At 73.4% G+C, this 56,387-nt stretch carries 48 protein-coding genes and 1 riboswitch (2 of these 49 cut by a window edge); of the genes, 19 read left to right on the top strand and 29 right to left on the bottom strand.

What is annotated here, in order from left to right; genetic code table 11:
• The 3 genes from ACVUH9_RS13090 to ACVUH9_RS13080 form a co-directional block, all read right to left on the bottom strand.
• Positions 1–953 carry the 5' portion of an N-acetylmuramoyl-L-alanine amidase gene (locus ACVUH9_RS13090; protein WP_475757578.1) on the bottom strand. It extends 799 nt beyond the left edge of the window, so only the first 953 of its 1,752 coding nucleotides appear in the window; the start codon lies at positions 951–953; its stop codon lies off the left edge, out of view.
• A 129-nt stretch (positions 954–1,082) separates the two neighbouring features.
• Entirely contained in the window at positions 1,083–1,451 is a 369-nt protein-coding gene (locus ACVUH9_RS13085) for a winged helix-turn-helix transcriptional regulator (protein WP_475757576.1), read from the bottom strand.
• A 482-nt stretch (positions 1,452–1,933) separates the two neighbouring features.
• Complete coding sequence (locus tag ACVUH9_RS13080; protein ID WP_475757574.1) at positions 1,934–3,037, bottom strand: sigma-70 family RNA polymerase sigma factor; 1,104 nt, start codon at positions 3,035–3,037, stop codon at positions 1,934–1,936.
• Positions 3,038–3,385: 348 nt separating this feature from the next.
• Here ACVUH9_RS13080 and ACVUH9_RS13075 point away from each other — a divergent pair, with 348 nt between their 5' ends.
• Complete coding sequence (locus ACVUH9_RS13075) at positions 3,386–4,018, top strand: hypothetical protein (RefSeq protein ID WP_475757571.1); 633 nt, start codon at positions 3,386–3,388, stop codon at positions 4,016–4,018.
• Between the two features lie 122 nt (positions 4,019–4,140).
• Positions 4,141–4,309: riboswitch (cyclic di-AMP (ydaO/yuaA leader) on the top strand.
• A gap of 9 nt (positions 4,310–4,318) precedes the next feature.
• Positions 4,319–5,185, top strand: coding sequence for a septal ring lytic transglycosylase RlpA family protein (locus tag ACVUH9_RS13070; protein WP_475757569.1), 867 nt, complete (start codon positions 4,319–4,321; stop codon positions 5,183–5,185).
• Positions 5,186–5,504: 319 nt separating this feature from the next.
• Here the strand turns inward: ACVUH9_RS13070 and ACVUH9_RS13065 are convergent, their stop codons facing one another.
• Together ACVUH9_RS13065 and ACVUH9_RS13060 are read right to left on the bottom strand one after the other, a co-directional pair.
• Positions 5,505–6,410: a fatty acid desaturase gene (locus tag ACVUH9_RS13065; protein WP_475757567.1), complete on the bottom strand. Its 906-nt coding sequence runs from the start codon at positions 6,408–6,410 to the stop codon at positions 5,505–5,507.
• Positions 6,411–6,483: 73 nt separating this feature from the next.
• Positions 6,484–7,152: a TetR/AcrR family transcriptional regulator gene (locus tag ACVUH9_RS13060; protein ID WP_475757565.1), complete on the bottom strand. Its 669-nt coding sequence runs from the start codon at positions 7,150–7,152 to the stop codon at positions 6,484–6,486.
• Between the two features lie 164 nt (positions 7,153–7,316).
• Between ACVUH9_RS13060 and glpX the strand changes: the two genes are divergently transcribed.
• Entirely contained in the window at positions 7,317–8,306 is a 990-nt protein-coding gene (gene glpX, locus ACVUH9_RS13055; RefSeq protein WP_475757563.1) for a class II fructose-bisphosphatase, read from the top strand.
• Positions 8,307–8,354: 48 nt separating this feature from the next.
• Here glpX and ACVUH9_RS13050 read toward each other — a convergent pair whose 3' ends face one another.
• Positions 8,355–9,185, bottom strand: coding sequence for a hypothetical protein (locus ACVUH9_RS13050; protein ID WP_475757561.1), 831 nt, complete (start codon positions 9,183–9,185; stop codon positions 8,355–8,357).
• A 64-nt stretch (positions 9,186–9,249) separates the two neighbouring features.
• A complete protein-coding gene (locus ACVUH9_RS13045) occupies positions 9,250–10,158 on the bottom strand; it encodes an NAD(P)H-binding protein (RefSeq protein WP_475757559.1) in 909 nt (302 codons plus the stop codon).
• Positions 10,159–10,255: 97 nt separating this feature from the next.
• On the opposite strand from ACVUH9_RS13045, the gene ACVUH9_RS13040 reads away from it, so the two are divergent.
• The 9 genes from ACVUH9_RS13040 to ACVUH9_RS13000 all read left to right on the top strand — a co-directional run bounded on the left by ACVUH9_RS13040 (position 10,256) and on the right by ACVUH9_RS13000 (position 20,658).
• A complete protein-coding gene (locus ACVUH9_RS13040; RefSeq protein ID WP_475757557.1) occupies positions 10,256–11,173 on the top strand; it encodes an ROK family protein in 918 nt (305 codons plus the stop codon).
• Positions 11,170–12,840 carry a glucose-6-phosphate isomerase gene (locus ACVUH9_RS13035; RefSeq protein ID WP_475757556.1) on the top strand — a complete coding sequence of 557 codons (1,671 nt, stop codon included), beginning with the start codon at positions 11,170–11,172 and terminating at the stop codon, positions 12,838–12,840. The genes ACVUH9_RS13040 and ACVUH9_RS13035 overlap by 4 nt, the downstream gene beginning before the upstream one ends.
• A complete protein-coding gene (gnd, locus tag ACVUH9_RS13030) occupies positions 12,840–13,778 on the top strand; it encodes a phosphogluconate dehydrogenase (NAD(+)-dependent, decarboxylating) (protein ID WP_475757554.1) in 939 nt (312 codons plus the stop codon). The genes ACVUH9_RS13035 and gnd overlap by 1 nt, the downstream gene beginning before the upstream one ends.
• Positions 13,779–13,800: 22 nt before the next feature.
• The gene (gene zwf, locus ACVUH9_RS13025) at positions 13,801–15,327 is read left to right on the top strand and encodes a glucose-6-phosphate dehydrogenase (protein WP_475757552.1); all 1,527 of its coding nucleotides are present in this window, start codon (positions 13,801–13,803) and stop codon (positions 15,325–15,327) included.
• Position 15,328: 1 nt separating this feature from the next.
• A complete protein-coding gene (locus ACVUH9_RS13020) occupies positions 15,329–16,414 on the top strand; it encodes a glucose-6-phosphate dehydrogenase assembly protein OpcA (protein ID WP_475757551.1) in 1,086 nt (361 codons plus the stop codon).
• On the top strand, positions 16,405–18,309 hold the full coding sequence (locus tag ACVUH9_RS13015) for a glycoside hydrolase family 15 protein (protein ID WP_475757549.1): 1,905 nt from the start codon (positions 16,405–16,407) through the stop codon (positions 18,307–18,309). The genes ACVUH9_RS13020 and ACVUH9_RS13015 overlap by 10 nt, the downstream gene beginning before the upstream one ends.
• Before the next feature lies 1 nt (position 18,310).
• Positions 18,311–19,030: a 6-phosphogluconolactonase gene (gene pgl, locus ACVUH9_RS13010; RefSeq protein ID WP_475757547.1), complete on the top strand. Its 720-nt coding sequence runs from the start codon at positions 18,311–18,313 to the stop codon at positions 19,028–19,030.
• A gap of 5 nt (positions 19,031–19,035) precedes the next feature.
• Positions 19,036–19,710 (top strand): histidine phosphatase family protein, encoded by a 675-nt coding sequence (locus ACVUH9_RS13005; protein WP_475757545.1) that lies wholly within the window; start codon positions 19,036–19,038, stop codon positions 19,708–19,710.
• Between the two features lie 177 nt (positions 19,711–19,887).
• Positions 19,888–20,658, top strand: coding sequence for an SDR family NAD(P)-dependent oxidoreductase (locus ACVUH9_RS13000; RefSeq protein ID WP_475757543.1), 771 nt, complete (start codon positions 19,888–19,890; stop codon positions 20,656–20,658).
• Positions 20,659–20,673: 15 nt separating this feature from the next.
• Here ACVUH9_RS13000 and wecB read toward each other — a convergent pair whose 3' ends face one another.
• From wecB to ACVUH9_RS12970, 6 genes are all read right to left on the bottom strand, one after another.
• Positions 20,674–21,792, bottom strand: a complete 1,119-nt coding sequence (gene wecB / locus ACVUH9_RS12995; RefSeq protein WP_475757541.1) for a non-hydrolyzing UDP-N-acetylglucosamine 2-epimerase — start codon at positions 21,790–21,792, stop codon at positions 20,674–20,676.
• A 170-nt stretch (positions 21,793–21,962) separates the two neighbouring features.
• On the bottom strand, positions 21,963–22,997 hold the full coding sequence (locus ACVUH9_RS12990; protein WP_475757539.1) for a 6-phosphofructokinase: 1,035 nt from the start codon (positions 22,995–22,997) through the stop codon (positions 21,963–21,965).
• Positions 22,998–23,096: 99 nt separating this feature from the next.
• Positions 23,097–23,711: a hypothetical protein gene (locus tag ACVUH9_RS12985; RefSeq protein ID WP_475757537.1), complete on the bottom strand. Its 615-nt coding sequence runs from the start codon at positions 23,709–23,711 to the stop codon at positions 23,097–23,099.
• 84 nt (positions 23,712–23,795) lie between these two features.
• Positions 23,796–24,791: a sphingomyelin phosphodiesterase gene (locus tag ACVUH9_RS12980; protein ID WP_475757535.1), complete on the bottom strand. Its 996-nt coding sequence runs from the start codon at positions 24,789–24,791 to the stop codon at positions 23,796–23,798.
• Between the two features lie 204 nt (positions 24,792–24,995).
• Positions 24,996–26,147 (bottom strand): acetyl-CoA C-acyltransferase, encoded by a 1,152-nt coding sequence (locus ACVUH9_RS12975; RefSeq protein WP_475757533.1) that lies wholly within the window; start codon positions 26,145–26,147, stop codon positions 24,996–24,998.
• Positions 26,148–27,108: 961 nt separating this feature from the next.
• The gene (locus tag ACVUH9_RS12970; RefSeq protein WP_475757532.1) at positions 27,109–28,629 is read right to left on the bottom strand and encodes a DHA2 family efflux MFS transporter permease subunit; all 1,521 of its coding nucleotides are present in this window, start codon (positions 28,627–28,629) and stop codon (positions 27,109–27,111) included.
• Between the two features lie 149 nt (positions 28,630–28,778).
• On the opposite strand from ACVUH9_RS12970, the gene ACVUH9_RS12965 reads away from it, so the two are divergent.
• Positions 28,779–29,441, top strand: a complete 663-nt coding sequence (locus ACVUH9_RS12965) for a MarR family winged helix-turn-helix transcriptional regulator (protein WP_475757530.1) — start codon at positions 28,779–28,781, stop codon at positions 29,439–29,441.
• 110 nt (positions 29,442–29,551) lie between these two features.
• Here ACVUH9_RS12965 and ACVUH9_RS12960 read toward each other — a convergent pair whose 3' ends face one another.
• From ACVUH9_RS12960 to ACVUH9_RS12950, 3 genes are all read right to left on the bottom strand, one after another.
• The gene (locus ACVUH9_RS12960) at positions 29,552–30,178 is read right to left on the bottom strand and encodes a metallopeptidase family protein (RefSeq protein WP_475757528.1); all 627 of its coding nucleotides are present in this window, start codon (positions 30,176–30,178) and stop codon (positions 29,552–29,554) included.
• 134 nt (positions 30,179–30,312) lie between these two features.
• Positions 30,313–31,485 carry an acyl-CoA dehydrogenase family protein gene (locus ACVUH9_RS12955; RefSeq protein ID WP_475757526.1) on the bottom strand — a complete coding sequence of 391 codons (1,173 nt, stop codon included), beginning with the start codon at positions 31,483–31,485 and terminating at the stop codon, positions 30,313–30,315.
• A gap of 79 nt (positions 31,486–31,564) precedes the next feature.
• Positions 31,565–32,008, bottom strand: a complete 444-nt coding sequence (locus ACVUH9_RS12950) for a Fur family transcriptional regulator (RefSeq protein WP_475757524.1) — start codon at positions 32,006–32,008, stop codon at positions 31,565–31,567.
• 139 nt (positions 32,009–32,147) lie between these two features.
• On the opposite strand from ACVUH9_RS12950, the gene ACVUH9_RS12945 reads away from it, so the two are divergent.
• The gene (locus ACVUH9_RS12945; protein ID WP_475757522.1) at positions 32,148–32,504 is read left to right on the top strand and encodes a rhodanese-like domain-containing protein; all 357 of its coding nucleotides are present in this window, start codon (positions 32,148–32,150) and stop codon (positions 32,502–32,504) included.
• Between the two features lie 39 nt (positions 32,505–32,543).
• Here the strand turns inward: ACVUH9_RS12945 and ACVUH9_RS12940 are convergent, their stop codons facing one another.
• Together ACVUH9_RS12940 and ACVUH9_RS12935 are read right to left on the bottom strand one after the other, a co-directional pair.
• Entirely contained in the window at positions 32,544–33,281 is a 738-nt protein-coding gene (locus ACVUH9_RS12940; protein ID WP_475757520.1) for an LOG family protein, read from the bottom strand.
• Between the two features lie 34 nt (positions 33,282–33,315).
• Positions 33,316–34,473, bottom strand: coding sequence for a M20/M25/M40 family metallo-hydrolase (locus ACVUH9_RS12935; protein WP_475757519.1), 1,158 nt, complete (start codon positions 34,471–34,473; stop codon positions 33,316–33,318).
• Positions 34,474–34,606: 133 nt separating this feature from the next.
• Here ACVUH9_RS12935 and ACVUH9_RS12930 point away from each other — a divergent pair, with 133 nt between their 5' ends.
• Positions 34,607–35,074, top strand: a complete 468-nt coding sequence (locus ACVUH9_RS12930; RefSeq protein ID WP_475757517.1) for a peroxiredoxin — start codon at positions 34,607–34,609, stop codon at positions 35,072–35,074.
• Between the two features lie 88 nt (positions 35,075–35,162).
• On the opposite strand, the gene ACVUH9_RS12925 is transcribed toward ACVUH9_RS12930, so the two are convergent.
• From ACVUH9_RS12925 to ACVUH9_RS12915, 3 genes are read right to left on the bottom strand one after another with little or no spacing between them, the layout of a single operon-like run.
• A complete protein-coding gene (locus tag ACVUH9_RS12925; RefSeq protein WP_475757515.1) occupies positions 35,163–36,674 on the bottom strand; it encodes a purine-cytosine permease family protein in 1,512 nt (503 codons plus the stop codon).
• Positions 36,675–36,705: 31 nt separating this feature from the next.
• Positions 36,706–38,163 (bottom strand): NAD(P)/FAD-dependent oxidoreductase, encoded by a 1,458-nt coding sequence (locus ACVUH9_RS12920; RefSeq protein WP_475757513.1) that lies wholly within the window; start codon positions 38,161–38,163, stop codon positions 36,706–36,708.
• A 9-nt stretch (positions 38,164–38,172) separates the two neighbouring features.
• Positions 38,173–39,621, bottom strand: a complete 1,449-nt coding sequence (locus ACVUH9_RS12915; RefSeq protein ID WP_475757511.1) for an aldehyde dehydrogenase family protein — start codon at positions 39,619–39,621, stop codon at positions 38,173–38,175.
• 172 nt (positions 39,622–39,793) lie between these two features.
• Between ACVUH9_RS12915 and ACVUH9_RS12910 the strand changes: the two genes are divergently transcribed.
• Positions 39,794–41,293 carry a PucR family transcriptional regulator gene (locus ACVUH9_RS12910; protein ID WP_475757509.1) on the top strand — a complete coding sequence of 500 codons (1,500 nt, stop codon included), beginning with the start codon at positions 39,794–39,796 and terminating at the stop codon, positions 41,291–41,293.
• Between the two features lie 79 nt (positions 41,294–41,372).
• Here the strand turns inward: ACVUH9_RS12910 and ACVUH9_RS12905 are convergent, their stop codons facing one another.
• The 3 genes from ACVUH9_RS12905 to ACVUH9_RS12895 form a co-directional block, all read right to left on the bottom strand.
• Positions 41,373–41,915 (bottom strand): DUF1697 domain-containing protein, encoded by a 543-nt coding sequence (locus ACVUH9_RS12905; protein WP_475757507.1) that lies wholly within the window; start codon positions 41,913–41,915, stop codon positions 41,373–41,375.
• Positions 41,916–42,209: 294 nt separating this feature from the next.
• Positions 42,210–44,387, bottom strand: coding sequence for an acetyl/propionyl/methylcrotonyl-CoA carboxylase subunit alpha (locus ACVUH9_RS12900; protein WP_475757620.1), 2,178 nt, complete (start codon positions 44,385–44,387; stop codon positions 42,210–42,212).
• Between the two features lie 98 nt (positions 44,388–44,485).
• Positions 44,486–46,030, bottom strand: coding sequence for an acyl-CoA carboxylase subunit beta (locus ACVUH9_RS12895; protein ID WP_475757618.1), 1,545 nt, complete (start codon positions 46,028–46,030; stop codon positions 44,486–44,488).
• Positions 46,031–46,363: 333 nt separating this feature from the next.
• Between ACVUH9_RS12895 and ACVUH9_RS12890 the strand changes: the two genes are divergently transcribed.
• A complete protein-coding gene (locus tag ACVUH9_RS12890; protein WP_475757505.1) occupies positions 46,364–47,344 on the top strand; it encodes a hypothetical protein in 981 nt (326 codons plus the stop codon).
• Positions 47,345–47,449: 105 nt separating this feature from the next.
• On the opposite strand, the gene ACVUH9_RS12885 is transcribed toward ACVUH9_RS12890, so the two are convergent.
• On the bottom strand, positions 47,450–48,529 hold the full coding sequence (locus tag ACVUH9_RS12885) for a helix-turn-helix transcriptional regulator (RefSeq protein ID WP_475757503.1): 1,080 nt from the start codon (positions 48,527–48,529) through the stop codon (positions 47,450–47,452).
• On the bottom strand, positions 48,526–49,779 hold the full coding sequence (locus ACVUH9_RS12880) for a PucR family transcriptional regulator (RefSeq protein WP_475757501.1): 1,254 nt from the start codon (positions 49,777–49,779) through the stop codon (positions 48,526–48,528). The genes ACVUH9_RS12885 and ACVUH9_RS12880 overlap by 4 nt, the downstream gene beginning before the upstream one ends.
• A gap of 196 nt (positions 49,780–49,975) precedes the next feature.
• Between ACVUH9_RS12880 and ACVUH9_RS12875 the strand changes: the two genes are divergently transcribed.
• Positions 49,976–50,893 carry a beta-keto acid cleavage family enzyme gene (locus tag ACVUH9_RS12875; RefSeq protein WP_475757499.1) on the top strand — a complete coding sequence of 306 codons (918 nt, stop codon included), beginning with the start codon at positions 49,976–49,978 and terminating at the stop codon, positions 50,891–50,893.
• Positions 50,894–51,690: 797 nt separating this feature from the next.
• The gene (locus ACVUH9_RS12870; RefSeq protein WP_475757497.1) at positions 51,691–52,548 is read left to right on the top strand and encodes a PadR family transcriptional regulator; all 858 of its coding nucleotides are present in this window, start codon (positions 51,691–51,693) and stop codon (positions 52,546–52,548) included.
• A 165-nt stretch (positions 52,549–52,713) separates the two neighbouring features.
• Here the strand turns inward: ACVUH9_RS12870 and ACVUH9_RS12865 are convergent, their stop codons facing one another.
• From ACVUH9_RS12865 to ACVUH9_RS12855, 3 genes are all read right to left on the bottom strand, one after another.
• The gene (locus ACVUH9_RS12865) at positions 52,714–53,841 is read right to left on the bottom strand and encodes a PLP-dependent transferase (protein WP_475757496.1); all 1,128 of its coding nucleotides are present in this window, start codon (positions 53,839–53,841) and stop codon (positions 52,714–52,716) included.
• Positions 53,842–53,920: 79 nt separating this feature from the next.
• Complete coding sequence (locus tag ACVUH9_RS12860; RefSeq protein WP_475757494.1) at positions 53,921–55,345, bottom strand: cystathionine beta-synthase; 1,425 nt, start codon at positions 55,343–55,345, stop codon at positions 53,921–53,923.
• 98 nt (positions 55,346–55,443) lie between these two features.
• Positions 55,444–56,387, bottom strand: partial view of a hypothetical protein gene (locus tag ACVUH9_RS12855; RefSeq protein WP_475757492.1) — the 3' portion only. 934 nt of this gene lie beyond the right edge of the window; the window shows 944 of its 1,878 coding nt (coding positions 935–1,878); its start codon lies beyond the right edge, outside the window — the gene reads right to left on this strand; its stop codon occupies positions 55,444–55,446.

The following is a 56,387-nucleotide window of genomic DNA, read 5'->3' as shown; positions in this document are numbered from 1 at the left end:
TTGATCGCGGCGTCGGGGGCCGGCTCGCCCGCGAAGGTGCCGATGATCGCGATCCCGGTCGAGACGCTGTTCCAGCCGACCGCCTGGGCGCCGATCACCGGCTGGTCGATTCCCCCGGCTCGTCCCTCGAAGACCTGGCCGTAGCGGTCGACGAGGAAGTTGTAGCCGATGTCGTTCCAGCCGTTCGACCGCATGTGGTACTCGGCGATCGCGCGGACGATCGCCGCGCTGCCCTCCGGCCCGTAGCCGTTGCCGTTGACCGTGTGGTGTACGAACGCGAGCTGGACCTGCCCCATCGAGGGACCGCTCTTCGGGTCCAGGCCACCCGCCCAGGCACTCCGGGGAATGATCGTCGGGGCCGTGACCCGCGGCGTCGCCTGCCCCGCGCTGCGGCTGCGGGCCCGTCCGTGCCCGAGCACGCCGCCGGTGGCGACCGCCCGCGCCGTCGCCCGCGCACCCTGCCGCTTGGTCCCGGAGGGGACCGCGACGAGGTCGAGCCGCAGGTCGCGGGACGGGCGGCGGCGGGCTCGCAGCTGGAGCTCGTCGGCGTCGCCGAACCAGACCGGATCGCTCATCGCCGCGCGGCGCCCGTCGGGGGCGTGGCCGTCGTGCGAGGAGAGCCCCTGCCAGCCGCTCCAGCGTCCGCCGCGGGTCCGGGCCCGGACCTCGATCCCGGCCCCGGCGAGGGTGGTGACCGGGGCGCCGAGCAGGTCGAAGCGGTGCGGGGCCCGCAGCGGGCCGACGACCGCGCCTGGGACGAGAGCGCTGCGACGGACGATCATCCGTCCCGGACGCGAGGCGGCGACCGCCCCGGCTGGTCCGGCGGTGGCGCCGAGCCAGGTCGCGGCGCCGACGGCGAGGCCCGCGCCGACCGCGCGGCGTCGGGTCAGCCTCCCGTCGAGGAACGAGTACAGCGAGGGTCGGCCGTCCCGGGCGCGCGACGGTCGCGACACGCTCGGACGGTCTTCGGGGCTCGGAACGGGGGCCATTGCTAGTCCCAACCGGGAACAGCACCCAGAGTTCCGGTCCCGGCCACGAATTGCAACCCGTGCAAGCCGTGGATCAGGCCAGGCGCCGGGCGCTCAGGCCGACGTCAGCACGTTGACGACGGCGGCCTCGGCGTCGCTCGTGCACGTGTCGGAGCCACCGAGCCAGCGGCGCCCGTACTCGCGCATGTCCTCGATGATCGGCAGCAGCGCGCGGCCCTTCTCCGTCAGCGCGTACTCGACGCGCGGCGGGACCTCGGGGAAGGTCTGGCGGGCGACGATGCCCTCTTCCTCGAGCCCGCGGAGGCGGAGCGAGAGCGTGCGCGGACTGATCCCGCTGAGCGACCGCTCCAGCTCGCAGAAGCGCGTGTTGCCCTCGGCCAGATCGCGGACCAGCAGCAGCGTCCACTTCCCGCAGACGATGTCGGCGGTGCGGCACACCGGGCAGGAGGGATCTACAGCCATACCCAACACTTTACCGAATGAAGCGCGCGGCTCCGACGAATCGACGCCGCGGGGTGCTCTGATCTCCCCGGAGCTCGACCGCCGGCAGCGTCACGGCCGGGCGAACAACCGTCCGGTCGTCGCCGTCGGCCGCCCTCCGGCCCGTTGCGGCGACGTCGGCCATCGAGGTCCCCTCACGGCCCTCCGCGCGCAGCCGCGGGTCGAGGTCGTGGGGCCGCGCGCGGACGGCGGGGCGGCGGGCCTCGCTCCACAACGCCTCGTCCGCGCAAACGCCTCCCCCACCAACGCCTCGCCCCGCCAACGACGAAGGGCGCCTCGCGGCGCCCTTCGGAGACCACGCGCGAGCCCGAGGACCCACGCGTGGATGAGAGGTGTTCGTGGACCGCGCAGGTCACCGCCGGGAAGCGCGAGCTGTACGGCCAGTAGTGCCGAGCGAGCTGCGTGCCGAGATGCGCCGGTATCCGCGCGCCTCGCGCCGCCCGCTAGGCGACGTCGCGGAGCTTCTGAGCCTCCGCGAGCGACTGCAGCTTCTTCAGCGACTGGTTCTCGATCTGGCGGATCCGCTCACGCGTGACGTTGAAGCGGTGGCCGACCTCGTCGAGCGTGCACGGCTTCTCGCCGCCGAGCCCGTAGCGCAGCTCCAACACGCGACGCTCGCGGTAGGAGAGGTTCTCCAGCGCCTCGCGGAGGTGCTCCTTGGTCAGGATCTCCGCCGCGCGCTCGTACGGGGACTCCGCACGCTCGTCGGCGATGAACTGACCGAACTCGGACTCCTCCTCGTCGCCGACCGGCTTCTCCAGCGAGACCGGGGCCTGGGCCGACCGCTTGATCGACTCGACCTCCTCGGGGTCGATGCCGGTGACCTCGGCGATCTCCTCCGGGGTGGGCTCACGACCGAGCTCCGTGACGAGCTTGCGCTCGGCGCGGCCGATCTTGTTGAGCTTCTCGACGACGTGGACCGGAATCCGGATCGTGCGGGCCTTGTCGGCCAGCGCGCGGGCGATCGCCTGGCGGATCCACCACGTGGCGTACGTGGAGAACTTGAAGCCCTTGCGGTAGTCGAACTTCTCCGCGGCACGGACCAGGCCGAGCGTCCCCTCCTGGATCAGGTCGAGGAACGGCAGGCCCTGGTTGCGGTAGTTCTTCGCGATCGAGACGACCAGGCGCAGGTTCGACTCGACCATCTTCTGCTTGGCGTCGAGGTCGCCGCGCTCGATCCGCTTGGCGAGATCGACTTCCTCGGCGGCGGTCAGCAGGCGGACCTTGCCGATGTCCTTGAGGAACAGCTGGAGGCTGTCCGTCGTCATGTCGGGGCGCAGGTCCAGCGGCGTGGCCACGCGCTTCTTGCGGGTCCGCTTGTCCGGCGCGCGCTCGACCTGCGTCGCCGAATGCGCCGGATCGATCTCGTCGACGAGCTCGATCTCGATCTTCTCGAGGTACGTGTTGAGCTCCTCGACGTCCGAGTCGTCGAAGTCCAGTTCGGCGATCGCCTTCTGAACCTCGGCGTGCGTCAGCACACCGAGCGTCTGGCCCCGGTGGACCAGCGTCTTGACCTCTTCGAGTTCCTGGAATTCAACTGCAGACATATATGAGGCGTCCCATCGGCGCTCCGTCGACCTTCGACGGGGCGGAAATGCATAAGAGAAGAGAGGAGCGCGCGTCGGCCGAATCAGTTGTCAGGCGCAAGCGGCCCAGGCTACCGACAGCGTTTCCACAGTCTACCACGCCGTGAGCGCTGCTTCCCGCGTGCGTAGCGCGAGTCGCAGGCCTCGGAGTGATGTCAGGGTTGAGTACACCGCCCGAGCCGAAAAGGTGCACTGCCTGGGCGGAAAATACCGCCGAAACGGGGCTCGTGTGCCCAATCGCACGCCCCAAGTGCACGATCGTGCGCGCCAGGTGCAGATTCCGGCCAAGTGCGCGACGATAGCCCGACGATGGCCGACGCTGATCAGGGCAAGGACCGGACCGACGAGGGCGGCGTCCTCGGCAACCTGCCGTCGACCCGGCCCCAGCGGCGGAGTCGACGGCGCACACCCAACGACGATGCGGCGGCGGGCTCCTCCCGCTCCGGCTCCGGGACCGCGAAGGCCGCAGCCCGGGGCACGACCGCGACCAAGGGCTCCTCGGCGGCCGCGAAGGCCGGCGGCGTCCGGAAGCCGACGGGCAGCGGCGCGTCCGGAACGGGCAAGGCGACGGCAGCGACGAAGGCCGGCGGCAGCGCGACCAAGGCCGGCGCACCCAAGGTCGGGGCCGTGCCGGCCGAGAGCACCCGCAGCTCGGCACCCAAGCGCGGCAGCGCCACCAAGACCGGCGCCCGGGCTGCGACCGGCGCCTCCCCCGCGACGCCGCCGAAGCGCGGCCCTGCGGCCCACGGCACCCGGCGGACCGCCGCCCCGACCGCGATCCCCCCCGTCCCGCCCGCACCGCGCTCCGGCTGGGCGACCCCGGCCCCGCCCGAGTCCGACGACGCCCGCGGCGGGCTCGACGTCGGGGCCATCGTCGGCGGCGCCGTGCGGACCGGCGAGCGGCTCGTACGCGGCGTGCTGCGCCGGATCACCCCGCGCTGAGCCCCACCCGGCCGCCAGGTCGTCGGACCGACCGAACGCTCGGTCCGACCCGTCCGCCCGTCACCACCGACGCCGTCCGGACCGACCCCGGAGGGCCGAGGACGCGCCGGAGTTCTGTGCCATACTTCCGGCCGCCGAGTTCGGGACGACCTGATCGTCTCGAAACGGGGGACCCACTGTGAGCGACCTGAGAAGGCTGCTTGCTGGGGCGAATCGGACCGGTTCAGGTCCGTAGCGCACTCGTTCCGCGCGAGCCCGACAGCTCACCTCGTAGGCGCAGAACGAGACCCATTGGATTCCGTGACCGCACTGAGCTTCGCGCGTCGCACTGCCGTCCTGACCGGCATGCTGACGTTGTTCGCCCTCCCTGCTGCCGCTTCTGCGGCCGAGGCCCCCGAGGGCAGTCCCGCCGTGACCGGCGGCGTCACCCCCGCGACGACGGCCGCGACCGACGCCGCGACCCCCGCTCCGGCCCTCGGCAGCCCCGCCCCCGCCCCGGCGATCGTCACCTCCGCCGAGCTGGGCGGCGCCGGCAGCTGGACCGCCTCCGGCTCGACCGCACTGGGTCGCCCCGTCAAGATCAGCGGCAGCTTCCGCTCCGCGCTCGCCGGCAAGGCGATCCGCGTCGAGCGCCGCAGCCCCGCCGGCAACTGGATGCGGGCGACCACCGGCCGGATCCGCTCCAACGGCCGCTTCGTCACCTACTGGCGGACCAGCTCGACCCGCTACCACGAGCTGCGGGTCGTGCTCGCCACCACCGCCGCGAGCAAGCCGCAGGCCTCCAGCACCCCCCAGGCGAGCACCCGCGTGACCGCCGACCAGGCCGGCACCGTCAACGTCGTCGTGCTCGGCCAGGCCAAGGCCACCTGGTACGGCCCCGGCTTCTACGGCCGCACGACGGCCTGCGGCCTCACCCTCCAGAAGAGCACCGTCGGCGTCGCCCACCGGACCCTGCCCTGCGGCACCCAGGTCGAGGTCCGGATGGGCGGCAAGCGCGCCGTCGTCCCGGTGATCGACCGCGGCCCGTTCGCCAACGGCGCCGCCTTCGACCTGACCAAGAACGTCGCCGACGAGATCGGCCTCGACGGGGTCGGCCAGGTCCAATTCGTCCAGCGCGACGACCTCGACCGGCTCGAGACGCCGGCCAAGGCCCCGGCGATCAACTAGTCGCGTCGGCGCGCTCGTTCCGGGCGCACCACGGGGTCCGCGGGTCGCCGCACCCGCCGCGGTGCCGCGGTGCCACAAGCGACTGATGCGGATATAGGGTCCTATAGGCGGTAAATCCGCATCAGTTCGGGGGCCCCGTCTCGAGGCGCCCCATCTCCGACCGCGCCCCGCCCCCGAGGGAGGCGCCCCGTCTCCGAGGCCCCCATCTCCGACGGCGCCCCCGTCTCGAGGCGCCCCCATCTCCGACGGCGCCCCCGTCTCGAGGCGCCCCCATCTCCGACGGGAGGGACCCATCCCCCAGGCGCCCCGTCTCGTCCGCCTAGTGCTCGTGATCCAGCGCGCGGAGCCGGCGGACCTCGTCGGCGGTCAGCGGACGACCGCGAGGGTCGACCATCGCCGGGTCGTTGGCCAGGTAGGCCGACTCGTTCTTCCGCCAGACCGCGATGTAGCGGTAGAACGGCACGATCGGGTGCAGGTGATGGACCAGGTGGTAGTTCTGGTAGAGCAGCAGCGGCGTCAGCAGCCGCTCCATCCCGATGATGTTGCGGGTCGTCCTGAAGCGGTCGGTCTTCGCCGTGTCGTGGAGCCCGTGGTGCGGGAGCCAGTCGAACGACCAGGCCAGCAGGAACAGCGCGATCCGCGACGGGACGAAGTAGAAGAGCAGCAGCTCGAGCCCGTGGCCGGTGGCGATCAGCGCGCCCAGGATCGCGAGCACGACGACCAGCGAGACCAGCGACTCGAGCTTCTCCGCCCGCGGGCGCGCGCCCAGGCGCGAGCCGTAGAACCGCAGGTACTGGAGGTCGATCGTCGCCCACCGCAGCGGCAGCAGCCAGCTCGGCCCGCCCTGCGTGTAGTGGTCGGGATCGGAGCCGTCGGTGTGGTTGGTGAACCGGTGGTGCTGCATGTGGATGAAGCGGAACACGCCGTGGCTGCCGATGAAGATGAAGAACGGCAGCGAGAGCCGGCCCAGCCAGCGGTTGATCGCCTGGTTCGACGAGGCGGCCGAGTGGCTCGCCTCGTGCGCGACCGTGAAGAAGACGAACGCCGCGATCCCGTTGAGGATCGTCGTCAGCGGCCACGGCCAGGCGTCGGCGACCCCGAGCGCGGTCGACGCCGCGTAGACGATCGCCGCCCCCGCGAAGAGGCCGACCGTCGGCCACGGCACGAGCGGGATCGGCTCCTCTGGACGCGGGATCGTGGTGATCCGGTCGGCGGTCGTGCTCATCGTCGTTCCCCGGTGCTCGTCGTGGACTGGCGGCAGCGACGATCGGCGTCCGCCCGAGACCGGTCGCCCGCGCTCACCGCGGCCCCTCGGCGCTGTTGATCGGGGCCGCGACGCCGAACAGCCGCGACAGGTGCTCCTTCAGCTGCACCCGCTCGACGTCGAGCTCGCCGCGGACGTAGCCGACCAGCAGCTCCATCGCCGCGCCGACCAGGGCCCGGGCCGTCAGCTCGGTGTCCAGCAGCGGCGGCGAGGCCTCGCCGAGGATCTTCCGCCCCGAGTCGCGCAGCAGGTCGCTGAGTCGCTGCAGCAGCTCGCGGCGCTGCTCCTCGAACTCCGCCCCGACCCCGACCGTCTCGACCAGCAGCACCCGGGCCCGCCGGGGATCGTCGACGAGCGCGTCGACGAAGGCCCCGAACGCCTCGCGGGCGACGACCTCGACGCTCCGATCGAGGTCCTGGAGGCCCGGGGTCATCGCCGCGATCGCGTCGTCGACGATCAGCTCGGCGAGCGCCAGCAGCAGCGCCTCGCGGTTGCCGAACGCCTCGTAGAAGTACCGTCGCGTCAGGCCCGCCTGGTCACAGACGTCCTGGACCGTCGATCCCGCATAGCCGGTCGTCCCGAAGACCTCGAGCCCGGCCTCGATGACCTGCTCGCGACGGCGGGCGACCCGCTCGTCGGCGGAGACCCCGCGCCAGGGGCGGGACGGGACGTCGGAGCGGAACGGTTCGGACCCAGCAGACATGACAGGGTGTCAACCTACAACTGGGTACGGGCCCGTGTCAACTGTTGCCGCCGGCACCCCGGCGCCCGAGCCGTCGGAACGACCTCCTCGGCGCCGGCCACCACGACTCGGGAGAACGGGATAGGTCCTAAGCTCCCTGGCCCGTTCGCCACCCCTGGGAGAGCATGACTACGACGCCCGACCGTACCCTCGCCATGGAGCTCGTCCGCACGACGGAGGCCGCCGCCCTGGCCGCCTCGCGTCTTGCCGGCCGCGGCGACAAGATCGCCGCCGACCAGCTTGCCGTCGACGGCATGCGCCACGTCCTCGAGACCGTCGCGATGGACGGCATCGTCGTGATCGGCGAAGGCGAGAAGGACGAGGCGCCGATGCTCTACAACGGCGAGCGCGTCGGCAACGGCGAGGGCCCCCAGGTCGACATCGCCGTCGACCCGCTCGAGGGCACGACGCTGACCGCCAAGGGCCAGCCGAACGCGCTGGCCGTGATCGCGATCGCGCCGCGCGGCTCGATGTTCGATCCCGGCCCCTGCGTCTACATGGAGAAGCTGGCCGGCGACCGCGACATCGCCGACCTGCTCGACCTCGACCGCTCGCTGACCGAGACCATCGGGCTCGTCGCCGAGCGGCGCAAGAAGGACATCAGCGAGGTCCTGACCGTCGTCCTCGACCGTCCCCGCCACGCCGAGCAGATCGACGCGATCCGCGAGGCCGGCGCCAAGGTCCGCCTGATCTCCGACGGCGACGTCGCGGGCTCGCTGCTGGCCGTGATGGACGAGTCCGCCGTCGACCTGCTGTGGGGCGTCGGTGGCACCCCGGAGGGCGTCATCTCCGCCGCCGCGATCAAGTGCCTCGGCGGCGCGATCGTCGGCCGCCTGCACCCACGCAACGACGAGGAGCGCCAGGCCGCGCTCGCCGCCGGCTACGACCTCGACCAGCAGCTGACCCAGGACACGCTGGTCAACGCCGACCAGTGCCTGTTCTCGGCCACCGGCGTGACCGACGGCGAGCTGCTGCAGGGCGTCCGCCGGACCCCGCGCGGCGGCGCGACGACCGAGTCGGTCGTGATGCGTGCCGGCTCCGACACCGTTCGCCGGGTCCTCGCCCGCCACCGCTTCGCGAAGCTCTCCGACATGCCGGGCTACGGCATCTCCTAGAGCGCCGCACCCGCCCGCCGCCGCTCGCCTGCGCGAGGCGGCGGGCCGCTACCCCGCGCTGGTCCGCTTGGCGTCGCCCGTCCGGACCGCCGCCGGGGACGGCTCCGGGACCGGGTTGTCCGCGGTCGGGATCGCCAGCAGCGCGTCCTCGGAGAGCGGCCCCTCGGCCTCCTCCTCGTCAGGGTGGACCCCGAAGCGGCCGATCACCGACTCCGCCAGGTTGGCCGTCGCCAGCGAGCGGATGAAGCCGTACGCCAGCAGCACGTGGTACCGCGACTGGGTCTGCTTGTAGACCCAGTAGGCGAGCCCCGACGACATCGTCGGATAGAACTGCGAGACCTCGAGCTCGACGTAGGCGCGGCTCAGTGGCCGCCCGTCGCCGGCGGTCCCGACCCCGTCGCGGCGGTGGACCTCGATCTCGAGGAAGCCGCGGTCGCGGCCCTTGCGGGAGACGAGCAGTCCGCGGCTGATCGGCCACCGGACCAGCCCCAGGGTGGTCCCGAACTCGTACTCCGGCTCGCTGAAGCCGAGCAGGCAGATCCGTCGCGAGACGAAGCAGACGTAGCGCCCGCGGTCGTCGTAGTGGACCCGCACGAGCCCGAGCGAGAACCGCTCCATGTAGCGCCAGTACGAGCGAGCCAGCCGCTCGAGGTGCATCGGGGTCCAGATCTCGTCGAGTCGCGCGGTCGGGGTCGTGATCGTCGCCGTCTGGATCGAGTAGACCGAGCCGGACTCCGCGTCGAGGCCGGTGTGATCGACCAGCCGCCCGATCCGTACGCCCTCGCGGGCGGCGTCGCGACGCAGCCGCACCCGCACCAGCCGGAGGGCGACGAACGAGGTCACCGCGACGACGCAGGCGATCAGCAGGGCGAAGGGCATCTGTCCGCTGATTCAACCAGCCGCGGTCGGCACGGCGTCCCGCCGACGGCCGGCCGAGATCCGCTCAGGCGCCGTCGAGCGCCTCGCGGACCGCCGCGTCGAAGCCGAGCGGCGCGTCGTTGACCGCGGGCGGCGGCGGCTCGGTCACCACCATCTCCGCCCGCAGGCCCTCGACCAGCGGCCGGACCAGCGGGTACTCGACCCCGCCGAAGATGCTGACCCAGAGCGACGAGAGCCGCGGGGTCATGAACGGGACCGGCAGCACCGGGCGCGGGCGGTGGCCGAGCGCGACCGCCACCCGGTCCATCATCTCCCGGTAGCTGAGCACGTCGGCCCCGCCCAGCTGGACCTCCGTCGGCGGCGCCGCCAGTCCGCTGAGGGCCGCGAGCGCCGCGGTCACGTCACGCGCCGCGATCGGCTGGCTGCGGGTCGTGACCCACGCCGGACCGACCATCACCGGCAGCCGTCGGACCAGGTTCCGGAGGATCACGAACGACTGGCTGTCGGCCCCGATCACCATCGCCGCGCGGGCGTGGATCGGCTCGGGCACGTGCGCCGCGAGGATCCGCGCGACCTCGACCCGGCTGCGGAGGTGGTGCGACTGCTCCGCCCGCGCCCCGCCGAGACCCCCGAGGTAGACCACCCGACGGACGCCGGCCCGCTCCGCCGCCGCCCCGAACGCGTGGGCCCCACGCCGGTCGAGCTGCTCGAAGTCGCCGTCGTTGCCCCGGCCCATCGCGTGGACCAGGTAGTAGGCGACGTCGACGCCCTCGAACGCCGCGTCGAGCCCCTTGCCCGCGAACACGTCGCCACCGACGACCTCGACCGCCGACGGCAGGTCGGCGGCGTCCGGCCGTCGGACCAGCGCCCGGACCGGGACCCCGGCCTCCAGCAACTCGGGCAGCAGCCGTCCCCCGATCGCGCCCGTCGCACCGGTCAGGAGGATCTTCGTCGGCGGAGCCCCGGCGCTCATCGCCTGACCGTACGCCCCCGTGTGGACAACGTCAGCGTCGGTCGCGCTTCACGGGCGTCCAACGAGGGGCGCTCGCAGATATGCGAACCTCGCGGCAATGGATCGCACGTCCCGGACCGCGGGAGTAGACGTCGGAGGCACCAAGGTCGCCGTCGGCCTGCTCGACGGCACCACCCTCTCCGGGTCCGCCCTGGAGCCGACCGCTGTCGCGAACCCGCGCGAACTGCTCGACCAGATCGCCCGTCTGGTAGCGGATCTCGGCCCGGTCGACGCCGTCGGCGTCGGCGTGCCCTCGGTCGTCCGGCTCTCGGACGGCACGGTCGAGAGCAGCACCAACATCGCCGCCTTCCACGACGTCGCGCTGCGCGACGCGCTCAGCGAGCGGATCGGGGTGCCGGTCCACGTCGACAACGACGCCAACCTCGCCGCGTTGTCGGAGGCCTGGGACGACGAGCTCCGGCTCAGCTACCAGTCGCTCGTCTGCATCACCGTCGGCACCGGGATCGGCGGCGGGGTCGTGCTCGGCGGCCATCCGCTGCACGGCTCGCGGACCTCCGCCGTCGAGCTCGGGCACCTGACGGTCGCCGCCGACCTGACCGACGGCGCCCCGCCCGCCGGCACCGCCCCGCTGCCGGGGTCGCTCGAGCACTGGGCCAGCGGCCGCGCGCTCGACCGGCTGGCCCGCGACCGCGGCTACGCCGACGGCCCCGCGATCACCGACGCCGCGTTGGCGGACGAGGCACCCGCCGTCGACGCCCTGCGGATCCTCGGTGAGCGGCTCGGCGTCGGGATCGCCGCCGTCGTCACCATCTTCGAACCGCAGGCCGTGGTCATCGGCGGCGGTGTCTCCCGTGCCGGCGAGCTGCTCGTCGGCCCCGCCCGCGAGGCCGCCCGCCGTCTGCTGCTGCCTGGCCTCGGCACCGAGACCGACATCCGCGTCGCCGAGCACGGCCCCCAGGCCGGCGTTCGTGGCGCCGCCCTACTCGCCCGACTCCAGGAGTCCACCCCCCGATGAGCGCTCCCCCCGAACTCCGTTGGCGTCTGAGCGACGAGCAGCGGTCGGCCGTCGACAGCCTGCTGGAACGTGCCCGCGAGGAGCGCGTGCCCGAACGGCTCTGGGAGCGCGACGACACCCTCTGGGGGCCCGCCGGACAGCCCGAGGTCGGGGACCGGCTCGGCTGGCTCGACGCCCCGTACCGCGGCCTCGAGCAGCAGATCGGGCTCGAGCAGCTGGCCGCGTCGGTCGCCGCCGACGGCTACACCGACGTCGTGCTCGTCGGGATGGGCGGCTCGTCGCTCGCCCCCGAGGTGATCTGGCAGGCGAGCGGGATCCGCAGCGACCGGCCACGGATGCGGATGCTCGACTCGACCGATCCCGACGCGATCGCCACGACCGACGCCGCGACCGATCCCGACCGCACGCTGATGCTGATCTCGACCAAGTCCGGCGGGACGCTCGAGACGATCTCGCTCTTCCGGCACTTCTGGGAGCGGCATCCGGACGGCGCCGCGTTCGTCGCCGTGACCGATCCCGGCTCCGAGCTCGAGAAGCTGGCCGAGCAGCACGGCTTCCGGGCGCTCTTCCACGGCGACCCGGAGATCGGCGGCCGCTACAGCGCGCTGTCGCCGTTCGGGACCGTCCCCGCCGCCCTGATCGGCGCCGACCTCGGGTCGCTGCTCCATGGGGGCGTCGCCGCGCTCGACGGCTCCCGCAAGCCGGTCGACGAGAACGCCTCCGTCCGACTGGGGGTCGCGATCGCCGCCCTCGCCGCGGGCGGCCGCGACAAGCTGACCCTGCGCGTCCAGGATCCCCGCTTGGCGCACTTCGGGCTCTGGCTGGAGCAGCTGGTCGCCGAGTCGACCGGCAAGCACGGCCGCGGGGTCCTGCCGGTCGTCACCGACCCGGCCGCCGCCGAGGTCGGGCGCCCGATCACCGGCAGCGACCGCCAGCTGCTGGTCCTCCGCGGACCGGACGCCGACGACGAGCTCGACCGCGAGCTCGACGAGGCCGCAGCGGCCGGCGTGCCGGTGCTCGAGCTGGTCGTCGACAGCACGCGCGGAGCGGCCCCCGCGCTCGGGGCGGCCTTCGCCGCGACCGAGGTCGCCGTCGCCGTCACCGGCTGGGGATTCGGGATCAACCCGTTCGACCAGCCCGACGTCCAAGCCGCCAAGGACGCGACCCAGGCCGTGCTCACCGAGGTCGCCGAGGGGGCGTCGATCCCGGCCGCCCCCGAGGCTGATCCGGAGGCGATCCGCGAGTTCGTCGCCGGGCTCGCCGCGCCGGGCTACCTGGCGATCCTCGCCTACCTGCCGCCGAGCGCGGTCGCCGCCGCCGCGGTCGGCCGGCTGCGGACGGCGCTCGGCCGCGAGACCGACGCCGCGATCACGACCGGCTTCGGTCCGCGCTACCTCCACTCGACCGGCCAGCTCCACAAGGGCGGCCCCGTCGAGGGCCGCTACCTGCTGCTGGAGCACGATCCGCGGGCGACCCGCGCGATCCCGCCGGACGCCGACGGCAACCCCTTCGTGACGCCGTCGTTCACCACCCTCTTCCACGCCCAGTCGCAGGGCGACCTCCACACGCTGACGGCCCACGGGCGACCGGCGCTGCGGTTGAGCCTCGGCAGCGACTGGCTCGAGGGCATCGACGCCCTCGTCTCCTCGATCGAGAAGGACTCCTAATGCAGATCGCGTTCGTCGGACTCGGCAAGATGGGCGGGAACATGGTCCGCCGCCTGCGGGGCGCCGGCCACGACGTCGTCGCCTACGACCATGACGACGCGCTCGCCCGCAGCCTCGGCGAGGAGACCGGCGCGCGTCCGGTCGGCTCGCTGGAGGAGCTGGTCGCGGCGCTCGACGCCCCCCGTCACGTGTGGGTGATGGTCCCCCACGGCGACCCGACCGCCTCGACGGTCGAGGCGCTGGCCGGCCTGCTCGAGGCCGGCGACGTGATCGTCGACGGTGGCAACAGCCGCTGGACCGACGACACGATCCGGGCGGAGGCGCTCGCGTCGTCGGGGATCCACTACCTCGACGTCGGGACCTCCGGCGGGGTCTGGGGCCTCGACGTCGGCTACTGCATGATGGTCGGCGGCCCCGCCGAGGCGGTCGCGACGCTCGCCCCCGTGCTCGACGACCTCGCCCCGGAGACGGCCGAGGAGTCGCGCGCCGTGCTCGGCGACCGTGGCTGGGCCCACGTCGGCGCGTCCGGCTCCGGCCACTTCGTGAAGATGGTCCACAACGGCATCGAGTACGGCGTGATGCAGGCCTTCGCGGAGGGCTACACGCTGCTCCACAAGAACGATCCGGACCTCGACCTGGCCAAGGTCGCCCACCTCTGGGAGCAGGGCTCGGTCGTCCGCTCGTGGCTCAACGCGCTCGCCGCCCGGGCCTTCGAGCAGGAGGGCACCGGCCTCGACGCGCTGCAGCCGTGGGTCGACGACTCCGGCGAGGGCCGCTGGACGATCGAGGCCGCGATCGACCAGAGCGTGCCCGTCCCGGCGATCACCGCCGCGCTCTACGCCCGTTTCGGCTCCCGTGGCGAGGACGAGTACGCCAGCAAGGTGCTCGCCGCCCTCCGCAACCAATTCGGCGGCCATGCCGTCAAGCGCGCCGACTGATCCCGTCCCGAGAGCCAGCCCCATGAGCCCGCATGACCTGCACGACGAAGATCCGCTCGGCGGGGGGCTCGATCAGCTTCCGCCGCCGTCCTCGACGCTGGTGATCTTCGGCGCCACCGGCGACCTCGCACGGCGCAAGCTGCTGCCAGCGCTCTACAACCTTGCCCACGAGGGCTCGCTGCCCGAGCGGTTCTTCCTCGTCGGCGTCTCGCGCGGGGAGCTCTCCTCCGACGAGTACCGCGACCAGGTCCGGCAGGCGATCGTGCGCTTCTCGCGCCGGACGCCCGACCCGACGGTGCTCGCGGCGCTGCTGGAGAACGTCAGCTATGTCAGCGGCGGCTTCGAGGACGACGGGGCCTACGTCGCGCTCGTCGACCACCTCGCCGCGCTCGACGAGACCGCCGGCCAGCCGCTCAACCGGGCGTTCTACCTCTCGACCTCGCCGCGCTTCTTCGGCACGATCGTCGAGCAGCTCGGCAACCACGGGCTGACCCACCATGAGCACGTCGACACACGCGTCATCATCGAGAAGCCGTTCGGCACCACCCGCGACGAGGCCCTGGAGCTGAACCGCCGGATCCTCGAGGTCCTGAGCGAGGACCAGATCTTCCGGATCGACCACTACCTCGGCAAGGAGACGGTCCAGAACCTGCTGGCGCTGCGGTTCGCCAACGGGCTCTTCGAACCGCTCTGGAACCGCAACCACATCGCCTCGGTCCAGATCACCGCGGGCGAGGCGGTCGGGCTCGAGGGGCGGGCCGGCTACTACGACACCGCCGGCGCGCTCCGCGACCTGGTCCAGAACCACCTCCTCCAGCTGCTCTGCATCCTCGCGATGGAGCCGCCGACGGCGTTCGCGGCCGACGACATCCGGACGGAGAAGGTCAAGGTCCTGCGCGCGATCGACCCGATCGACCCGTCGCGAGTCGACGAGGTCGCCGTCCGCGGGCGCTACGGCCCCGGCGCGGTCGGCGGCCACGAGGTCGTCGGCTACACCGACGAGCCGGACGTGCCCGCCGACTCGACGACCGAGACCTTCGCCGCCCTCCGGCTGCAGGTCGACACCTGGCGCTGGGCCGGGGTCCCGTTCTACATCCGCACCGGCAAGCGCGTCTCGCGCAAGCTGACCGAGATCGCCGTCACCCTGCGGCCGGTCCCGCACATGGCGTTCCAGGGCAGCGGCAGCGTCGAGCCGAACCAGATCGTGTTCTCGATCCAGCCCGACGAGCACGTCTCGATCAAGCTCGCGGCGAAGGTCCCCGGCAGCGGCATGCACCTCCGGCCGGTGACGATGGACTTCTCCTACGGGACGGCGTTCCTCTCGACCTCGCCCGAGGCCTACGAGCGGCTGATCACCGACGCGCTCCGCGGCGACGCGATGCTCTTCACCCGCGCCGACGAGGTCGAGGCCCAGTGGGCGGTGATGGACCCGATCCTGACCGCCTGGGGCTCCTCCCCCTCGCCACCGGACGAGTACCCGGCCGGCAGCGACGGTCCCAAGACCCAGCGACGGATCCTGCTGCCGGGCGACCGCTGGCGGTCGATCTGAGATGGCGCCCCCGACCCCCGACCCCGACCTCGGTGGCGGCCTCGGCGCGACCGTCGAGCACACCGTCTGGGAGCAGGAGGACGTCGACCCGGCCGGCGTCGAGGAAGCGATGCGGGCGCTCGAGCGCGAGCGCTTCCAGCACCGCTCCGGCACGCTCCCGGCGCGAGCCCTGAACCTGGTCGTGATCGTCGACGCCGCCTACGCCGGCGAGATCGCCCGGCGGCTCGACGGGATCGGCCGCAACGCCCCGTCGCGGACGATCCTGGTCCGCGTCTCCCCCCGCCGGACCCACCTCAGCGCGCGGGTCACGATGACCGCCTGCCCTGAGGGCACGAGCGGCTCGCAGGCGCTCAACGAGCTGGTCGCGGTCGACATCGGCGAGGGCCACGTGTCGCGGCTGGAGTCGATCGTCGACCCGATGGTGATGACCGACGTGCCGACGCTGGCCTGGGCCCCGCACGGCCACGGTCGCGCGCTCGAGGCGATCGTCACGCTGGCCCAGACGGTGATGCTCGACAGCTCCGAGGGCAGCGACGCCCAAGCCGGGCTCGACGAGGCGCACCGGCTGCTCGAGGCCGACCACATGAGCGTCGTCGACCTCGCCTGGCTGCGCGCGACCCCGTGGCGCCAGCGGTTGGCCGCCCACTTCTCGCCGGGGCTCCGCCACGCCGAGCTGTGGAGCCTCGACGAGGTCGAGATCCGTCACCACCCCGGCTCCGAGGCCGCCGCCTGGCTGATGCTCGGCTGGCTCGGGAGCCGGCTCCGCTGGGAGGCCCGCGACGGCCGGGTGGTCGACGCCGACGGCCACGAGGTGCGGCTGCGGCTGACCCCCGTCGACGTCGGCGTCCAGGGCCTCGCGGGGGCGACGGTCGCCTCGCGGGACGGCTCGCGGTTCGCGCTCGACCGCAATCCCGGTGGGCTTCGCGCCTGCCGCACGGACGGCGACGTCGAACGGCAGTGGACGGTTCTGGGCGCCTCCCGCGGGGAGTCGGGCGTGCTCGCGACCGCCCTCCGGCGCACGCTCGTCCCCGACGACGGCTACCGTGGAGCGCTCGTGACCGCCCGGAGGCTGATCCCTTGCACCTGAGTCCCGTCGAACGGCCGAGCCCGCTGTCCGCGTACCCGCCGATCGCCGACTACGCGTTCGTCTCCGACTGCGAGGTGAACGCGTTGATCGCGCCCTCGGGCGGGGTCGAGTGGATGTGCATCCCCCGCCACGACAGTCCGTCGATCTTCGGGGCGTTGCTCGATCGCGACGCCGGCCAGTTCCGCGTCGCGCCGGTGGGCCAGACCGTCCCCGCCGGTCGTCGCTACCTGCCGGGGACGATGATCCTCGAGACGACCTGGGGCACCCGCACCGGCTGGGTGGTCGTCCGCGACTGCCTGCTGATCGGCCCCTGGCACCACGAGGGCGAACGATCCGAGAGCCACCGCCGCTCGCCGACCGACGACGACGCCGACCACGTCCTGTTGCGGACCATCCGCTGCGTCAACGGCTACGTCGAGATGTTCATGGAGTGCGAGCCGGTCTTCGACTACGGCCAGCGCCACGGCCAGTGGACGTACGGCTCGGAGGGCTACGGGATCGGCAAGATCAAGGACCCCGACGGCACCACCGAGCTGACCCTGACCACCGACCTGCGGCTCGGCTTCGAGGCCCAGCGGGCCCGCGCACGGACGACGGTCCGGGCCGGCGACACCCACTTCATCGCGCTCTCCTGGTCGCACCACGGCGCCCCGCAGACCTACGAGGACGCCCACGCGCGGCTGAACTACACCGCCGACTTCTGGCACGAGTGGCTCAGCCACGGCGAGTTCCCCGACCATCCCTGGCGGACGTTCCTCCAGCGCTCGGCGATCACGCTCAAGGGCCTGACCTTCGCCCCGACCGGCGCGATGCTGGCCGCCGCCACGACCTCGTTGCCGGAGACGCCCCACGGCGAACGCAACTGGGACTACCGCTACTCGTGGATCCGCGACTCCACGTTCATGCTGTGGGGCCTCTACACGCTCGGGTTCGACGAGGAGGCCAACGACTTCTTCTACTTCATCCAGGACGTCGCCCGCGGGGAGCAGCCGCTGCAGGTGATGTACGGGATCGGCGGCGAGCGCCAGCTCGACGAGTTCGAGCTCGACCACCTCGAGGGCTACGACGGGGCGAAGCCGGTCCGGATCGGCAACGGCGCCTACGACCAGAACCAGCACGACGTGTGGGGTGCGATGCTCGACTCCGTCTACCTGCACACGAAGTCGCGCGACCAGCTGCCGGAGTCGGTCTGGCCGATCCTCAAGAAGCAGGTCGCCGAGGCGATCGCGCACTGGCAGGAGCCGGACCGCGGGATCTGGGAGGTCCGCGGCGAGCCCCAGCACTTCACCACCTCCAAGATCATGTGCTGGGTCGCGCTCGATCGCGGCGCGCGCCTGGCCGAGCTGCGTGGCGAGCACGAGATCGCCCACGAGTGGCAGCTGATCGCCGAGGAGATCCACGCCGACATCTGCGCCAACGGCGTCGACGAGCGCGGCGTCTTCTGCCAGCACTACGACACCGACGGCCTCGACGCCTCGCTGCTGCTGCTTCCGCTGGTGCGGTTCCTACCCGCCGACGACGAGCGGGTGCGGGCGACCGTGCTGGCGATCGCCGACGAGCTGACGATCGACGGGCTCGTCCTCCGCTACCGGGTCGAGGAGACCGACGACGGGCTCTCCGGCGAGGAGGGCACCTTCACGATCTGCTCGTTCTGGCTCGTCTCGGCGCTGGTCGAGATCGGCGAGGTCGAGCGGGGCCGCGAGCTGTGCGAGCGGCTGCTGAGCTTCGCCTCGCCGCTCCAGCTCTACGCGGAGGAGCTGGACCCGCGCTCCGGGCGTCACCTGGGCAACTTCCCGCAGGCGTTCACCCACCTGGCCCTGATCAACGCCGTGATGCACGTGATCCGCGCCGAGGGCGACGGCACGACCAACCCGTCCGGGCCGGGAGGCCGCTGAGATGACCGCCGCCGGCAACGTGCCCACGATCGAGGCCGTCGCTGGCGCGGCGGTCGCCGCCGACGCCGCAGCGCGGCTGCTGGCGGAGCGGATCAGCGCGGTGGCGGACGGGGAGCGGGCCGCGGTCGCGCTCTCCGGCGGTACGACCCCGGTCGCGGCCTACGAGCGGCTGGGGCCGCTGGTCGCCGACTGGTCGACGGTCGACGTCTTCCTCGCCGACGAGCGCTGCGTGCCGTTCTCGCATCCCGACAGCAACGGCCGGCTGGTCGCGGCGGCGCTGCCGCTCGAGCTGGGCTACGCGCTGCACCGGCTGCCCGAGATCGGCTCCCCCGGCGACCGCGCCCGTGCCTACGCCCACGAGCTCGGCGCGCGGCCGCTCGACGTGGTCCTGCTCGGCCTCGGCGAGGACGGTCACACCGCCTCGCTCTTCCCCGGCCACGGCGCACTCGACGCCGACGGCACGACCGTCGCGGTGCTCGACTCGCCCAAGCCGCCGCCGGAGCGGGTCTCGCTGACCCTGCCCACGCTCGCGGCCGCGGGCCTGCTGGTGCTGCTGGTGACCGGGGCCGGCAAGGCCGATGCGCTGGCCCGGACGCTCGCCGAGCCGAGCCCGAAGGCGCCCGCGAGTCTGCTCCCGCGGGGCCGGCTGCACGTGATCGCCGACGATGCCGCGCTGACCGCCGCCCGCGCGGCCGGCCTGGTCCCCGACGCGGGAGCGTGAGCTCGGTGGGCGTGCGCCTGTGGCTGGTGCGGCACGGTGAGACCGAGTGGTCGCGGGTCCTGCGGCACACCGGCTGGACCGACGTGCCGCTGACCGACCGGGGGCGCGAGCAGGCCGCCGCGCTCGCCGAGCCGCTGCGGGGGATCGCGTTCGCGGCCGTGCTCTGCTCGCCGTTGCAGCGCGCGCGGGAGACGTTGCGGCTGGCCCGGCCCGATCTCGAGCCCGAGCTGCTCGACGACCTCCGCGAGCGCGACTACGGCGTCGCCGAGGGCCGTTCGACCGAGCATCTGCGCGAGCACGACCCCGGCTGGAACTCGTGGACGACCCCGATCGAGGGGGCGGAGACGATCGACGCGGTCGGTCGCCGCGCCGACCGGGCGATCGCGCGGGCGGTGGAGTGCGGGCGGGCAGTGCCGACGACGACCGCGAAGGCGGCTCCGCCGGACCCCGTCCGCGACGTCCTGATCGTCGCCCACGGCCACCTGCTGCGGATCCTCGCCGCCCGCTGGATCGAGCAGCCCGGTGTGCTCGGCGCCCACCTCGGTCTCGACGTCGGCGCGATCTCACTGCTCGGCCACGAGCGCGAGCGGCGGGTGCTGCTCCGCTGGAACGTCGCCACCGGCGCCGCCGTCGAGCCCCGGATCGGCTTCGACCCGCCGCCGGACGCGTCGACGCGCTGAGCGGCGGGCGGGCGGGCCGTCGTCCGCCGGCGCTGCTCGATGTCTTCTCGACCGCTGAGGTGGACAACACATCGCGAAGGTGCAGCGCTCCCGTCCCCAAACGACCGTTCGCCCGGTCGCGCGCCGCCGCGCCGAGCGTATTGACCGACCGGCCAGTATCTCGCTAGGCTGCCGCGCATGGCTGACATCCAAGGCAAGAGCGCACTGGTCACCGGAGGCGCGTCGGGGCTCGGTGCCGCGACCGCCCGCCGGCTGCACGCGGGCGGGGCGCACGTGACGATCGCCGACGTCCAGGAGGAGAAGGGTCAGGCCCTCGCCGACGAGCTCGGCGAGCGGGCGCAATTCGTCCGCACCGACGTCACCGACGAGGAGTCGGTCCAGGCCGCCGTCGCCGTCGCAGCCGGGATCGCTCCACTGATCGTGACCGTCTCCTGCGCCGGCACCGGCTGGCCGCAGCAGATCTTCCACCACAAGAAGGGCGTGCACCCGATGCTGCCCTTCGAGACGGTCCTCAAGATCAACCTCTTCGGGACCTTCAACGCCCAGCGCTACTCGGCCGAGGCGATGTCGACCAACGAGCCCAACGAGCAGGGCGAGCGCGGGGTCCTGATCAACACCGCCTCGGTCGCCGCCTTCGACGGCCAGATCGGCCAGGTCGCCTACGCGGCCTCGAAGGGTGCGATCGTCGGCACCACCCTGCCGATCGCCCGCGACCTCGCCCGCTACGGCATCCGCAACGTCACGATCGCCCCGGGCCTCTTCGACACCCCGCTGCTGGCGGCCCTGCCTGAGGAGGCCCGCGCCTCGCTCGGGGCCCAGGTCCCCTTCCCCAGCCGCCTCGGCCAGCCCGACGAGTACGCCGACCTGGCCGCCTACGTCGTCAGCAACCCGATGCTCAACGGCGAGACGATCCGCCTCGACGGCGCGATCCGGATGGCGCCGAAGTAGGCCGACCTGGAGCCGCTAGCCGGCGTCCTGCCCGCCGAACGCCGCCTCGAGCGCCGCCACGACCCGCTCCCCCGCCCGGCCGTCCCCGAAGATCTCGGGGCGGTCGGCCGGCTGGGGACGCTCGAGCGCGGCGACGGTCGCGGCCGGGTCGAGGTCGACGAGCACGTTCCAGCCGCTGTCGACCGTCTCCGTCCACTCGGTGGTGTCGCGCAGGGTCACGCACGGCACGCCGGCCAGGTAGGCCTCCTTCTGGACGCCGCCCGAGTCGGTCAGGACCGCCGCGGCCCCGACCAGCAGGGTCGCGAAGTCGAGCGGACCGACCGGGTCGATCAGCCGGACCGCGGGCGCGTCGGCCGCCAGCCCGTCCCAGAGGCCGTGCTCGTGCAGACGCGCGCGGGTCCGCGGGTGCAGCGGCAGCACGAGCGGGCGCTCGGGCGTGGCCGCCGTGCGGAGGACCTCGACCAGTGCGGCCAGCCGCTGCGGGTCGTCGACGTTGCCGGCCCGGTGCGCCGTCGCCAGCAGGTAGCCGCCGGGACGGAGGTCCCGTTCGGGCAGCCAGGTCGCCGCCCGCTCGCGCGCCCGCGGGTGCACGAGCAGGGTGACGTCGGTCATCACGTCGCCGACGTCGACGACCCGCTCCCCCAGCCCCTCGCGCCGGAGGTTGGCCGTCGCGTTCGGCGTGGGCACCAGCAGCAGCCGCGAGAGGTGGTCGCAGACGACGCGGTTGCGCTCCTCCGGCATCCGCTGGTCGAACGAGCGCATCCCGGCCTCGACGTGGACGATCGGGATCCCGAGGTCGGCGGCGACCAGGGTCGCGGCCAACGTCGTGTTGGTGTCGCCGTAGACGAGCACCGCGTCGACCGGCCCCTCCGGCCCGCGACCGGCCTCGACCAGCAGCGCCTCCAGCTCGGTGATCATCCGCGCCGTCTGGGCCAGGTTGGTCCCGCCGCCCAGGGCCAGCTCGTGGTCGGGCGCCGGCAGGTCCAGCTCGCGGAAGAAGACGGCCGAGAGCGCGTCGTCGTGGTGCTGGCCGGTGTGGACCAGCAGCTCGTCGTGGCGCTCACGCAGCCGCCGCGAGACCGCAGCCGCCTTGACGAACTGGGGCCGGTTGCCGACGACGGTCACGATCCTCATCGGGCGGGATCGTCGCAGGACGGCCGCCGCGCCGTCGGGGGCGCGTCGCTGCCGGTCGGTCCTACGCTTCGCTGGCCGCGGCCAGATCCTCCAGATCCCCGGCGAGCGCCCGGCGCATCGCCCGCCCCATGAGCGGCTGGCAGCTGATCTCCATCGACCCCTCCGCTCGGCTAGAAGAACGTCCGGGCCAGGTCCAGCAGCCCGAGGTCGACCGGCTTGACGCCGACGACCTCGCTGAGGGGGATCCGGACGATCTCGGTCCCGCGCAGCGCGACCATCGTGCCGAAGGCCCGGTCGACGACGGCGTCGGCGGCCGCGCAGCCGTAGCGGGTGGCCAGGATCCGGTCGGTGGCCGTCGGCGTCCCGCCGCGCTGGGTGTGGCCGAGCACGACGACCCGGGTCTCGTAGCCGGTCGCCGCCTCCAGCTCGACGGCGAGCGCGCTGCCGATCCCGCCGAGCCGCTCGTAGCCGTACTCGTCGGTCTGCTCGTTGGCGCGGATCTTGCGGCTGCGGCCGTCGTCGAAGGCGAGCCGGGCGCCCTCGGAGACGACGATGATCGAGAAGTCCTTGCCGCGCTCGTGCCGCTGCCGGATCGTGGCGGCGATCTGCTCGACGGTGGTGTCGACCTCGGGCACGAGGATCGCGTCGGCGCCGCCGGCGATCCCGGACATCACCGCGATCCAGCCGGCGTTGCGGCCCATCACCTCGACCACCATCACCCGGTTGTGGGACTGGGCGGTGGAGTGCAGGCGGTCGATCGCCTCGGTCGCGACGTGGACGGCGGTGTCGAAGCCGAAGGTCCGGTCGGTCCCGACGATGTCGTTGTCGATCGTCTTCGGGACCCCGACGACGGGCAGGTCCAGCTCGTCGTGGAGCTGGCGGGTGATCTCCATCGTGTGCTCGCCGCCGATCGCGATGATCGCGTCGAGCCGATCCTCGACGACCGCCGCCCGGACCCGGGCGAGCCCGTCGTCGTGCCGGAACGGGTCGTAGCTCGACGTCCGCAGGATCGTCCCGCCGAGGTGCAGGATCCCCGACAGCGACTGGTGGTCGAGCGGCAGGTGGTCGTGCTCGACGAGGCCCTGGTAGCCGCGGCGCAGCCCGACCGGCTCGTGACCGGCCCGCAGCAGCCGGCGGCCGGCCCCGCGGATCACGGCGTTGAGTCCGGGGCAGTCGCCGCCGGCGGTCAGGATCCCGATACGCATGCCCCGAGCCTACGGCGATGCCCGGCCGCAGGGGAAGGCCCGCTGGCCCAGCTTCCCCCTGGTCGGTGCGCCGCGGGGACGAACCGGGCCGCGCCGCCCTCAGACCACGGGACCGAGGTCGGGCGGGGCGGCGTCCCGGCGGACGCGAACCCAATCGTCGATCCGCCCGTCTCGGACGTGGACGGCGACCGTGACCGACCCGCCGTCGCCGTCGCAGGGACCGGCGCCCGCCTTCGGCGTCAGGCGCAGCTCCAGCACCACGTAGCCGCCCTCGCCCCCGCCGACGTTGACCGGCCGGGCGCCGCAGGGCAGGTCGCGGGCGGCGGCGATCCGTTCGCTGCGGTCGTCGAGGATCGCGATCGTGCCGTTGACGAAGCGGGTGCCGTCGACCATCAGCGCGGCGGCGGCCTCGTCGTCGCCGCGGCGCACCAGCGCGAACCACGCTTCGGCGACCCGGCGGGCAGCGGGGTCGGCCGGGCCCTCGACCGTATCCGGGACCTGGTCGAGCGGCGGCAGCGTTCCCCGGCCGCCGTGGCTCGGCGGCAGGCCCGGCGTGGTCGGCGTGGTCGGCGGCGCCGCTTCGGTCGACTGCTCCGTCGTCGCGCCGAGCGGGGCCGCGCCGCCGCAGCCGGTGAGCAGGATCGTGGCCCCGAGCAGCACGGCGACGCCAACCGCCCGCGTGCGACCCCGGGGACTGTCGATCCGCTCCGCCATCTCCCCGAACCTACGCCGTCGGGCGGCGACCGGATGCGCGGGCGCGGCGGGCGATCAGGTTCGCCCGTCCGCACCGACCGGAGCTCAGGGCAGCGTGACCGTCGCCCGCACCGCGTAGTGGTCCGAGGCGATCTCGCCCGGGGAGAACGCCACCATCGAGACCGGCCCGAGGCTCGCGCTGCCGCCCGTGCGGGTGCCGATGTAGTCGAGCGTGTCGCGGTAGCTCGCGTAGCCCTGGCTGGCGACCAGCGGGTTCGTCACCCCGTCGTAGGTGTAGCCGTAGGCGGAGGGGTTGCCGACCGTGAAGCCGGAGGCGACCTCGCCCTGCTGGATCTCGTTGCGGCCGAGGCCGTCGAGCCGGGTCGCGCCCGCGTAGTACTCGACGTTCAGGTCACCGGCGAGCACGACCGGATCGCTACCGGTCCGCGCGGTCACGAGCGACTTGATCTCGCCCAGCTGGTTCATCCGCACCTGGTGCGCCGCGGCCCGCGCCGCCGGCGTCGTGTCGGCCTGGAGGTGCGTGCCGGCGACCCACAGCGGTCCGTTGCCGGTGTCGATCCGGACCAGCGCGACGCCCTTGTTCGCGTAGTAGTCGGCGGTCCACATCTGCGACGCGTTGAAGACGTGCTGGTAGCTGGCGGTGATCGGCCGCTTGCTGAGGATCGTGACGCCGCCGTTGACGACGACCAGGCTGTTGGAGCAGTTGCCGGAGACGGCCGTCCAGCCGCTGCTGGAGCAGCTCTGACCGAGCAGCTTGGTCTGGTACGGGTACTCCGCGAGCAGACTGGTCCGCATCGTCTGGGCCTGGTCGCTGAAGGCCTCCTGGAGCACGACCACGTCGGCGTTCTCACGCCGGATCAGGGCCGCGGAGTAGCCGGCCCGCAGCTGCTTGGCCGCCGTGTTCGTGTCGGCGACCCAGGGCAGCTGGTAGAGGTTGTACGAGAGCACGCTGACGGTGCCTCCGGGATCCGCTCGCGCCGAGAGCGGTGCAGCGGCGAGCCCGAACAGCATCAGCAGCGCGATCACCGCCCCGACGACTCGGCGACCACGCGGGTTGGACAGGACTGTTTCCTGGTGCATGGCCGCACGCTACCAACCCCGATCGCCACTGCGGGAGCGTTTCCTTCGGGCGGCGGACAGCGGCGTGCATGACGTCGCGTCCGCCTCGGTCCGGCGCCTACGCCCCCGATCACCGCACGAGACGCCCGTGCCGCGCCGGTGCCGCGCCGGCCGAGGCGCCTGAAGACCCCGCCAGCCTCCCGCCGACGGGGCCCGCGTCCGCGACTAGACGCGCTCGATCAGCGCGGCCATGCCCATCCCGCCGGCCACGCACATCGACTCGATGCCGTAGCGGCCGCCGGTCGTCTCGAGGCCGTTGATCAGGGTCGTCATGATCCGCGCGCCGGTCATCCCGAACGGGTGGCCGAGGGCGATCGCGCCGCCGAACGGGTTCAGCTGCTCGTCGGTGATCCCCAGCTCCTGCTTGCAGGGGACGATCTGGGCGGCGAAGGCCTCGTTGATCTCGACGATGTCGATCTCCTCGATCTTCATCCCCGTCTGGGCCAGCAGCTTCTGGATCGCCGGGATCGGGCCGACGCCCATGACCTCGGGCCGCACGCCGGCGACCGTCGTGGCGATGATCCGCGCCCGCGGCTTGAGGCCGAGCTTGGCGGCCTTCTCGGCGCTCATGATCAGCGTCGCGGCGGCGCCGTCGTTGAGCGGGCAGGCGTTGCCGGCGGTGACCGTGCCGTTCTCCGGGTCGAAGACCGGCTTCAGCTGGGCCAGCTTCTCGACCGTCGTCCCCGCCCGCGGACCGTCGTCCTGGCTGACGACCGTGCCGTCGGCCAGCGTGACCGGGACGATCTCCTTGGCGAAGTGGCCGTTGTCGCGGGCCGCAACGGCGCGCTGCTGGCTCTTGGCCGCCCACTCGTCCTGCGCCTCGCGGGAGACGTTCCACTGCTTGGCGACGTTCTCGGCCGTCAGGCCCATCGGCAGGTAGACGTTGCAGATCGAGCCCTCGGAGCCGTTCAGCAGCGGATGGAACTCCCAGGCGCCGCCCTGGACGGAGCGCGAGACGGCCTCGACGCCGGCGGCGACGTACTGGTCGCCCTCGCCGGCCTTGATCGCGTGGAAGGCGGTCCGGATCGTGTGCAGCGAGGAGGCGCAGAAGCGGTTCGACGTGACGCCCGGGACCTCGAACGGCAGGCCGGCGAGCAGCGAGGCGTTGCGGGCGATGTTGAAGCCCTGCTCGCCCTCGCCGGAGGCCGCCCCCATCAGCACGTCGTCGGTCTCCGACCAGTCGACGCCGGGGTTGCGCTCCTGCAGCGCCTTGAGCGGGATCGCGGCCAGGTCGTCGGCGCGGACGTCCTTCAGCGAACCCTTGACGGCGCGCCCGATCGGGGTGCGAACGGCATCGACGATGACGACTTCAGACACGGCGAGACTCCTGCGGAGGTTCCGGGGACCCGCGGATCGTACTCCTAGATTGACTGATCAGTCAATCGACCCGGGGCGGGTGATTCTACCGACGGTCGGATTCACGGTGGGATGGCGAGGGGTGCGGGGCCACACGGGCCGGGGCGGCGGGCGGTTCGGCTCGGGCGGCGGGGCAGTTGGGCGGCCGGGCAGCTCGGGATGCTGGGCGGGACGGCGGGGCGAGACGGGCCGCGGGACCGCTCGGGAGGCGGGGCCGCTCGGGAGGCGGGGCCGCTCGGGAGGCGGGGCCGCGGGGCGGGTTCGGGCGGCGGGGCAGTTCGGGCGGCGGGGCCGCTCCGGAGGCGGGGCCGCTCCGGAGGCGGGGCCGCTCCGGAGGCGGGGCCGCTCGGGAGGCGGGACGGCGGGACGGGTTCGGGAGGCGGGGCAGTTCGGGCGGCGGGGCCGCTCCGGAGGCGGGGCGCTCCGGAGCGACGGAGCGGAGGGGCGACGGAGCGGAGGGGCGACGGAGCGGAGGGGCGACGAACCCCGCGGCCAGGCGGGAGGGAGCGGCCGGCCAGTCGAGAGGGCCAGGCGGCCGGAACCAACGCGAAACGACCCCGCCAAGGCCGCCGCGCATCAGACCGGAGTCACGTTGCCCCGGGTCCCGCGACCTGGAGTCGTTTTGCGTCGCCTGGCGACGCGAAATGACCCCAGTAGTCCGGCACCGACGCAAGCTGACTCCAGCTGCGGGGGGAGGTGGGCATGACCTCCCGCCTACCGCTGGCCCGCGACCGAGTCCGGGTCGCCACCCGTCGAGCGCTCCCGGCCCGCGACCCGCGGCTTGCCCCGGCCCCGCGACCCTGTCCCAGACGCCGACCCGGCCCGCGGCCCGCCCCCGCCCCGCGCGCCTCCAGCCCGGCCAGCACCGCCAGCCGACGCGCGCCTCCCGCCCGACCGGCACCGCCCACCCGCCCGCCCGCGCCTACTCCCCGACCAGCACCGCCGGACCCGGGGCCTCCGCGCCGCTCGGCGGCTCGTCGCCACCGGCGGCGCGGGCGCGACGGGCCCGGTGCTCGATCACGGTCAGGATGATCGCCGGCACCAGCGCCACGACGGTCGCCAGCGCCGCCCACAGGAAGGTCTGCCCGAAGGCGGCGGCGATCTCGTCGCGGACCTCCAGCGGCACGCCCCCGGCCGGCCGGCCCTCGCCCATGCTCCCGGCGAGCCCACGGTCGGCCAGGTCGCGGGTCAGCAGGACGGTGAAGAGCGCGGTCCCGATCGCACCGCCGACGCGCTGGAGCACGCTCAGCCCGGTGGTCGCACGCGGGATCTGGTCGCGGCTGAGGGTCGCGTAGGCGGCGGCCATCGACGGCATCATCGACATCCCGATCCCCATCCCGCGGACCAGCAGCACCAGGCTGATCAGCACGTACGAGGTGTCGCCGCCGACCATCGTGCAGAGCAGCGTGGTCACGATCATCACGACCACGCCGACGATCGTCGGGATGCCGCCGCCGATCTTGTCGGTGATGATCCCGCTCAGCGGCATCGCCAACGCCATCCCGAGGCCCTGCGGGATCAGCAGCAGACCGGCGTGGGTCGCGTCCTCGCCGCGGGCGATCTGGAAGTAGAGCGGCAGCAGGATCATCGCGCCGAACATCGCCCCGCCGAGCACGAAGGTCGTCGCCGCAGCGCTGCTGAAGCCCGGACTCCGGAACAGCCGGACGTTGATGACGGCGTGCGGGGTCCGCAGCGCGTGGAAGACGTAGGCGACGATCATCGCCAGGCCGACCACGATCGGCAGCCAGGTGATCGGCCCCTCGATCCCGCCCTTCTCGCCCGTCTCGGCCAGGCCGAAGACGAACGTCGCGGCCCCGCCGCTGGCGAGGATCGCGCCGAGCCAGTCGAGCCGCATCCCGCCGTGGCCCTCGGACTTCGGCAGGACCCGTGCGGCGAGCACCAGCCCGATCAGGCCGACCGGGACGTTGACGAAGAAGATCCAGCGCCAGGAGAGGTTGTCGACGATCAGCCCGCCGAGCGTCGGCCCGAAGATCGGCGCCAGCAGCATCGGGATCGAGATCAGGCCCATGACCCGCCCGAGCCGCTGCGGTCCGGCCTGCTGCGTGAGCATGATCTGGCCGACCGGCATGATCATCCCCCCGCCGATCCCCTGGAGGATCCGCAGCACGATCAGCTGCTCGACGTTCTGGGCGAAGCCGCAGGCGGCCGAGGCCACGGTGAAGAGCACGACCGCGACCATCCAGACCCGCTTGCCGCCGAACTGCTCGCTCGCCCAGCCGGTCAGCGGGATCACCGCCGCCAGCGCCAGCATGTAGCCGGTCGCGACCCACTGGACGGTCGAGAGCGGCGCGTCGAGGTCGCGCGAGAGGTCGTCGAGCGCGACGTTGATGATCGTCGTGTCGAGGATCGACATCACCGCGCCGACGATCACGACGACGGCGATCGACATCAGACGGCGATCGCGCAGGATGGAATCGGTCATGCGGGTTGGTGCTCCGGGGACGGCGGTGACGGGTCTGACGCAGGCGGCGTCAGCTACCCGGGCGCGGCGGTGCTATGGAGTCCAACCGTTGCGCGCCGTCATTTTTAGCATGCTCATGGTCTCGGCCCTGTCAAGCTGTGCGACGGCCGATGACCACGTCACCTGCACGTCCCGACACCACCGTCTCCGGCGCGGATCCCGTGCCCCCGGAACCCGCCGTGGCCGCGAACGGCCCCGCGCCGTCCGACCCCGCCGTCAACGCGCACGGCCCCGCGCCCTCCGACCGTGCCGTCAACGTGCACGGCCGCGCACCGTCCGACCGTGCCGTCACCGACGACGATTCCGCGCTCGAGGCCCTACGGGCACAGCTCGCTCGTCTGATGCGTGCGACGCGGAAGGCCCGCGGGCACGGCAACCAGCACCTCGACGGCCTCTCGATCCCGCAGTTCAACCTCGTCGAGCCGCTGCTCGATGCGGACGAGCCGCTGGCCGTCGGCCGGTTGGCCGAGCTCGCCTCGACCACCGCCCCGACCGCGACGACGATGATCCGCAAGCTCGAGGACCACGGCCTGATCGAGCGCTCGCCCCACCCTGGCGACCGGCGCGTCGTCCGCGTCGCCCTCACCGAGGCCGGACGGACGCTGGTCAGCGAGCGCCGGCAGCGCGTCGCCGCCTGGCGGATCCAGGTCGCCGCGTCGGTCGCCCCGGAGGACCGCGAGGCCGGGGCCCGCACGCTGGCGGCGATCGCGGGCGAGATCGAGCGGACGATCGAGGCGCTCAGCGCCCCGGCGACCGACGACGCCGACGGCTAGACGATTGGCTCCCGACCTCGCGGCGTGGGTGGCTGGGATGCACTCATTTCGTCGCGCTCACGAGCTGGCCGGCGGTGAGCGCGACGCCGCGAGGTCGCGGAATCGACCTTCTAGAGACCGAGGCCCCGCACGCCCAGCTCGTCGAAGCCGACGTGGTGGGCCAGCTCGTGCCGGACGGTGATCGTGACCTGCTCACGCAGCCGCTCCGGGTCGTAGCCGAAGTCGCGCCGGAGCGTGTCCCGGAAGATCATGATCCGGTCGGAGTGGTTGTCGTTGACCGCGCCGTCGCCGACGTAGAGGCCGTAGGCGTTGTGCTTGCGGCCCTGATCGGAGATGACGACCGCGACGTTGGTGTCCAGCACCCCCTGGAGCAGGTCGGGCAGGTCGTCGAGCGCGTCCCGCACCAGCTCCGCGAAGTCCTTGTCGTCGTGCGGGTCGAGCGCCAGGAACTCGCCCTCGTCGGGCTCGACGGCGAGGCCCTCAGCCGCCAGCCGCTCGGAGCGCTCGACGACCCGCTCGAACTCCTCGTCGGTGGCGGGCTCGCGGTAGTCCGCGAGCCGGCTCGTGATCAGGGCGAGCGCCCCGACGATCACGCCGACGCCGGTCAGCACCACGCCGATCGTCTGGACCACCCGCAGCACCGGCTGCGACGTCCAGTCCCCGACCAGGAAGTACCCCAGGGTCGAGGCCAGGCAGAGTCCCACGAGACCGACGACGAATGGTGCACGCTGACCCATCGCTCCAGCCTACGCCACGGGGTCAGAAACGTCCATGGATAAGCAGTTCTGGCCGCTGTGGCCGTCGGCGGGGTGCCGCCCCGACCGTCGTCCCGGTCGCGCAGCGCGCCGACCGGGACGCCCTCCGAGGTCGCCTACTCGGCGATCATCGCGCGCGAGATCACGACGCGCTGGACCTCGTTGGTGCCCTCGTAGATCTGCGTGATCTTGGCGTCGCGCATGAACCGCTCCATCGGGTAGTCCTTGACGTAGCCGAAGCCGCCGAGGATCTGGAGCGCCTCGACCGTGACCCACATCGCCGTGTCGGACGCGAACAGCTTCGCCATCGAGGTCCACTTGCCGACGGCCTTCGAGCCGCGCGGCTCGCTGTCGACGACGGAGCAGGCCTTGTAGAGCAGCTCGCGGGCGGCCGCCGTGCGGGTCTCGAGGTCGGCCAGCTTGAACTGGATCGCCTGGAGCTGGTTGATCGGCTTGCCGAAGGCGATCCGCTCCTTCGCGTACTGGTTGGCGAAGTCGATCGCGCCCTGGGCGATCCCGACCGCCTGGGCGGCGGCGCCGAGGCGGGTCCGCTCGAGCGTGCCGAGCGCGACGCGCATGCCGCGGTCGACCTCACCGATCACGTTGGCGTGCGGGACGCGGACGTTCTCGAAGATCGGCGAGCCGGTCGGCGAGCCCTTGATCCCGAGCTTGCGCTCGAGCGGCCCCCACGAGACGCCCTCGCGGTCGCTCTCGATCATGAACGCGGTCACGCGGCCCTTCTCGAGGTCGGTCTTGGCGAAGACGACGTAGTAGTCGGCGACCGAGGTGTTGGTGATCCAGTTCTTCTGGCCGTTGACGATCCAGTCGTCGCCGTCGCGAACCGCGGTCGTCTTCAGCGCCGCGGTGTCGGAGCCCGCCTCGGGCTCGGACAGCGCGAAGGCCGGGCTCCACTCGCCCGAGGCGATCTTCGGGAGCACCCGCTGCTTCAGCTCGTCGGAGCCGAACAGCGTGATCGGCAGCGAGCCGAGCTCCTGGATCATCTGGATCAGGGCCGAGGACGCGCAGACCTTGGCGATCTCCTCGACGGCGAGCTGCTGCATCAGCGTGCCCATCCCGGTGCCGCCGTACTCGGGCGAGACGGCCAGGCCGAGGATGTCCTGCTCGCCCAGCAGCTTGCGGACGTCCCACGGGTACTCGCCCTGCTCGTCGATCTCGGCGGCGCGCGGAGCGATCTGCTCCTGCGCGATCTGCCGGACGGCGTCGCGGAACTCGAGCAGGTCGCTCGGGATGCTGTAGACGCCGGTATCGATGTTCAGGTCGTTCCCCATACGCGGGATCCTACGACCGGACGCGACGATTCCGCCTACCGGCAGTAGGAGCGGCCCTGCGCCGAGACCCCGAGGGGACTCAGTCGTCGGCGAGGCAGTCGGCGCAGCGGCCGCTGACCACGACCGTCGCCGAGTCGACCCGGTGCCCGGCGGTCTCCGCCGCGCGACGCGCGACGGCCCGGCCGGCGCTGGTGTCGAGGTCGATCAGCACGCCGCAGCGGGTGCAGGTGAAGTGGTCGTGTGGCGACGGGTTCGTGTCGTAGCGGGCCGCCCCCGGAGCGGCGACCCGGCGGACGACGCCGAGCTCCGCGAACAGCTCGAGCGTCGAGTAGACGGTCGGCAGCGCGAGGCCGGGAAGGTCGGTCGACGCCTCGCGGAGCAGGGCCTCGGCCGTGACGTGGCGCGGGCGGTCCGCCAGCAGCCGGTGCAGGGCCAGCCGCTGCGGCGTGACGCGCAGACCGCCGCCGCGAAGGCGGGCGACGAGCCGGGCATCGGCTTCGGCGGCGGTGGCACGGGCTTCCATAACAGCTATGGATCATAGGCGATCCTAATCTGTAGCGCTTTGCAACAAGGCGCACACGAGGGCTCGCGCCGAGCCGGCCGGGCCGGCCGCGACGACCGGCACGACCGGGCCGCGCCGGACGATCGGTAGCGTTGCCAGGATGTCCGCACCGGTCTTCGATCACCCCGGCCTCGAGGTCGACGTCACCCAGGTCACGACCGAGCTCGACCGCGGAAGCATCGTCCTGATCGACGTCCGCGAGCCGCACGAGTGGGAGGCCGGACGGATCCCCGGCGCCGTCCACATCCCGCTCCAGGAGCTGATGGGCCGGGTCGAGGAGCTCGACCGCGACGGCACGATCGTCTTCCAGTGCCGCGTCGGCGGACGCTCCGCGATGGCCGCCCAGGCGCTCCGCGAGGCCGGCTTCGACGCCTGGTCGCTGGCCGGCGGCCTGCTCGCCTGGGCCGCCGCCGCGCGGCCGCTGACGCCCGACGGCGGCGTGGTCGCCGACCACTGAGCGGCCCCAGGCCGGGGCCCGCAGCGGCCGGGGCCTGCCTCAGGCCCCGTCGGCGCCTTCGTCGTCGCTCTCCGTGCCACGCGCGCGGGCCGAGGCCCCGGCGCAGATCGCGACGACCTCCTCGAGGTCGTCGGTGATCCGGAAGAGCGACATGTCCCCGGGCGAGATCAGGCCGTCGGCGACCACCCGCTCCTCGAGCCAGGCGGCCAGGCCGGACCAGAACGCGGTCCCGTAGAGCACGATCGGGTAGCGCCGGATCTTCTTGGTCTGGACCAGGCAGAGGACCTCGAACAGCTCGTCGAGGGTGCCGAAGCCGCCCGGCATCGCCACGAACGCGTTCGAGTAGCGGACGAACGCGACCTTGCGCGTGAAGAAATAATGGAAGTCGACGGCCAGGTCGACGTAGGGGTTGGCCCCGGTCTCGAACGGCAGGTCGATCAGCAGCCCGACCGAGGCGCCGCCCGCCTCGTGCGCGCCGCGGTTGGCGCCCTCCATGACCCCCGGGCCGCCCCCGGTGATCACCGTCGCGCCGACCTCCGCCAGCCGCGTGCCGAGCTTGCGGGTCAGCTCGTACTCCGGCGTGCCTGGACCGAGCCGGGCGGAGCCGAAGACGGTGATGCCGTTGCGGACGTGGGCCAGGGTCGTGAAGGCCCGATCGATCTCCGCCGCGATCCGCTCGACCCGCTGCGAGTCGGTCAGCTCGGAGGCGACGTCCGGCGACTCGGCGGCGATCAGCTCCTCGTCGGCGGTCTCGGGACGGCGCGGGTAGGTGCTCACCGCGCGACTGTATCGCCCGCGATCGACGGCTCGGTCAGGCCGCCTCGAGGACCGCCGCGACCAGCGCCAACGCGACCGCCGCGCGGGCCTCCAGCGTACGCCCGTCGACGTGCTCGTCGATCGCGTGGGCGCCGCCCCCGAGCGGTCCCAGCCCGTCGACGGCGACCCGCACCCACGCCGCCAGGTGGCTGGCGTCGGAGGCCCCACCGCGGGACGCGGCCACGATCGGCCGCCCGAGCAGCGCCCCGGCCCGCTCCAGCAGCGGCGCGGCCTCGGCGCGGTGGTCCATGCCCGGCCAGACCCGCCCGAACCGCGGGCTCAGGCTGACCTCGTCGAGCACCCGCGGCAGCCCTTCGAACACCCGCTCGATCGCGCTCACGTCGTCGGCGCGCAGGTCGCAGGTCAGCTCACCCGCGTCCGGCACGACGTTCAGCGCGAGCCCGCTCTCGAGGATCGTCGGCACCACGCTCAACCGGCCCGGTCCGGCGGGGTCGTGCTGCTCGGCCAGCAGCAGCGCGACCCGGGCCAGCGCCAGCAGCGCGTTGCGTCCGTCGTCGGGCTTGCTCCCGGCGTGAGCGGCGCGACCGCTCGCGCTGATGTGGATCGAGGCCGCCGCCTTGCGGCGGACGACGACCGCCTCGTCGCCGGCCTCCGTCCGCTCGCCGCCCTCGAAGCAGAGGCAGGCGTCCCAGTCCTCGAAGCGGGCACCGTGACCGAACGGGGCGACCCGCCACTCCTCGTCGGCGACCAGCAGCAGCGCGACCTCGGCGAAGCGCTCGGGATGGGCGGCCAGCACCCGCAGGACCCCGATCGCGAGCGCGTCGCCGCCCTTCATGTCGAAGGTCCCGGAGCCGTCCCAGCGGTCGCCGTCGCGCTGCAGCGGACGGTGGTAGTCGTGCCCGATCACGGTGTCGAGGTGGCCGAGCAGGACGATCCGCCCGCGGCCGCTGCCGGTCACCCGGGCGAGCAGGTCGGGGGCGAAGCCGGGGGTCGAGCAGGGGATCCGCTCGACGATCGCCGTCTCCGGAAGCCAGTCACCGACGATCGCGACGCAGCGTTCGTGGGCGTCGGCGTCCCCCGAGGGCGAGGAGCACGCGACCAGCGGCTCGAGCACGGCCGCGGCGTCCGCGGCCACGCGCGCGGCACCGTCGAGCAGCACGGACGCGAACGGCGGGACGGAGGGATCGGGCACGGCACCCACCATTGCATGGTCTCCGGAGCGCCGGTCTCGCGGAGCCGGATCGACGGCCTGCTCCGGGTCGCGTCTCGGACGTCCGTCTGCCTCCGGCGTGTCTGTCTCGCGCATGCGGCGTAGGCTGCCCGGCATGGCTTCCACCCCGCAGGTGGGCGACCCCGCCCCCGACTTCACGCTCGACGGCACCGACGGCCCGTTCACGCTGGCCGACCGCCGCGGCGAGCGGATCGTGCTCGCCTTCTACCCCGGCGACGAGACGGCGGTCTGCACGAAGCAGTTCTGCTCGTACCGCGACCGCGCCGACGACCTCGCCGGCCTCGACGCGACCGTGATCGGGATCAGCGGCAAGGACGTCGCCAGCAAGCAGTCGTTCCGCGACCACCACGCGCTGACGGTGCCGCTGCTGGCCGACCCCGACCACGAGGTCGCGCGCCGCTACGGCGTCGCCTCGCGCGTGATGGGCACCAAGCGCGCGACCTTCGTGATCGACGAGGCCGGCCGGATCGCGTGGAAGAAGGTCCACGCGATCGGCCTGACCTTCGTCACCGTCGACGAGCTGCAGCAGGTCCTGGCTGGCCTGCCGGCCGCGGCCGCCTGACTGCGGCTCGGCCGGCGGTGGTCGGGCGTTCCCCGATGCCTTCTCCACCCCCACGGTGGACAACGCATCGAGGAGCCGGCCATGCCGCTCAGGCCGGCGCGCCGACCGCCTCGGGCCGCTCGACGACCGCCGGCTCCGGGTCGTCGTCGAGCCCGAGGTCGGCCGCCGCCACGGCCCGCTGCTCGCCGGCGAGGTCGATCCCCCGACAGAAGAGCGCGTAGGCGACGGCCGCCACCGGCAGCCCGACGAAGATCGCCAGGTCGACCCCGTCGAACGCCTTCGCGATCGGCCCCTCGAAGAACGACAGGTGCATGAACGGCACCATCGCCGCGAAGCCGAGCACGTAGGCCACGCAGCCGCGCCAGTTCCAGTCGCCGTAGATCCCCTTCGGGTTGAAGATCTCGCGGACCGAGTAGCGGCCGCGACGGACCAGGAAGTAGTCGGTCAGGTTGATCGCCGTCCACGGCGCCATCAGGTAGCCGAGCACGGCCAGGGCGGTCGCGAAGGTCGTCGCCAGGAAGTCGTCCGGCAGCCCGATCGCCACGATCGTCGCGGTCGCGAAGAGGAAGCCGAGCGTGAGCACCCGCAGGCGGACCGTCGACACGACCGGCCTGATGCTGTCGAGCGCGCTGATCAGGGTCAGCGAGCCGCCGTAGAGCGACATCCCCATCAGGCCGACGGTGCCGGCCGCGGCGAGCACCAGCAGGATCGCCCCGAGTCCGTGGAAGACCAGGTCCGCGGTGGCCTGGACGCCGGCGATCACGGCCAGCTCCGGGAACACCGCCACGGCGATCGCGCCGACGATCTCCATCCACAGGACCCCGGCCACCAGCCCGACGAAGGTCACCGAGATGATCTTGCGGTGGCTGGTCCCGGCCGGCATGTAGCGCGAGTAGTCGGAGACGTAGAACGCCCACGACAGCTGGTAGCCGAGCGCGACCGCGAAGACGGTCAGGAACGAGGCCAGGTCGAACGACGAGCTGCTCGCGCCGCCCTCGACGCCGGAGAGGTGGCCGCCGACGACGATCCCGACGGTGAAGATCGCCAGGAACACGACCAGCACGATGCTGATCAGCCGCTGGGCGATGTGCAGCCAGTCGTGGCCGACGATCGCCAGCACCACCGAGACGACCGCGGTCACGATCAGCCAGAGCACGTTCGCGCCGCCGATCAGGCTGCTCAGCGTGCTGCCGAGGACGTCGAAGCCGGAGACGGCGTAGCCCCAGTACACGAGCACCGCCGTCGCCCAGATGAAGAGCGCGCCGTAGCGGCCGAACTGCGGGCGCGACTGGACCATCTGCGGCAGGCCGAGGTGCGGTCCCTGGCTGGCGTGCGCCGCGACCAGGATCGAGGCGACGACGGTGCCGCCGGTCAGGGCGAGGATCGACCACAGCAGGCCGAGCCCGAGCGTGCCGCCGATCGCCCCCGTCGCCAGCGTCAGCAGGCAGGCGCTGGAGGCGAGCCAGACGGTCGCCTGGTCGCCGAGCCTGCCGTGGCGCTCGCGCAGCGGCACGTAGTCGATCGTTCGAGCCTCGATCCGCGAGCCTGAACGGGTCTGGCCGTTCGTGCCCGGTGATCCGGTCGGTGTGGTGCTGGTCATGGCTGCTCTCTCCCTTGTTGCTGCGTGGCCCTCAGGCCTTGTCCTCGAGCCCGGCCGGAGCCAGGCGCGCGAGGCGGACGTCGATCCCGTGCGGACGGGCTCCCCGGGCCTCGGCACGCTCCTTGCGCACCACCGCGGCGCGCACGAGCTTGCCGCCGACGTAGCGGAACGGCTCGGGCGGGAAGCGGTCGTGGCGGAAGTTCACGAGCGGGCTGGTCGTCCACTCGTCGCGGCGGCCGAGCGCCAGCCGGGCGAGCACCTGGCCGCCGACGACGCTCGGAGCGACCCCGTTGCCGCTCCAGCCGACGCCGACGATCAGGTGCTCGTGGCCGTCGAGGTGGCCGAGCCACGGGATGCTGGTCGGCGTGCGGTCGATCGGGCCGCCCCAGTCGTGGGCGATCTCCACGTCGGCGAGGGCCGGGTACGAACGGCGGAACTCGCCGGTGACCAGCGCGGTGTGGGCCGGGTCGCGGTCGAGGCGGTCGCCGAAGCGGCTGCCCAGGCGGAGCCCGGCGGTGCCCTTGCCGAAGACGATCCGGCCGTCGCGGGTGGTCCGGTAGTAGTTGACCATCATCTGCGAGTCGGTCACGCCCTCGCCCCCGGTCCAGCCGATCTCGGCCAGCCGCTCCGGGATCGGCGGGGTCGCGACGATGTCGCTGGTGACGGTCACGAAGCTCCGCCGCAGCTCGGGGATCGCCCGGCTCCAGGCGTTGGTGGCGATCACCAGGCGGTCGGCGTGGACCTCGCCGTGGCGGGTCGTGACCTGCAGCGGACGGGTCCGGGTGAAGCCGGTCATCTCCGTGCCCTCGTGGATCCGGACCCCGCGCTCGAGCGCGACCCGGCGCAGCCCGCGGGCGAGCTTGGCCGGGTGGACGGTCGCGGCCTGCGGCTCGAAGATCCCCGCGAGGTGCAGCGCGGAGCCGGTCCGGCGCGCGACCTCGTCGTTCGGGAGCCGCGTGAACGGGGCGACCCCGGCCGCCTCGCACTCCGCGAGCACGCCCTCCCAGGCGCCGACGTGGGCGGGCGCCGTCGCCGTCCAGAGCATCCCGCCGCGGTCGAACTCGGCGTCGATCCCGTGCGCGACGGTGAAGTCCTCGATCTCGCTGATCGCCTGCTCCGACGCCCGTGCCAGCCGCAGCGCCTCCTCCGGGCCGCACATCGCGGTCAGGCTCGAGAGCTTCGGCCACCAGGACAGCGCCATCCCGCCGTTGCGGCCGGAGGCGCCGCCCCCGCAGACGTCCCGCTCCAGGATCAGCACGTCGCAGGCCGGATCGAGCTGCTTCAGCCGCAGCGCCGTCCAGAGGCCGACGAAGCCGCCGCCGGCGATCACCACGTCGGCGCTCGTCGGCCCCCGCAGCTCGGGAGCGTCGGCCGCGTCGCCGAGCGCCTGCTGGAGCCAGAGCGAGCGGTGCCGGTTGCGGCCACCCGCTGCTCCCCCCGCGACGCCCGGGGTCGCCGGGGCGCTGGTGGTGCTGGTGCTGCTCGACATCCCCCTCGCCTACGCCCGGCCGACGTTGAAGACGAGCGTCTTCGGCTCGGTGACGGTGTCGAGCATCATCGAGCCGCCCAGCTCGCGCCCGATGCCGCTCTGCTTGGCCCCGCCGAACGGCGCCATCTGGTCCCAGTAGTTGGTCGACTCGTTGACCAGCACGGTGCCGTGGTCGAGCGCGTCGGAGACCCGCCAGGCGGTGTCGAGGTCGACGGTGAAGACGGCCGCGTTGAGCGCGTAGGGCGAGTCGTTGGCGATCGCGATCGCCTCCTCGACGGTGTCGAAGACGATCACCGGAGCGACCGGCCCGAAGGTCTCGTCGCGGGCGATCTCCATCTCGGTCGTCACGCCCGAGAGCACGGTCGGCGGGTAGAAGCGGCCCTCGGGCGCCTCCGGCTGGATGATCCGCGCACCGGCCGCACGCGCCTCCTCGACGTGCCGACGGACCTTGGCCAGCGTCGCGTCGTCGACCAGCGGACCCATCTCCGTCGCCTCGTCGGCCGGATCGCCCATCCGCAGCGTGGCGGCGCGGGCGGCGAGCCGCTCGACGAACTCGTCGTGGACGTCGCGGTGGACGAGGATCCGCTCGGCCGCGGTGCAGACCTGTCCGGCCATGTAGAAGCAGCCCATCGTGGCCGCGTCGACCGCGGCGTCGAGGTCGGCGTCGGCGAAGACCATCTGGGGGCCGTTGCCGCCGAGCTCCAGCAGCGTCCGCTTGAGCCCGGCGGCAGCCGCGATCCGGAGCCCGACCTCGGTGCTGCCGGTGAACTGCAGGCCCGCCACGTCCGGGTGGGCGACGAGCGCCGCGCCGACATCGCCGCCGCCGGGCAGGAAGCTGAGGACGCCGGCCGGCAGGCCCGCCTCGAGCAGGATGTCGACGACCATCCCGCAGCAGAGCGGGGCCTTCTCCGACGGCTTCCAGACGACCGCGTTGCCGGCGATGATCCCGTAGAGCACGGGGATCATCGGGATGTCGACCGGGAAGTTGTACGGCCCGATCACGCCGATCACGCCGAGCGGCCGGCGCGTGGTCAGGATCCGCTTGCGGTTGGTCGGCTCCTCGGTCGAGGGCCGCGTGGTGCCGTGGTGGCGGAGCGCGTCCTGGCCGGCGCGGCGGAAGTGCGGCGTCGCGTACTGGACCATCTCCTCGCGGGCCTCGGCGATCGTCTTGCCCATCTCGGCGGTGATCGACTGCGCGATCGCCTCGTTGCGCTCCTCGGCGATCAGCATCGCCCGCTCGAACAGCTCGACCCGCTCCACGAGCGAGGTGGCGGCCCACGCGCGCTGGGCGGCGACCGCGGCCGCGACCGCGCGGTCGACGTCGCCGCTGTCGCAGCGGGTGGTGGTGCCGACCAGCCGGTCGTCGAACGGCGAGCGGACCTCCATCGTGCCGGCCGATCCGTCGGTCCAGCTGCCGGCGATCAGGGCCTTGCGCTCACGGGTGGCGGTTGCGGTCATCGGTTGCTCGTCTCGGTGTCGCGGGGAAAACGGTCGTCGCCGGTGTGGCGACGGTCACACCATCGCCCCGCCGACGGTCCCGGGCAATCGCCCGCGAGTATGCTTCGGAAGACCCGCTTCGTACGATCGTCTGATCGCCATGGACGCGGAAACCCCCGTTGGGTACTAGACCGTGGCCCTGACCGTCAGAGATCTCGTTGCGATCCCGTATCTCCGTACGCGGGTCCTCGCCGGCTCCGGCGGGCTCGACCGGCCGGTCGCCTGGGCCCACAGCATCGAGATGCCCGAGCCGTGGGGCTGGGTCGAGCCGGGCGACCTGGTGATGACCGTCGGGCTCGGGGTCCCGGCCGAGCTCGACCGCCAGGTCCACTACGTGCGCGAGCTGGCACGGATCGGGGCCAGCGGGGTCGCGATCGGCGAGGACATGCAGGCGCCGCCCCTGCGGCCGGAGATGCTCGCCGCCGCGGAGGAGGCGAGCCTGCCCGTCCTGCTGACCGCCTTCGAGGTCCCGTTCGTCCAGATGAGCCGCGCGGTCGCGGCGGCCAACGGCGACGAGGAGCACGTGCGACTGGTGCGCGCGGCGCGGATCTACGACCGCGTCCGTGAGTCCGTGACCCGCGGACCGGGCGGGGCGCTGCTGGCCGCGCTCGCCGATGAGATCGAGTGCGCGATCTGGGTCTGCGCGAGCGAGGACCCGGCGCTGCACCTGCTCCCGGACACCCCGGCCCTGCCCGGCGACCTCCGCGACCTGCTGCTGACCGCGACCGCCGGCCCGCGCGAGGAGCGGCCGACGGTGATCCGCCGGCGGCTGCCCGACGGTCGCACGATGCTGGCGATCCCGGTCCCGACCGCGCGCCCGGTGACGCTGGTCGTCGTGCCCGAGCGCGAGCCGCCGCCGGCCTACGCGCTGCTGCAGCACGTCGCGACCGCGGTCGCGCTCGAGCTGGAGCGGGCCTGGGCGCGGCGCGAGGAGCAGCGGCGGCTGGGCAGCGAGGCGCTGGGGCAGCTGCTCGAGGGCCGCCTGGACGGGGCGGAGGCGGAGCGCCAGCTCGACCGGCAGGGCCTGCGGCTGCCGCTCTCCGTCGGCCTGATCGAGCGCCGGGGCGGGCTCGGCGACAGCGGTTGGTTCCACCACGCGCTCAGCGACCGGCGGATCCCGCACATGCTGCTGCGTCGGGACGACCTGCTGCACTGCCTGCTGCCCGCCACCGCCGAGGCGCTGGCCGGCTGCGCTGAGGCCCTGCCGGAGGCGATGCGGATGGGCGTCAGCGACCCGGTCGGCGAGCTGCGCGAGCTGCCATGCGCGGTCGTCCAGGCCCGCTGGGCGCTCGACGCGGCCGCCGCCGACACCGGCGGGATCGCCCGCTACGGCGACGAGCGCTCGACCTTCGGCCCGCGCTCGATCGAAGAGGCCCAGCTCGCCGTCGACCGCGTGCTCGGCCCCCTGATCGCCTACGACCTCGACCGCGGCGCCGAGCTGGTCCGCACGCTCGAGGTCTTCCTCGCCTGCAACCGCTCGTGGCTGCGGGCCTCCGAGCAGCTCTTCATCCACAAGCAGACGCTCGTCCACCGGGTGGGCCGGATCGAGCAGCTGACCGGCCGTCAGCTGAACGAGACCGGCGACGTCTCCGAGCTGTGGCTGGCCGTCCAGGCCTGGCGGCGGTTGCGGTAGCCGACCGCACGCTACCGACGAGCGGATCGGCGAAGCTGAGCGGTGGTGGCTGAGCTCGAGCCGACGACGTGGCGAGCGGCTACTCCGCGTCCGCCAGCGCCAGCAGCTTCTCGACCGTCCGCCAGTTGCGAGCGGTGATCGTGACCCCCAGCTTCCGCTGGTCGAGCGCCTTCAGCGCCGCCGACTCGAGCGCTCCGCCGGGCGCCCAGACGTGGATCTCCTGCTCGCCGAGCACCACCCGGTCCGGGCCGAAGCCGTCCGGGTCGATCGCGGCCCGCGGCTCGGCCGCGAGCGGTTCGGAGAGGAAGAGCACGAACTGGCGCGAGAGGTCGGTCGCGACGTCGGCGAGCGGGTTGGCGTCGACGATCGCCCGCCACTGGTCGGCGGTGCGGACCAGGACCGAGACCGGGAAGCCGAACTCGTCCTCGATCTCGCGCTCCAGCCGCCGCTCGGCCTCGACCGAGGGGACGTCCGGCCCACTGAGCACGACGTTGCCGCTCTGCACGTAGGTCCGCACGTCCTGGTAGCCGTGGCCACTGAGCAGCTCGCGGAGCTGGGCCATCGGGACCTTCTTGTGGCCGCCGACGTTGATGCCCCGCAGCAGCGCGATCTGTCGTGTCATGTCGTTCCTCGGGTCGGCGGATCGGTTCGCGGCGCCAGCATTGCACGCGTGGCGGGCGGGGTCCGGCGTCGGGCGTCGCTCGTGTCGGCGGCGGCGCGGCGGTCCCGCCTCGCCCCTTCGCGATGTGTTGTCCACCGTCGCGGCGGACAAGACATCGCGGAGGACGTCGGGGCGCAGGCCGAGGGCTTCGCGATGGGTTTCCCACCCCCACGGTGGCGAACCCATCGCGGCCGCTCACCCCGCTCAGGCCTCGGCCACCTCACCCCCACTCCGCCCTCGGCCGCCCCGCCCCGATCAGCCCTCGACCGCCTCGACCACCGCCAGCGTCTGCCCGCCGTCGACCTGATCGCCGACGACCACCGACAGCTCGCTGACCGTGCCGTCGACCGGGGCGGTGATCTCGTGCTCCATCTTCATCGCCTCGAGCACGATCAGCGGTTGGCGGGCGACCACGCGGTCGCCGGCCGCCACCAGCACCCGGAGCACGTTCCCCGGCAGCGGCGCGTTCAGCGAGCCCGTGACCGCCTCGTTCGAGCGGTCGGGGAACCGCGGCTGCTCCCGCAGCGCGACCTGCCCGCGGGCGGTGCTGACCCAGACCGCGTCGCGGCCGGCGAAGACGCCGTAGCGGTGCCGAACCCCGTCGATCCGCAGCTCGACCTGCTCGGGCGTGGCCGAGACCAGCTCCGCCTCCAACGGTCGTTCGCCGACCCGCAGCTCGACGAGGTTGCCGCCCCGGTCGAGGCGGTAGGCGACCGCCAGCGGATCGACCTGCGCGTCGTCCGGCGTACTCGTCCGGTCGGCGCTCGCCGGCCCTCCGCCGCCGTCCGCGGAATCGGACACGCCGTCCGCGACCGCGAGCACCGTCCCCTCCGGGGCCGCGAAGACCACCGTCTGCGGCACCGCCGAGACGTTCCGCCAGCCGCTCGGCGCCAACCTCCCGATCGTGGCCGATACCCGTCGCGTTGCCTGCCCGGCGAGCGCCGCGGCCGCCGCGGCCCGGCGCAGCTCCTCCCCCGCCACGAGCGGTGCGCTCAGCGTCGCCAGCGCGTCACCGTCGAGCAGCTGGGTGTCGTGGGCGACCGCGGCGAAGGAGTCCGACTCGAGCGTCCGGACCAGCAGGTCGCGGGCCGTCCGCGGCCCGGCCAGCTCGGCCCGCCGCAGCGCGTCGGCCAGCCGCCGGATCGCCGCGCCACGGGTCGGCGCGTGGACGATCAGCTTCGCCAGCATCGAGTCGTAGTGGGGCGAGACCACGCTGCCGGGCTCGACGCCCGTGTCGACCCGCAGCGTGCCGCCCGTCGCCGTCGCGCCGGTCGCGAACGGCGCGGCCTCGGCGAACCGGAACTGCTCGACGAGGCCGGTCTGGGGCATCCAGCCCGCCGCCGGATCCTCGGCCACCAGCCGGGCCTCGATCGCGTGCCCGACGGCGGGCGGATCGATCGCCGCCGCCGGCAGCGGCTCGCCCTCGGCGATCCGCAACTGCAGCTCGACCAGGTCCAGCCCCGTCACCAGCTCGGTGACCGGATGCTCGACCTGTAGCCGGGTGTTGACCTCGAGGAAGAAGATCTCGGGACCCGATTCCCGCCGGGCGGGGTCCGCGTCCTGGAGCACGAACTCGACGGTGCCGGCGCTGACGTAGCCGAGCGCGCCGGCCGCCTTGCGGGCGGCGTCGGCCAACGCCGCCCGAACGTCGTCGCCGATCGCCGGGGCCGGCGACTCCTCGATCAGCTTCTGGTGGCGGCGCTGGATCGAGCAGTCGCGCTCGGGCAGCGCGCTGACCGTTCCCGCCTGGTCGCCGAGGATCTGGACCTCGACGTGGCGCGGGCGGGTCACGTAGCGCTCGAGGAAGACCGTGCCGTCGCCGAACGCCGACGTCGCCTCGCGCCGGGCCGAGGCGACCGCGTCGACCAGCACCGCCGGGTCCTCCACCAGCCGCATCCCGCGACCGCCGCCGCCGGCCGACGCCTTGACCAGCAGCGGGAACCCGATCGCCGCGGCCTCCGCGGCCAGGACCTCGTCCCTGACGTCCTCCGCGACCCGGCCGCCGGGCAGCACCGGGACCCCGGCCGCCTCCATCAGCTCGCGAGCGCGGAGCTTGGAGCCCATCGCCTCGATCGTCTCCGGCGCGGGGCCGATCCAGAGCAGCCCGGCCGCGCCAACCGCGGCGGCGAAGCCGGCGTCCTCGGAGAGGAACCCGTAGCCGGGGTGGATCGCATCCGCCCCGGTCGCGTGGGCGGCGGCGATGATCGCGTCCGCCCGCAGGTAGGACTCGGCCGGCGCGGCCCCGCCGAGCGCCACGGCGAGGTCGGCCTCGCGCACGAACGGGGCGTCGGCGTCGGCATCGCTGTGGACGGCGACGGTGGCGATTCCCAGCCGCCGGCAGGTCGCGAAGATCCGGCGGGCGATCTCGCCGCGGTTGGCGACCAGCACGCGGCCGATCGTGGTCCGCCCGCCGCGCGCCGCGGCCGTCGTCATCGTCTCTGCCTCGCTGCCGCTGGTCGCGTTCGCCGGCCGGTCGCCGGTCGTGATCGTGTCGGTCGCGCCCGAGGCGCCATCCGGGACCGTAGCCGCGCTCACGGGCGGAACACCCCGAAGCCCTCGGCGCCGGCGACGTCCGCACCGTGGCAGGCGGAGAGGGTCATGCCCAGCACTGTCCTCGTGTCGCGCGGGTCGATGATCCCGTCGTCGTAGCCGCGACCGGAGATCGCCAGCGCGACCTGCTCGGCGGCGATCTTGTCGCGGACCATCTGCTTGACCGCCGCGTCCTGGGCGTCGTCGTAGTCGCGGCCCTTGGCCTCTGCGGCCTGCCGGGCGACGATCGACAAGACCCCCGCCAACTGCTCGGGACCCATCACCGAGGAGAGCGCCGAGGGCCAGGCGAAGAGGAACCGCGGGGCGTAGGCGCGACCGCTCATCGCGTAGTTCGCGGCGCCGTACGAGGCGCCGATCACCACCCCCAGGTGCGGCACCTTCGAGTTGGAGACGGCGTTGATGAACTGCGCGCCGTGCTTGATGATCCCGCCCTGCTCGTAGTCCTTGCCGACCATGAAGCCGGTCGTGTTGTGGACGAACAGCAGCGGGACGTGCTTCTGGTTGGCGAGCTGGATGAACTGGGTCGCCTTCTGGGCCTCCTCGCTGAACAGCACGCCGCGCATGCTGGCCAGGATCCCGACGGGGTAGCCCTCGATCTCGGCCCAACCGGTCGAGAGCGCACTGCCGTAGAGCGGCTTGAACTCGTCGTAGCGGGAGCCGTCGACGATCCGGGACAGGACCTCGCGGGCGTCGAACGGGACCTTGAGGTCGGCGGAGACGATCCCGAGCAGCTCCTCCGGGTCGTGGACCGGCGGCTCGACCTCCGCGGCGGGGGTGCGGGGCGCCGGTCCGGTCTTGCGCCAGTTCAGCCGGCGGACGATGTCGCGTCCGATCCGCAGCGCGTCCGGCTCGTCCTCGGCCAGGTAGTCGGAGAGGCCAGAGGTCCGCGAGTGCATGTCGGCCCCGCCCAGCTCCTCGTCGCCGGACTCCTCGCCGGTCGCCATCTTGACCAGCGGCGGCCCGCCGAGGAAGACCTTGGCGTTGTCGCGGACCATCACCGTGTAGTCGCTCATCCCGGGCACGTAGGCGCCCCCGGCGGTCGAGTTGCCGAAGACGATCGCGAGCGTCGGGATCCCCGCCGCCGAGAGCCGGGTGAGATCGCGGAACATCTGGCCGCCGGGGATGAAGATGTCCAGCTGGGTCGGCAGGTCGGCGCCACCGGACTCGACCAGCCCGACCACCGGCAGCCGGTTCTCGCGGGCGATCTCGTTGGCCCGCAGGACCTTCTTGAGCGTGAACGGGTTCGAGGCGCCACCGCGGACGGTCGGGTCGTTCGCGGTGATCATGCACTCGACGCCCTCGACGATCCCGATCCCGGTCACGACGCTGCCGCCGACCTGGAAGTCGCTGCCGTGGCCGATGAACGGCTGGAGCTCGAGGAACGGGCTGTCGCGGTCGATCAGCAGCTCGATCCGCTCGCGGGCGAGCAGCTTGCCGCGCTTGCGGTGGCGGGCGACGTACTTCTCGCCGCCACCGCCGCGGACGTCGTCGAGCACGGCGTCGAGCTCGTCGAGGCGGGCGATCATCGCCTCGCGGTTGGCGACGAAGACGTCCGAGCGGGGATCGATGGCGGTCGCGGTCACCAACGCAGCCTAAGCGGACGGCCGCCGACGGCCCTGTGGATCATCGACAGGGACATGGGGTCGCGATGGAGATCGGCGCCACTGTCGAGCGCGCCGCACGGCGAGGCCGCGCGCCGAGCGCGCCCGGCCGTAGGGACGACTTCCTATTGCCGGATCGCGCACCCGCCGGTTGACTCAGCCCCTGATCGCCGCCCCGTCCGGGTCCCGCGTCGAGCCGCCGGCCGATCGGCGATCGCGGTGGCGTCGCCGACGCCGCCCGACGCGAGGACCACCGCCATGAGCACCAGTCGCAAGCCCGCCATCCGACGATCGCCGAGGATCGGGGTCGTGGCGCTCGCCGGAGCCGTCCTCCTGCTGGCAGCACCAGGCGCGGCAGACGCCTACCTACGCGACTTCCAGATCACCACCGAGCTGCTGCCCGCGAGCAACGCGACCGTCCAAGCGCACGCGCGGAACTGTCCGGCGAGCAAGCCGCTGGCGCTCAACAGCGGCGCCACCGGCCCGACCAACTCGTTCCTCAACGGCCTGGGAATCGAGGGCAGAGCCGGCCACATCGGCGGCGTGCGGCCGTTCTTCGCCGGCGAGTGGGCGTTCCGCGCCCAGCACACCTGCGCCACGGTCACCGGCACCCGCCCCACGCTCCAGACCGGGGCCAAGTACGTCAAGGACGTCACGATCGTGCGCTCGTCGACCCCGTACAACCCCGCCGACGCCAAGAGCGCGATCGCTCGCTGCCCCGGAGGACGCTTCGCGATCGGGGCCGGCTTCGAGAGCTTCACCTACGGGAATCCCGTCCCCGCCGCCGCCTGGGAGCTCTCGCTGTCCGGGGGCAGCGTTCGCTCCTTCACCCGCGAGCTGGTTCCCAGCGACAAGCCGTGGACGACCGGGGCCGTCGCGATCTGCGCGGACATCAGCACGGTCACCGGTGCCCACGCCTATCCCGCGAGGCTGCTGCCCCCCAGCCTGGCCCAGAGCCCGAGCGACTCGACGGACGTCAAGTACGTCTCCGCCGGGTGCCCGACGATCGCGCTCCGCAAGACCTACGTGGTCGGCGGGGGCGCGGAGGTCCTCGGGGCGCCCGGTGCCTCGTTGCCGCCGCGCGGCGTCATGCTCACGATGTCGGCCCCGCCGACCGCGCCGCGAGCGACCCGCTGGGTCGGTTGGGCGGGGGAGTACGAGCCGACCGACCAGCCCTGGCGGCTGCGGGTGCGCGTGGTCTGCGCGACCTCCGTCGGCCACCGCTTCGGCCTGCGGTGAGCGCGTAGGCCGGGCCGGGCGACGGGCGGGCCCGCGGGCCGCGCGGGCCGACCGGCGCCGGGCCGGCCACCGATGCCGACCGACCGTGAACGGCGACCGGCGCGGTCAGGCGTCGTGGCGAACCGCGTCCAACGCCACCCGGGCGGCCGCCGTGCGGGTATGGACGCCGAGCTTCAGGTACAGCCGCTCGGTGTGCCGCAGGACCGTGTGCGGGCTGATCCCGAGGGCCTGCGCGATCGCGTCGTTGGTCCGTCCCTCCGCGATCTGGGCGAGCACGTCGGCTTCGCGGCGGCTGATCGGCAGCGCCGCGGCGAGCACCGCCGGCGCGAGCAGCTCGCCGTCGGAGTCGAAGAGCAGGAGCAGGTCCGTCTCCTCCCCGGCCAGCAGCCGGACGCGGAGCCGGCGCCCGCCCCGGACCAGCACGAGCACGTCGTGCCGGGGCACCGAGCGGGCGACCGCGAGCCAGCCGGCGAGGTCGGCGGGCAACGCGCTGGGGCGGCCCTCGCAGCCGAACCATGCGACCAGGAGCTCCCAGGCCGACCGGCTGGCGCCAGCGATCCGGTCGTCCCGACCGACGACGAGCGCGCACGCACCGCGCTCCTCCAGGCCACGATCGAGCAACGCGAGCTGCTGCTCCAGCTCGCGGCGCCGGACGATTCGCACCCGTGTCGAACGCAGGTGTGGCGCGATCAGCTCGAGCACCGCGCGCTCGCGCTCGCCGAAGTCCGGCCCGGACCGGTGGAAGGCGAGGCACCCGTACCCGGCGTCGGTCCAGCCGACCTGCAGCGCCAGCTCGTGGGGCAGGCCCATCGGCCGGTAGATGTCGTTGAAGATCTCCCGGTGCTGCCAGGCCGACCGCGCCAGGAAGTCGGTCGCCTTCAGCGCACGCGAGACGGGGCCGCTGGCGTGGGCGACGACCGTCGGGTGCTGACGCCACATCCGGGCCATGCCCTCGACCGGCCACACCGGGTACAGCTCGACGTCGCCGACCGTCGCCGCGAACCGGGGGCGGCTGGCCCCCGACGCGCGGACCTCGGCCGAGAACATCGCGTCGGCCCCGATCAGCCGCAGCAGCGACCGCGTCGGCGTGTCCAGGGCCTCGAGACGATCGCACCCCGCCAGCTCCTCCGCCAGAGCCAGCGTGGCCCGCAGGTCGCTGCTCGTGACCTCGTCGCCTGCGCTCATGGCGCCAGGCCGTCCCGCACCAGCAGCGCCGCCTGGAGCTCCATCCGGCGACGATCGAGCGGGCGGCCCAGCGCCGCCTCGCACTGGCGCAGGCGGTTGCCGATCGTGTTCGGATGCACGCCCAGCCGCTCCGCCGTACGGCCGACGTGCTCGCCCTCGCGGAGGAACGTCGCCAGCGTCGCCCGCAGGCGCACCGCGGTGTCGTCGGCGGCGGCGAGCTCGCCCAGCTCGCGGACCGCGAACCGCCGGGCCAGGTCCGGCTCGCCGCCCAGCAGACCGAGCAGCGCCGCTCGCTGCCAGTGGAGCACCGTTCCCGGCGACCGCCCCGAGCGCTGGGCCAGCCGCCGGCCGGCGGCCGCCTCCTCGTGGCTGTGCCGGAAGCCCTCGACCCCCGCCGCCGGCTCCCCCACCGCGACGCTGACCCGGTCCGGGCGGCGGGCCCCGTCGCCGCCGGCGGCCCACGCCGGCCCCGCCGGACCCGCCGCGTCGTCACCCGCCGGCGTCGCCCACGACCACAGCTGCCGGTGCCCGACCGGCACCAGCAGCGGACGGGGGTCGCCGATCGCGGCGGCCAGCTCCTCCGCCGCCCGTCGCATCCGTTCGGGTGCCCCGCCGGCGTCCTGCTCCGAGGTCGTCCAGAGGACGAACGCGACGTGGCGGCCCCGGAGGTCGTGGCGCAGCAGGCCACTGGCCGGTCCGGCGTCGACCGGCTGACCGTCGAGCAGGTCGCGGACCGTCGCCACCCGCCGGGCCGCCGCGCTGCGCGACCACCGCTCCCGCTCGGCGTGGTACTCCTCGACGACCCGTCCGGTCACGGCATCCATGAACGCAAACAGCAGCTCAGCGGCCCGGTCGCGCAGCGCCACCCGCCGGGCGGCGTCGGGCTCGAGGTCGTCGAGCGTCACCGTCCACAGCCGCCAGACCACGCTGTGCCCGACGCGGTAGGTGCGCAGCAGGACCGGCAGCTCGACCCCGCGGCGAACGTACATCCGCGCGTGCTCCAGCGTCTCCTCCGGCACGACGAGCGCGGTCGGGCCGATCCCGCGCACGACGGCCCGGGCCAGCGACGAGATCAGCTCGCGAACCCCCGCCGTGCTCTGGCCGGTGACCGCCAGCGTGGCGGGCAGATCGGGGACGCCGGCGTGGATGTCAGCGGCCGCCTGCGGCGCCAGCTCGGTGGCGCTCTCCTCCAGCACCCGGGCCGCGGCGCGGATCGCCTCGTCGAGCTGGTCCGGCGTCGGTGCAGGCACGCGGGCAGCCTACCCGCCCGCTGGGTGAGAACCACATCGAACCGCCCTCCAACTGTGCTCCTCCCCCGCCTTGCCGCCGGAGTCGCGTTCTACAGTGGAGCGCTCGCACCGCCCCCGGGCCGGGGCCGTCGTGGGCCACTCGGGCCGGCGATCGCGTCGCCGCCGGCCAGCACCCGTCGTCCACCGTGGAGCACCCATGAGCCTCGATCACCCCGCGATCCTGACCTGCTCGATCTCCGGATCGCTGGCCAACCGGGACCAGTGCCCGGCGATTCCCTACACGCCCGCCGAGTACGCGGCCGAGGCGCGCCGGATCGTCGACGAGGGCGGCGTCCACATCCACATCCACGCCCGTTCCCCCGACGGCCGGCCGAGCTACGAGATCGAGGACTTCGCCGCGATCTCGCAGGCGATCCGCGACGAGGTCGCAGGCGCGGCGATCATCAACTTCTCGACGGGCACGATCGGCGTCTCGGTCGAGAAGCGGATCGCCTACCTGGAGGCGTGCCGGCCCGAGGTCGCCGCGCTCAACATGGGCTCGATGAACTACGCGAAGTACTCGGCCCGCCGGCGCGAGTTCGTGTTCTCGACGGTCTTCCCGAACCCGTTCGACGAGATCGTCGAGCTGCTGCAGGCGATGCGGCGGCTGGGCATCAAGCCCGAGCACGAGTGCTTCGACATCGGCCACGTCGGCAACCTCGCGCCGCTGATCGACATGGGCCTGCTCGAGGGTCCGCTGCACGCCGACTTCGTGATGGGCGTGACCGGCGGCATCCCGCCGACCTCCCGCAACCTCGCGGCGATGGCCGACAACCTCGCCGAGATCGGCCGCGCCCTCCCGGTCACGGCAGCCGAGGACGGCAGCCCCCGCGACCACCACTGGGGCGTGATCGGGATCTCGCGCGTGCAGTGGACGATGCTGGCCGCAGCGCTCGGCCTCGGCGGCTCGGTCCGGGTCGGCCTGGAGGACAACTTCTACCTGCCCGACGGCACCATGGCCCGCTCCAACGGCGAGCTGATCGCCAAGGCCCGCCAGATGATCGAGGACGCCGGCCGCCGCCCGGCGACCGTCGCCGAGGCGCGCACCGCGCTCGGCGTGCCGCAGCGCCCCTGAGCGCGGGAGCACCGCCGGACGGCGACCATCGCGCCGGGGCCGGCCGGGGCGGGGCCAGCCGGGGCGGGCCGAGCGCGGTGCGAGGCGAGTCGGACCGGGGCGCGGCGGACCGAGGCGGACCGGGCGGGGCCGGGCCGGGGCCGGGCCAGGCCAGGCCAGGCCATCGGCAAACGTGGCGCGAGATCTGGAGCGACGCTTCTTCCTGGCCGTGATGTGCCGACCCCATAGTGATGTGGCCGGCTACATCACGGCTTGGAAGAAGGCCGCCTCGATCTGGCGGCGCTCTCTTCGCCGCCGCGCCCACAGCCCGCCCCGGCCGGCCCACGCCGGCCGCCCGCTCGCGCGCCGTGCCCGCCCCGCTGCCGCCGCGCCCACCGCCCGCCCCGGCCCGACCCACGCTCGCCGCCCCGCTCACGCGCGGCGCCCGCCTCACCGCCGCGCTCACCACCCGCGCCGCCCGCCTCACCGCCGCGCTCACCACCCGCGCCGGCCGCCCCACCCACGGCCGGCCACCCGCTCACGCCGGGACGGTCCTCGTCCCCGCGACGCCCCTCGCCCTCGTCGCCGCGCTCCTGCCCGACCACGGCGACCCGCGGCGCACCGCCCCGACCGATGCCTGGACGCGACGTATGCGACGCCTCCCTGCCCCCGCACAACTGCCGCGCATCGTCCGTGGCAGACGGGGATCTACCCCACCTCGACGCCGTTCGGTCGCCCGACCGATCCGCTCGCCTCTTGACGAACGACCGTTACCGATATATCGTTCACCTATCGGAAGCGATCGAAAGGAGTGCCAGATGACGGCACACGCACACCACTACGAAGGACACCGGACCGCCTGCGGCCCGGAGCGCCACCGTGGCTTCCCGCAGCTCGACCCGCGCCTGGTCGCGTTCTTCACCGCGATGGCGGGGGGACGCGGGCCCGGCGGCCCCGGTCGCCACGAGGGCCCCGGCGACGACGGCCCGTTCGACGGTCCGGGTGGCCGTGGCGGCCCCGGTGGTCGCCACGGCCACGGTCACGGCCGTGGCCCCCGCGGCTTCGGCGGCCCGCCGTGGGGCGGCGGTCCCCCCTGGGGCGGCTTCCCGGGCGGCGGTGGACGGGGCGGCTTCGGCCGCCGCGGTCGCGGCCCGCGGGCCGGACGCGGTGACGTCCGCGCCGCTCTCCTGCTCGTGCTCGAGGAGCGCGAGACCGCCAACGGCTACCAGCTGATGCAGGAGATCGAGGAGCGCAGCCACGGGACGTGGCGGCCGAGCCCCGGCTCGGTCTACCCCTCGCTGCAGCAGCTCGAGGACGAGGGCCTGATCCGGGCCGAGCAGCGCGGCAACGGCCGCTTCTTCACCCTCACCGACGACGGTCGCAAGCACGTCGACGAGCACCGCAAGGAGCTCGGCACCCCGTGGGAGACCGCCGCCGAGGGGATCAGCGACCAGACCTGGCAGCTCGGATCGGTCATGCGCGAGGTCGGCTTCGCCGCCTTCCAGGTGACCCAGGCCGGAACCCCCAGTCAGCAGGCCGCGGCGGCCGAGATCCTCAAGGAGACCCGCCGCCAGCTCTACTGGATCCTCGCCGAGGACGAGAGCGAGCACCCGGGTCCGGGCGACCGTTCCGCCCCGGACACCCCGGACACCCCCGCCCCGGACACCGACGCGTAGGACCGAGGCGACCCCAGGATCGGCCGCGGCAGGCTCGCGCGGCCGATCGTCCTGGTCCGCCCGCGGTTCTCGTCCGGCAGTCCACCGACGACGGCCACCCCGCCGCATCCACCGGCCCGCCGCACCGCGACGTTCGCGGGGCGGCGGGCCGTTCGCGTTCCCCGGCTAGCGGCCCGACCCGACCGCGGCCAGCGCCTGCGCCAGATCCGCGACCAGGTCGAGCGGATCCTCGACGCCGCAGCTGAGCCGGATGAGGTCGGCCGGGACCGCCGCGTCGGAGCCGGCGACCGACTGGTGGGTCATCGCCGCCGGGACCTCGATCAGCGACTCGACCCCGCCGAGCGACTCGGCCAGCGAGAAGATCTTCGTCTCCGACGTCAGCTCGATCGCGGCCGGGTGCTGGAACGAGACCATCCCGCCGAAGCCGGGCCAGCGCACGTTCGTCACCCCGTCCGCCCCCGCCAGGAACTCGCTGACCGCCTGCCCGTTGCGCCCGTGCTGGGCGACCCGCAGGTGCAGCGTCCGCAGCCCGCGGTGGAGCAGGAAGCAGTCGAACGGCCCCGGGATCGCGCCGATCGAGTTCTGGACGTGGCGGACCGCCGCGTGCAGCGCCTTCTCGCGCACGACGACCGCACCGCCGACGACGTCGGAGTGGCCCCCGAGGTACTTCGTCGTCGAGTGCACCACGGCGTCGGCCCCCAGCTCCAGCGGACGCTGGTGGATCGGCGTCGCGAAGGTGTTGTCGACGACCACCAGCGGGCGCGAGTCACGGCCCTTGGTCGCCGCGCGGACCCGGCCGATCAGGCTCTCGACGTCGACCACGTTGAGCAGCGGGTTGGTCGGGCTCTCGACCCAGACCAGCGCCGTCTCCGGCCGGATCGCCGCGACGACCGCATCGAGGTCGCGCTGGTCGACGAGGTCGTAGCTCAGGCCCCAGCGGCTCAGCACGCTGTCGACCAGGCGGTAGGTCCCGCCGTAGAGGTCGTTGGGCAGGACGACGTGCGAGCCGGTCCCGGCGACCGCGGTGATCAGCGCGTGCTCGCCCGCCAAGCCACTGGAGAAGGTCGTCGCCAGGCCACCCTCGAGCTGCCCGAGGGCGGTCTCCAGCGCGGCACGGGTCGGGTTGCCGGAGCGGGCGTAGTCGAAGTCGCCGACGTACTCGCCCGGCGAGGGCTGGACGAAGGTCGACGTCTGGTGGATCGGCGGGACGATCGAGCCGTAGGTCGGGTCGGGGTCGAGGCCGGCGTGGACGGTCCGGGTGGCGATCCGGGCGTCGTCGGGAAGCTTGCTCATGCGGGCACCAGGGGGAGTTCGGGAAGGGCGGGACGGATCCGGGCGGCAGCCGTCGACGGGACCGCCGACGGCGTGCCGATCACGCCGGCATCACCAGGGACTCCAGCAGGTCCGAGCGGGTCACGAGGCCGACCGGTCGTCCGCCCTCGATCACGGCCAGCGCCTGCTGCTCGCCGGACAGCAGCTCGACCGCCTCCCGCACCGGCGCGCCGGCGGAGACGGCCGGGAACGGCAGCTCCATCACCTCGGAGATCTCGGCGTCGAGCACGGCCGGGTCGGAGGCGGCGCGGCGCAGCAGCCCCCGCTCGCCGATCGAGCCGACCAGCGCGTCGTCGTCGTGCGGCGAGACCACCGGCAGCTGCGAGACCTGGTGCTCGTGGAGCAGCGCGATCGCCTGACGGACCTTGTGGTTCGGCCGTACCGAGACCATCTGCGGCACGCCGCCCTCCTGCTCCTTGGCCCGCAGCACGTCACCGACCGTGCGCTCCGGCGGGCGCTCGAGGAAGCCGTGCTCGCGCATCCAGGTGTCGTTGTAGATCTTCGACAGGTACGAGCGCCCGCCGTCGGGCAGGATCACCACGACGACCGCGTCCGGATCGGTGATCTCGCGGGCCACCGTCAGCGCAGCGACCATCGCCGTCCCGCACGAGCCGCCGGAGAGGATCCCCTCGACCAGCGAGAGCTGGCGCGCCGAGAGGAACGCGTCCTTGTCGCTGACGGTCACGTAGCGGTCGACGACCGACGGGTCGAAGGTCGTCGGCCAGAAGTCCTCGCCGACGCCCTCGGTCAGGTACGGGCGGACCTCCTCCGACGAGTAGATCGAGCCCTCGGGATCGGCCCCGATGATCTGGATGTCCGGGTTCTGCGCCTTCAGGTAGCGCGCGATCCCGGTGATCGTGCCGCCGGTCCCGACGCCCGCGACGAGATGCGTGATCTTGCCGCCGGTCTGGCGCCAGATCTCCGGCCCGGTCCAGTCGACGTGCGTCTGCGGGTTGGCGGGGTTCGCGTACTGGTTCGGGTTGAACGCGCCGGGGATCTCCTCGGTCAGCCGCTTCGAGACGCTGTAGTACGAGCGCGGCGACTCGGGGTCGACGTCGGTCGGGGTCACGACGACCTCGGCCCCGTAGGCCCGCAGCAGGTCGATCTTCTCCTGCGACATCTTGTCCGGCATCACGGCGATCACGCGGTAGCCCTTGATCCGGGCCGCGATCGCCAGGCCGGTGCCGGTGTTGCCGGAGGTCGGCTCGACGATCGTGCCGCCGGGGCGCAGGAGGCCGTCGCGTTCGGCCGCCTCGATCATCCGCAGCGCGACCCGGTCCTTGATCGAACCGCCCGGATTCAGCGCTTCGACCTTGGCCAGCAGCTGCGGCGTCAGGCCGGCGCCGATCCGCGAGAGGCGGACCAGCGGCGTGTCGCCGATCGTGTCGAGGATCGAGTCGAGGACGACCGGCTCGGAGGGAGCGTCCGTCCGATCCGACTCGGGGGACGGTGATGTGCCAGACATGGAGCCACTCTACGGACCGCGACCGCGGGCGCGGCGGACATGGACGATCGTCCTCGACACCCGTCGACTCTGGCCCCCCGGCGGGGCCGGACCGGCGGTCAGCGAGCGGCGTCGACGTGGACGCTGAAGCCGAGTGTCCTCCCCTTCGGCAGCCGCACGAACGCGACCTTGCGAACCGACGGGTCGAGCGGGTTGCGCGCGACCGAGGGGAACGTGACCTTGCCCTTGCCCGCGATCCTCACCTGCCAGCTCGCGCCGGCCGGGGGCACCATCCGCAGGACGGTGTCGCGGCCACGCTCGACGCTGACCGCGGTGCCGGCCGGGATCGGGATCCGCCAGCGCCGCGTCGACGCCTGGGCGAGCGTGCCCTTCAGCGTCCAGCCTTCGCGGTCGAACGAGGTCCGGACCCGTGCCGACCGGCGCCCGTAGGAGATCGTCCCGGTCAGGCGCGTCCGCCCGTCGAGGGGGCCGCTACCCGGCTTGGCGCTGAGCCGGGTCTTCACGTCCCGCTGGTAGCCGCCGCCCAGTCGCAGCGCTCCGGCCTGCAGGTCGAAGGCCGAGCCGCGTCCCCCGAGCCCGCCGATCGCGACGCCCTTGGCGTCGACCAGCCGGACCGGCAGGACCCCGGAGGCGAGGTCCCGCGACCAGCCGACGACCGAGGTCGTGTAGCGGTCGGTGGTGATCGCGTAGCGCTGCTGGTCGCGGTCGAAGCTCGCCGCGGCGTCCGGCGTCCCGGCGATCCCGACCCCCGGGCAGCGGCCTGCGGCGGCCACGATCCGGAGCGTGCCGATCGCCTGGTCGCTGCCCGCGGAGGCGAACCGGCTCTGGGCGCCGTAGAGCGTCTTGGGCAGGATCCCGTTGCCGCCGGCCTCCTCCTCGTAGCGCTGCTGGATCCGGCGGCAGAGGCTGTCGAAGCGGTCGAGGTCGGCCTTCGGCAGGAACCCGGCCGGCATCGCCCCGATCGCGGCCAGCTCGGTCACGGCCCAGCCCCAGTACTGGGTCAGGTAGCGGCGGTCGGCGCCCCAGCCGGTGTCCCAGTTGA

This window comes from Patulibacter ginsengiterrae, from assembly GCF_056269115.1.
This window is presented reverse-complemented; position numbering and strand designations above follow the sequence as displayed.

Coding starts and splice junctions, on each gene's coding strand:
- ACVUH9_RS13085 (WP_475757576.1), bottom strand. CDS start 1,451: ATGGCTGTAGATCCCTCCTGCCCGGTGTGCCGCACCGCCGACATCGTC.
- ACVUH9_RS13080 (WP_475757574.1), bottom strand. CDS start 3,037: ATGTCTGCAGTTGAATTCCAGGAACTCGAAGAGGTCAAGACGCTGGTC.
- ACVUH9_RS13075 (WP_475757571.1), top strand. CDS start 3,386: ATGGCCGACGCTGATCAGGGCAAGGACCGGACCGACGAGGGCGGCGTC.
- ACVUH9_RS13065 (WP_475757567.1), bottom strand. CDS start 6,410: ATGAGCACGACCGCCGACCGGATCACCACGATCCCGCGTCCAGAGGAG.
- ACVUH9_RS13060 (WP_475757565.1), bottom strand. CDS start 7,152: ATGTCTGCTGGGTCCGAACCGTTCCGCTCCGACGTCCCGTCCCGCCCC.
- glpX (WP_475757563.1), top strand. CDS start 7,317: ATGACTACGACGCCCGACCGTACCCTCGCCATGGAGCTCGTCCGCACG.
- ACVUH9_RS13050 (WP_475757561.1), bottom strand. CDS start 9,185: ATGCCCTTCGCCCTGCTGATCGCCTGCGTCGTCGCGGTGACCTCGTTC.
- ACVUH9_RS13045 (WP_475757559.1), bottom strand. CDS start 10,158: ATGAGCGCCGGGGCTCCGCCGACGAAGATCCTCCTGACCGGTGCGACG.
- ACVUH9_RS13040 (WP_475757557.1), top strand. CDS start 10,256: ATGGATCGCACGTCCCGGACCGCGGGAGTAGACGTCGGAGGCACCAAG.
- ACVUH9_RS13035 (WP_475757556.1), top strand. CDS start 11,170: ATGAGCGCTCCCCCCGAACTCCGTTGGCGTCTGAGCGACGAGCAGCGG.
- gnd (WP_475757554.1), top strand. CDS start 12,840: ATGCAGATCGCGTTCGTCGGACTCGGCAAGATGGGCGGGAACATGGTC.
- zwf (WP_475757552.1), top strand. CDS start 13,801: ATGAGCCCGCATGACCTGCACGACGAAGATCCGCTCGGCGGGGGGCTC.
- ACVUH9_RS13020 (WP_475757551.1), top strand. CDS start 15,329: ATGGCGCCCCCGACCCCCGACCCCGACCTCGGTGGCGGCCTCGGCGCG.
- pgl (WP_475757547.1), top strand. CDS start 18,311: ATGACCGCCGCCGGCAACGTGCCCACGATCGAGGCCGTCGCTGGCGCG.
- ACVUH9_RS13000 (WP_475757543.1), top strand. CDS start 19,888: ATGGCTGACATCCAAGGCAAGAGCGCACTGGTCACCGGAGGCGCGTCG.
- wecB (WP_475757541.1), bottom strand. CDS start 21,792: ATGAGGATCGTGACCGTCGTCGGCAACCGGCCCCAGTTCGTCAAGGCG.
- ACVUH9_RS12990 (WP_475757539.1), bottom strand. CDS start 22,997: ATGCGTATCGGGATCCTGACCGCCGGCGGCGACTGCCCCGGACTCAAC.
- ACVUH9_RS12985 (WP_475757537.1), bottom strand. CDS start 23,711: ATGGCGGAGCGGATCGACAGTCCCCGGGGTCGCACGCGGGCGGTTGGC.
- ACVUH9_RS12980 (WP_475757535.1), bottom strand. CDS start 24,791: ATGCACCAGGAAACAGTCCTGTCCAACCCGCGTGGTCGCCGAGTCGTC.
- ACVUH9_RS12970 (WP_475757532.1), bottom strand. CDS start 28,629: ATGACCGATTCCATCCTGCGCGATCGCCGTCTGATGTCGATCGCCGTC.
- ACVUH9_RS12965 (WP_475757530.1), top strand. CDS start 28,779: ATGACCACGTCACCTGCACGTCCCGACACCACCGTCTCCGGCGCGGAT.
- ACVUH9_RS12960 (WP_475757528.1), bottom strand. CDS start 30,178: ATGGGTCAGCGTGCACCATTCGTCGTCGGTCTCGTGGGACTCTGCCTG.
- ACVUH9_RS12955 (WP_475757526.1), bottom strand. CDS start 31,485: ATGGGGAACGACCTGAACATCGATACCGGCGTCTACAGCATCCCGAGC.
- ACVUH9_RS12950 (WP_475757524.1), bottom strand. CDS start 32,008: ATGGAAGCCCGTGCCACCGCCGCCGAAGCCGATGCCCGGCTCGTCGCC.
- ACVUH9_RS12945 (WP_475757522.1), top strand. CDS start 32,148: ATGTCCGCACCGGTCTTCGATCACCCCGGCCTCGAGGTCGACGTCACC.
- ACVUH9_RS12930 (WP_475757517.1), top strand. CDS start 34,607: ATGGCTTCCACCCCGCAGGTGGGCGACCCCGCCCCCGACTTCACGCTC.
- ACVUH9_RS12925 (WP_475757515.1), bottom strand. CDS start 36,674: ATGACCAGCACCACACCGACCGGATCACCGGGCACGAACGGCCAGACC.
- ACVUH9_RS12920 (WP_475757513.1), bottom strand. CDS start 38,163: ATGTCGAGCAGCACCAGCACCACCAGCGCCCCGGCGACCCCGGGCGTC.
- ACVUH9_RS12915 (WP_475757511.1), bottom strand. CDS start 39,621: ATGACCGCAACCGCCACCCGTGAGCGCAAGGCCCTGATCGCCGGCAGC.
- ACVUH9_RS12905 (WP_475757507.1), bottom strand. CDS start 41,915: ATGACACGACAGATCGCGCTGCTGCGGGGCATCAACGTCGGCGGCCAC.
- ACVUH9_RS12900 (WP_475757620.1), bottom strand. CDS start 44,387: ATGACGACGGCCGCGGCGCGCGGCGGGCGGACCACGATCGGCCGCGTG.
- ACVUH9_RS12895 (WP_475757618.1), bottom strand. CDS start 46,030: ATGATCGCCCGCCTCGACGAGCTCGACGCCGTGCTCGACGACGTCCGC.
- ACVUH9_RS12890 (WP_475757505.1), top strand. CDS start 46,364: ATGAGCACCAGTCGCAAGCCCGCCATCCGACGATCGCCGAGGATCGGG.
- ACVUH9_RS12885 (WP_475757503.1), bottom strand. CDS start 48,529: ATGAGCGCAGGCGACGAGGTCACGAGCAGCGACCTGCGGGCCACGCTG.
- ACVUH9_RS12875 (WP_475757499.1), top strand. CDS start 49,976: ATGAGCCTCGATCACCCCGCGATCCTGACCTGCTCGATCTCCGGATCG.
- ACVUH9_RS12870 (WP_475757497.1), top strand. CDS start 51,691: ATGACGGCACACGCACACCACTACGAAGGACACCGGACCGCCTGCGGC.
- ACVUH9_RS12865 (WP_475757496.1), bottom strand. CDS start 53,841: ATGAGCAAGCTTCCCGACGACGCCCGGATCGCCACCCGGACCGTCCAC.
- ACVUH9_RS12860 (WP_475757494.1), bottom strand. CDS start 55,345: ATGTCTGGCACATCACCGTCCCCCGAGTCGGATCGGACGGACGCTCCC.